The following is a 57671-nucleotide window of genomic DNA, read 5'->3' as shown; positions in this document are numbered from 1 at the left end:
AAGCATAGAGAAAAAAATTGCAGAAAGCAATATCAAGGCTAACATAAATGGCAAAATCATAAAGCTGGATGCCAAGGAAGGTCAATATCCCGCTGAAGGAAGCAACATAATAATCCATGATCAATCCAAATATATACTGGAACTGAAAGTAAGCCAATACGACAGCGTAAGCATGAAGCTGGGCATGAAGGCCAATATCAAACTAAGCGGATTGGATAAGATATACGAAGGCCATGTAACCAAAATAGCGGAAACAGCCATCGTAGAAACCTCCACCAACAGCAGCAGCAAGGAAACAAAGCTTCTAGTAGAAGTAACTATGGACAATGCAGATGAGCAAATCAGGGCAGGCTACGAAGCAGATGCAGAAATAATTCTTGTTGAGAAAGAAAACTCCCTAGCAGTTAGTTTCGATGCAGTTAAGACCGATGAACAGGGCAATAAATACATTTTCGTAGTGGAAGATAATATTGCAAAAAAGAGAATAGTTGAAACAGGTCTTCAAACAGACTTAGAAATAGAAATAATCTCTGGATTGAAAGAAGGAGAAAAATACATCTTAAATCCTCCCGCAGGACTCATGGATGGCGAAACAGTAATGACAACTGGAGGGATATAGCTTGATAATAGAAATAGAAAATCTAAAAAAGGTATATGACACTGGTTCCATACAGGTGGAAGCTTTAAAATCCATAAATCTCAAAGTTGATAGAAATGAATATGTGGCAATCATGGGAGCCTCCGGCTCAGGAAAATCAACCTTTATGAATATATTGGGCTGCTTGGATAGAATGACATCAGGCAAATATATATTGGATGGGGAAGATGTATCAAAACTCAACGATACAGAACTGGCAGAAATAAGGAATAAAAAGATTGGATTCGTATTCCAGGCCTTCAACCTCCTTCCCCGCCTTACGGCTTTGGCTAATGTGGAGCTGCCTATGATATATGCAGGTGTACCCGCCTCTCAAAGACGCAAAAAAGCTATCGAAGCCTTGGAAAAGGTAGGCTTAGCCGAGAGAATCCATCATAAGCCCAATGAACTCTCCGGCGGTCAGAAGCAAAGAGTGGCCATTGCCCGTGCACTGGTGAACAATCCTGCCATACTGCTGGCGGATGAACCTACAGGAAATCTGGATACCAAATCCAGCATAGAAATAATGGACATATTTGAGAGCCTCAATGATGAAGGTGTAACCATTGTGATGGTAACCCATGAGCCTGACATAGCGGCCCATACCAAGAGAAATGTCGTTTTCAAAGACGGAGAAATCATATCAGATAACCCGGTTAAAAACCGAGTCACAAGGGAGACAAGAATATGAATATAATGGAAAGTGTTAAATCTGCTATATACAGCGTCAGATCCAATAAAATGAGATCCTTGCTCACCATGCTTGGAATAATAATAGGCATATCATCAGTAATAACCATCGTATCCATAGGTGAGGGAGGAAAAAACGCAATACTTGGAGAATTCGAAGATATTGGTAGAACCAGCATTTATGTAATGGTCAACCCCAGATCGGATGATGTTAAAGAAAGCCACTACTTTTCCTTGAAAGATATTGATATGCTTAAATCCAAGCTTCCGGAAATCACCGCAGCAATACCTAACTTCTATTATTATGAGAAAATAAAGGTTGGCAAAAACAGCAAATATGTAATCATGGAAACCACCACTGAAGACTATTTTGAAATTAATAACTTAGATATTCTTCATGGTCGCCCCTTAAATGAAGGCGACATAGAAAGCGCCAGAAACGTAGTATTAATCGATGACAAGACAGCCATGGAGCTTTTCGGAAGAACAAATGTGGTTGGAGAAAAGATATCTAGCAAGTTTGGCGATACTACCCTAAATTTGACTATAATAGGCGTGACAAAAAAAGCCGATTCAGGAATGTCGGAAATGTTCGGCGGTACAAATTCCAGGGCAATAATGCCCATAACCGTACTGAGCAAAATGATAGATTTTACTTTAGACTACATGATTGTAAAAGTTGATAAATCAGCAGACTTGACGGAAACAGCCAAGAAAATAGTAAGACTTCTGGAGAACTATCACAAGGCCGAAGGTGTATATGTTGCAGAAGAAGGTTTCAAAGAGCTCGACATGGTAGACAGTGTATTGGGCACCTTCACAGCGGTAATAGGCGCCATAGCCGGCATATCCCTGCTGGTTGGCGGTATAGGGGTAATGAACATCATGCTGGTATCTGTAACGGAAAGAACCAGAGAAATAGGCATCAGAAAAGCCTTAGGTGCAAAAAGAAGGGATATACTCCTCCAATTTCTTACAGAGTCCTTGATACTTTGCCTCATTGGCGGTACAATAGGATTAGTGCTTGGTATGGCTATGGGAAACCTGGTAGGTCCTCTCATCAAAGTGAAAGCATCAGTTTCACCGTCAATAGTTATAATAGCTGTTGCTTTTTCATCGGCAGTGGGAATATTTTTCGGGCTGTACCCGGCTAATAAAGCAGCTAAGCTTGACCCCATAGAAGCTTTAAGATACGAATAAGGGAGGAAAGAAAATGAAGAGACTTATATGCACCTTGCTATGCACCATATTGATATTAGGAAACGGAGTAGCTTATGCAGAACCCAAATTTCGCTACAGCTTCGAAGAGGCTCTTGAGATAGCTATGAAGAATACTCCTGAGTACGGATTGCAGGATAAAGTCATAGAAAAATATAGCGATGCTTACGACAACCTGTATAAAGCTACTCCCAACAGAGTTATCTATTTGGGTAGCATGAAATCCTTTATCTCAAAACAAGTGGATCCTCAAATTCAACTGGAAAACACATACTCTCAATATAGCTCTGCTAGATTGCAAAAGGAAAACATCAAGAGGAATGTAGCACTAAATCTAAGGAGCACTGTCATAGGCATATCAAAGGCTGAAATGGCCTATAAGGAAGCAGAACTAGCTAAGAAAAACAAGCAAAAAGAGTTGGATCTTCTGGAGATAAGATATGAAAACGGCCTTATCAGCAAAAAAGACTACAATGAACAAAAGAAGAAGATAAATAACGAAATAAAGGATGCCTTGACCCAGGCACAAGATGCTGTTGACCTTGCATATAGACAACTCAACACCATGCTGGGCAGGGAAGATGAAAAGGACATCGAAGTAAAGCTTAATGATACAGTGATCCCTCTTGAAAAGCTTGATTTGGAGCAAATAAAGAAAGACATGATAAAGAAAAACGAGAACCTTAACAACCTGTATGAGCAAAGAAGAATTGCAGACTACAAGTTTGGTTTGATAAAACAGCGTTACGACAAATATGAAATTGATAAGTTTACAGATGACATGCTGCTAGATATGGAAGACATGTATGATGATGCAAAAGAAGAATACGAACTTGCCAACCAAGCTTATGAAAATGCCTTGGATCGTTTCAACAAGAGCTTCGATGATATGATTGAAAAAATAAAGGATATATATGACGACATAGAAGAGCTTAAAAAAGACATAGCCGAAGAAAAGGAAAAGATGGAATTAAACAAACTGCTTTACGAATCAGGCAGAATGACCAAACTAGAGTACGATGCCCTAGGAGACAAAATAACTTTAATGGAAAACGACCTGAAGGAGTTGGAGCTGGATTTAAATATGAAATATGCAGAACTCCTGATATACAGCGATTTGGATAAGGTAATAAAGGAATAGAGGCAAAAAGAACAGTCCCCGTTGAGACACCGGGGACTGTTCTTTTTGTCTAACTTTTCATTTTATCAAAGGCAATTCAACAAAAAAAGTGGTATATTCATTTGTTCCGCTTCTGGCATATATCCTTCCCCCATGCAGATCAACTATAGCTTTTGCTATGGACAAGCCTAAACCATAACCTCCGCTTTTCCTTGCTCTGGATTTATCTCCCCGATAAAACCTGTCGAATATTCTTTCCAAAGATTCAGGAGGTATGCCTTCTCCCGTATTGGATACAGACAAAACAGCATAGTTATTGCTTTTTCTTAAAGATAAGTCAACTTTTCCATTGGCGCCGGAATACTTCACCGCATTATCCAGAAGTATCATTACCACTTGTTCCATCTGCTCTTTATTGCCATATACCGTAATCCCGGACTCCACATCATAATGAAATCCAATATGGTTTTCAAATATAAGGGCTTCCATTGTCATAATCACATTCTCCACAGCATTGCTCAAGTCAACAGCTGAATAAATAACATCTCTACTATCATCCAATCTGGCAAGATACAAAAGATCGTTTATCAGCTTTGACATCCTATCAACTTCTGATTTTATATAATATAACCATTTCCATTGATTCTCCATGTCTTCATCCTTGTTGGAAAGCAAGACATCCACATTTGTGTTGATAACCGTAAGCGGTGTCTTCAGTTCATGAGAAGCATCGGCAATAAACTGCTTCTGCTTGTAGAATGCCTCCTCAACAGGCTGAATAGCTTTATTGGCAAAGGTTTTGCTTATGAGAAATATGAAAATAAGCATTACCGCAGCTACAAGCAAAAAGGTATATATGAGGTTTGTGAGAATCCGATGTTGAGGTGTAATGTCCAAAAATACTATCTTGCAACCATGGGGATTTTTTTTCATCATAAATGCCCAATGGCTGTTGTCATATTTGAATCTTCCTGTGGCAGCACTTTTTGAAATGGATGCGGATTTGGCAGCTTCATAAAACTCGTCATCCATATCCAAAGCAGATGAAACTTTCACTATTTTGTATTTGTCATCAGTGATTATGGTAAATGAGGCTGTTCTCTCCCGGGCAGGCCCCATATTCATTTCAAATTTTGGCTGTCTGGAAACCATTATGGGCCATCGTTCTATGGCAGATAACCTGTTCAACTCTTTGTTGATATCCCTGCTCACATTTTTATAGGTAATAATATATATGGAGGAAAAGGCCATGAGCATCATGATAGATATGGAAACCAGATTGAGAATCAGAAATTTATTCCTAAGCTTGGCAAACATTAATCCTTTACCTCCAATGCATATCCTACTCCTCGTATGGTATTTATGCATACTTTAGAATCCAAATATTGAAGCTTTTTTCTCAAAAAAGATATGTAAACTTCCACATGATTGTATTCTACTTCAGAATCATAACCCCAAAGCTTTTCTATTATAAGTTCCTTTGGAATCACCGTATTTTTTCTCATCATAAGAAGCTCCATCAATTCGCTTTCCTTCAAAGTCAGCTTTACATTCCTGAGAGCCTTGGCAAGCATCAATGATGAAGTATTAAGCTCAATATCTCCAAACTCAAGGGTATTGTTCTGTATAAATTCACCCTTTCGCCTTGACAGGGCTCTTATCCTGGCCAGCAGCTCCTCTGTAGCAAAGGGCTTTGCCAGATAATCATCAGCTCCGCTGTCCAAACCCATGACCTTGTCAGAAACATCGCTTTTTGCCGTGAGGAATATGACAGGTGTAGAGATCTTCTCCTCTCTCATCTTCTTTAATATGCTTATTCCATCTATTTTGGGAAGCATTATGTCCAAGATGACCAAATCATATATGCCGCTTAAGACATTATCCAATCCCGTTTCTCCATCATATACAGCATCAGCAGTATAATTATTTTTTCTAAGTATCTGAACCAATGCTTCCGCTAAATGGACCTCATCTTCAACTATCAGTATCCTCATGGAAACCCCTCCGTATTTTCTCTTTTACTATTATAGCACAACGTTCCTTAAAGAAACCTTGAAATGAAACATATGCCATTTTAAGGTTTCTTTAAGAATCATTCTATAAACTATAAATAAAATTTTTTATAGGAGGTAAGAAAGTGAATGCACCAAGTACTACAACTACTGTAAATCCAAAGAGAAAAAGGAAAATAAACCTCAAAGTCATAATACTGTTCCTTATCCTAGCTATAGGCTGCTATATAGGCTATCGCTACATAAATACTAAAAATAAGGCACAAAACCAAGTACAACAGAGAACCGGTGTTGTAAGAAGAGGAGATATCACAGTATCCATAAGCGGCTCAGGCACATTGTCATCTGCAAGCACCTTCACCGCTTTATCCAGTGTGGAAGGCACCATCAGCAAAATTTATTGCAAAGACGGTGACAAAATACAAGCAGGCAGCCTGGTCATGGAACTGGACAGCGGAGAAGCACTGTTGGATATAAAGAAACTGGAAAACAATATATCCAAGGCAAAAATATCCAGAGATCAATTGCTCAAATCCATGGAGAACAATCAAGTCATAGCTCCCATATCCGGCGAGATAACTGAAATCAGATATAAATCCAGTGATGATATAACCAAAGGCACCTCACTTCTTACAATAACTGATAAGAGTCAGCTGAAGCTATTGCTTCCATTCAGAAATTCATATAGAAATGAGTTGGAACAAGGCCAAAAGGCTACCATATATGTTTTTGATTCCGCAATGGATGAAGTCCACAACCTTGAGGGCACCATATCCTTTATAAGCTCTGCTCCTGAATCTGCGGGAGAAGCCCAATCATACAACATAGAATTCATAATCGACAACCCTGGATATTTGGATAATACCATGATTGCCAGTGCAGAAATAACCGTATCAGGCAAAACCATAAAGAGCATAGGAAACAGCAATCTATCCTATATAGAAAGCGCTACTGCAAAAGCTGAAATAGCAGGCACTATAGAAGGATTGGATGTGCTATTGGGTCAATATGTCAAAAAGGGGGATGTGCTGGCCACCATCATCAACGATGATCTATCCATCGAACTGGAAACCAGCAACTTAAACATTGAAGAAATGGAAAACCAACTGGAATACTTGTATGAGAAACTGTCCCACTACAAAATCTATTCGGATATCGATGGCACACTATCTTTGGAAGATCTGAAGGTAGGTGATGCGGTTAAAGCCGGCACAACTGTTTTCAAAGTATCCAACTACGATTTGATGGAATTCCAGATAGCCATTGATGAATTGGACATATCAAAAATACAAACAGGTCAAAATGTTTATGTCACAGTAGATGCTCTGGAAGAAACAGAAGAAAAACCATTGACAGGCGTTGTAACCGAAATAGCTCAGGAAGGCAATATTACCGGCAATGGTGTAACCACATACCCAGTAACTATACTGCTTACAGAAGCCAACAACCAATTAAAGGTAGGCATGAATGTCAATGGAGAAATCATAGTCAATGAAAAGAAAGATGTGCTTTATGTGCCCATTGAAGCTGTGCAAAAACAGGGAGGTAAAAATATAGTATATGTAAAAACCTCTGAAATTGTTGGCAAAACACAGGAAGGTAAAAAAGATACAACAAATCCGGATGAACAGAAAGCTCCTGAAAGACGAACATCCCCTGAAGGACAGAAGCCCAATGCTGATCAAAATACCAATATGAAGCAGCCGTCAGGCAATAACTCAAACAGAGAGCGAAGAAACAGGGCTCAAGTCAACAACTATTACGCGGGAACAGTGCCAAAGACTGTAGAAATAGGCATAAACAATGATCAATATATTGAAATCGTAAACGGCTTAAATGAAGGAGATATAATAATTCTTCCTCAACTATCTTCTACTTCCAATACAAGCAACAATCAAACCAGAGGTGGCTTTGGTGGCGGAATGACAGGCGGAATGCCTGGTGGAGGAACACCGGGAGGAATGCCTTTTAGAACACAAAGCGGTACAGGAAGGTAGGGGAGCAACATTGACAGAGACATTGATAGAAATACGGGAAATGTGGAAAATCTATCAAATAAACCAATTACAAGTCCAGGCCTTGAAAAACATAAACCTCAGCATCAAAAAGAATGAATTTGTTGCCATTGTAGGCCCATCCGGCTCAGGCAAATCCACTCTTATGAACATGCTGGGCTGCCTGGATACTCCTACATCTGGCACTTATATACTGGATAATGAAGAAGTAAGCAATCTTAGTGATGATAAGCTGGCAGAAATAAGAAGCAAAAAAATCGGCTTTATTTTTCAGAGCTTCAATCTTATTCAGAAACTCACAGCTCTGGAAAATGTGGAACTTCCATTGATTTATACAGGAGTAAAAGCTTCAGAAAGGATTAGAAGAGCAAAATTAGCCCTGGAGGATGTAGGATTGGGCCAAAGGCTATATCATAAGCCCAATGAGCTCTCCGGCGGTCAACAGCAAAGGGTTGCCATAGCCAGGGCTCTCATAAACAATCCACCTATTATATTTGCCGATGAACCTACAGGAAACTTGGACTCCAAATCAGGTGTAGAAATAATGAATCTCCTGAAGGAACTGCATAAAAAAGGAAACACCATTGTGCTTATCACCCATGACAATGATATAGCAAACCAAGCCGAAAGAGTCATCAGGATAAGTGACGGCACAATTGTGGAAGACAGGCAGGTGATATAGATGAGTTTTTTTCAAGCATATAAGATGGCGATAAAAAGCATTAAGGCCAACAAAGGAAGGTCCTTTCTCACCATGCTGGGAGTCATCATAGGAGTTGCATCTGTAATATCAGCAGTAGCATTTGCCCAAGGCAGCACCAAAAGCATCACTGACTCCATACAGAAGCTGGGCACCAATCTGATACAAATAACCATAACAGGCAGAAACAGCAACAGGGATATGTCTTATGATGATCTGAAAAAATTCGCGGAAGAAAATTCAGATGTAATTGCAGCCACAGCACCTCAATCCAGTACCAGTGCCAAAGTCAAATATGGCTCCACCAATATGGACACCACCATCATTGCTACATCACCTGAATACGAAAATATCAAAAATGTTCATGTAACTCAAGGAAGATTTTTACTGGACTTTGATTTGGAGTATAGACAAAATGTAGCCTTAGTGGGAACAGCCGTTGTCAATGAGCTGTTTGAAAATAGAAATCCCATAGGGGAGAAAATCAAGATAAACGGACAGATATTTAAAGTAGTAGGCATTCTTGAAGAAAGGGCTGATGGAGCAACGCGTTCCGACGATGATCAAATAATCATACCTGTCACCTCTTCCCGAATGGTAATGAAAACTTCATCCATAAGAAATTTTGCAGTAGAAGCCACCAGTGCTGACAAAGTTGACGCAGCTATGGAAAGCTTGAAAGCCTTCTTATTGGATATATACAAAAACGAAAATGCTTTCAGAGTGTTTGACCAATCTCAAATGCTGGAAACTCTCAATGATGTAACCAGCAGCATGATGATTGTACTGGGAGGCATAGCCGCCATTTCCCTCATAGTAGGTGGAATAGGCATAATGAACATTATGCTGGTATCCGTAACTGAGAGAACAAAGGAAATCGGCATCAGAAAAGCTATAGGTGCAAAGAGGAAAAACATTCTGACCCAATTCATAATAGAAGCAACTGTTGTAACAGGCATGGGAGGAATAATTGGAATTCTGTTAGGCTTCTCGATAATCAAATTTGTCATAGGAGGATTAGATCTGGTGCCGCCTGTTTACTCCATACCATGGGCTTTGATAGCCTTTGGAATATCACTGTTGGTAGGAATAATCTTCGGACTGTTCCCGGCTTATAAAGCCGCCAGCTTGAAACCGATTGAAGCCCTCAGAACAGAATAGCAATTCATAAAGACACTTGCAACCCTAATAGCCTAGAAAGGATGATATGATGAAACTTAAAATACTTAACTATATATTAATTTTATCTTTGCTCCTCAGCACCACAGTTTCAGCAGAACCAAAATTCCGGTACAGCTTTGAGGAAGCCTTGGAAATGGCTTTGGAAAACTCTTTGGAATATGAATCCAAAGCCAATACCATAAAAAAAGCCTATGATGCCTTTGATGCTGCACAAAGTTCAGCCCCCAAAGAAGTAAAATTCACAGGCAGCATGAAAAAGTTCATATCAAGCCAAGTTGATCCTGCCATCAAGGTGGAAGAAACTTATAACAACTACCAGCAGGCCCTATTGGATAGAAACAATACAAAAGTCACCATTGCATTAAACCTCAGATCTGCTGTAATAGCTGTAGAAAATGCAGAGATGGATCTGGAGGAAGCAAATCTCAACAAAAAAATATGGGAAGAGGAATTGAAACAATTAGAACTTAAATTTGATAAAAATCTTATAACTAAACCAGAATATGAAAACAAAAAAACTGACTTAGAAAACAAATTAAAGGACTTGGATAAATATCAGGACAACCTGGATGAAGCCTACTACAAACTTAATGCTCTATTAGGCAGACAAAACCAAAAGGATATCGCCATAACCCTTGATGATACTGTAGTTCCCTTGGAAAAACTGGATCTGGACCAAATAAAAAAAGACATGATAAACCGAGACCTCTCTATTGCCCAGAAAAAGAATGAACGATTCGTAAAGAAATACTATTTTGACCTGATAGACTTAAGATACTCCAAATATACCCAAGACAGTCTTACAGACTCTATGCTGGATGATATTTGGGAAATGTATGAAGAAGCCAAAAAAGACTTTGAAACTGCGGATATGAACTACGAAAAAGCTCTGGAAAACTTTGATAAAGAGTTTGACGATATGTTAGAAGATATTAAGGATACTATGGAGCAAATAAACGAAATAAAGCAAGATATTTCAGAAGAGGAGCGAAATGCAGAAATAAGCAAACTTAAATACGAAGCAAGAATGATCACCAGATCTCAATACAATTCCAGTTTAAATCGCATAACCTTGCTGAAAAATGACCTGAGAGCTGCAGAACTGCAACTAAATCTGAAATATGCAAAACTACTGGCCTACAGCGACTTAAGCAAGGTAGTAAAAGAATGAGACAATGAAAACCCTTCCGTAAAACTATACTTGAATAAGCATCTATCCCTATGATAACATTAATATAATATTATAATAATAAACATACTGGAAGGGTCGTGATGTTAGGGTTGAATGAAAAGATAAAACTTTATGGGTTTAACAATCTCACAAAAACACTTAGCTTTAACATTTATGATATCTGTTATGCTAAAACCGAAAGAGACAAGAAGGATTATATCACCTATATCGATGAACAGTATAATTCTGAGCGTCTAACCAATATTCTCCGTGGTGTTACAAAAATAATCGGCGCTAACATTTTGAACATCTCCAAGCAGGATTACGATCCCCAGGGAGCAAGTGTTGCCATACTCATAACAGAACAGGGCATGCCCTCCGACCAGGTAGACCCATCCTGCAACAAGGGAGAAATACCACTGATGAAGGATTGCGTTATGGCCCATTTAGATAAAAGTCATGTTACGGTTCACACATATCCAGAAAGCCACCCGGATAATGAAGTTTCTACTTTCAGGGTGGATATTGATGTGTCAACCTGTGGACAAATATCTCCATTGAATGCTCTTAATTATCTCATAGGAAGCTTTGACTCGGACATTATAACCATAGACTACAGGGTGAGAGGCTTTACTAGGGATGTAAACGGTCACAAGTACTTTATAGATCACGCCATGAGCTCTATACAAGATTATATAGATCAGAAAACACTGGATAAATATGATTGCATAGATGTAAATGTATATAACTCCAATATATTTCATACCAAAATGATGATAAAAGAAATCGATCTCAATAACTATCTTTTCAATGAAGATCCTTATGATCTTAAACCTGAAGTAAGACGTGAAATTAGAAATAAGCTTTCTAAAGAAATGATAGAAATATATCACGGCTTAAATGTTTATGACCGCATAGAAAAATAGTCAGGAGGTTGGATATGGAACTTTGGTATACAGAAGAACATACTAATAATGTTCGATTCACTATTAAAATAGATAAGCAAATACACAGTGAGCAAAGCCCCTTTCAAAGAATTGACTTCTTTGATACCCATGAATTCGGTCGTATTTTCACTTTGGATGGAATAATAATGCTTACGGAAAAAGATGAATTCATCTACCATGATATGATTGTCCACGTGCCTATGGCTGTCAATCCAAACATTAAAAAGGTCCTTGTCATAGGTGGCGGAGACGGAGGCACTGTAAGAGAACTTACAAGATATAACACCATTGAATCCATCGAGATGGTGGAAATTGACCAAAGGGTCGTTGAATGCTGCAGGGAATATATGCCTCAGACATCTTCAAAATTAGATGACGCCAGAGTAAAGCTTCTATTTGAAGATGGCATAAAATTTATCAGCAATAAGGAAAATGAGTATGATCTAATAATAGTCGACTCCACAGATCCCATAGGACCTGGAGAGGGATTATTCACCGAAGAGTTTTATAGAAACTGCTATAAGGCTCTTAAGGATGACGGCATATTGGTAAATCAGCATGAAAGCCCTTACTACAATAATACCGCCAGACTCATGAAAAGAACCCATAAGAGAATCAAGCAATTTTTCCCCATAGCCAAGGTATATCAAGCTCATATACCTACCTATGCTTCAGGCCATTGGCTTTTCGGATTTGCATCAAAAAAATATGATCCGGTAAAGGATTTAGATGATAAGTATTGGAACAGCCTGGGACTGGAAACTAAATACTACAACACCGAACTACACAAGGGTGCCTTTGCCCTGCCTAATTATGTTATAAAAATGTTGGAAGACTAGAAGAAGCAAACAGAGACGGTTGAGACATGGGGTACGGTTCTCTGTGTTTCATTGCCTGTACTTTAAGGTAATAAGAACATGAGAATCCTATCCATTTATCTCAACCGTCCCTTATTTATCATGTCTCAAAAAGTGAGACATGGAGAACCGTCCTCCATGTCTCATTTATATTATTCTACTGTTATAGGAAGCATTTCATCACTTAGTTTTGGTATGTTGATTTTAAATAACTTATACGTTACTACACTTCCCTTGCTGATTTCAACTTTCAGCGTAACTGTAGTGTCTTCAGTTCCCCTTACAATCTTCAGAATCAACCTGTTATCAGAATTTTTTGATTCTCCACCTAAACCGAAGGCAGCTTTTCTATCTTGAATAATTACAGATCCGGGTGTCATGTTGCCGCCGCCAAAGCTTCTTATTGATCTTCCACCAGCTTTGTTTTCCACTACAGAATAATCATAGACAGTTTGGTTATGATGGTTTGCAGCAGCATATATAATAGGGCTTTCCGATGATTGGGGATTATTTGGATCGAAGGTGAATTTATCAGCTGTCAACCAAGTCTTAGCTGTTTTAACATCCAGCACATCTTGAAGCTTTGGTATGTTTGCCTTCAAATCTTTTATCTTTTCCCCCGCATCGTCAGCTTTTGCCTTGGCGTCTCTTATTATTCCTGCCATACCGGTCTTGAAATCTCCGTCCTTGAGATTCTCATATGCTTCAACAGCTTTCGTTTCCGCTTCTTTGACTTTCTGCATAAAAGCTTCTGCTTCCTCTAATGCTTTATTGAATGCCGCATAAGCTTCCTCCAGTTTTGCGCTGTTGTCAGTTTCTTTGGCATCCGAGCTTTTCTGCCCGAACCATCTGCCGAATATCTCTATTGCTCCCTTTGAAGGAGTTGTTTCAGTATCATTGAGGTATCCTTCTATAGAAGCCTTTAATGTGTCAATTGCCTTTGATAAAGCTGAGATCTTGTTATTCCACTCTTCACGGCTTGATACAAGCTCAAAGGCTGCTACTGCCTTTTCCGCAGCTTCCCTGGCTACTTTATCGGCTTTCTCTTCCTCATCTCTCTTTGCTTCCAATTCAACTAGCTTTTTTTCCGCTGAAACCAGCTTATTGATATTGGTTATTAAAGCCTGCTGGTCTGAAGATAAATTGTTATAAGCACTTCTGGCTGCCTCAACTTCATCTTTATGGCTTAACTTAATTCTCTCTGCATCAGGCAGTTCATTGATCATATCCTCCACTCTGGCTGCCTTTTTCTTATCCTCGTCCGTCTGCGCCTTTTCTTTCTCTAGCTCATTTATCCTATTCTCGGCTTTTACCAGCTTATCAAGATTCGTTACTAACTGCTTTTGAGTTGAAGATAATTTCTCATAAGCCTTCCTTGCATCTTCTACTTCGTCTTTATCAATTAATCTTATATCCTGAACCTTCGGCAAATCATTTATAAGCTCTTCTACGCGGGCTGCCTTTCTCTTGTCCTCTTCCGTTTGTTCTCTTTCTTTCTCCAGTTCATTTATCCTGTTTTCAGCTTTCTTTAGCTTATCCAGATTCGTTACTAGTTTCTTTTGTGTTGAGGATAATTTTTCATAAGCTTCCCGTGCATTCTTCACGGATTCTTTATCAGTTAATTTAATATTCTCAACCTTTGGCAAATCATTTATAGCTTTTTCTACATTAGCTGCTTTCTTCTTATCCTCTTCTGTTTGCTCATGCTTCTCCTTCAACTCCTTAATTCTATCCTCTAACAAAAGCAGCTTTCGAATATTTGAGACCAAATCTCGCTGAGACTTGGTCAATGCATCATAGGCCTCTCTGACAGCTTTTATTTTATTAGCATCTTCCAGCTTAATATTTTCTACCTTGAGCAGATTTTCTATCAGTTTTTCTACCTCTGCAGCCTTTATCTTGTCTTTGGCTTCCTGCTCAAGTTTATCTATCGCATCAATAGCTTTTTTTAGCTTATCATAATTGTCCACATATTTTTTCCCATTGGCTGTAAGGTCGTTGTACGCTGCCAAAGCAGCGTACACCTTTTCTTTGTCACTTAGCCTTATATCTTTGGGAAGATCCGAAATCTTTGCCATAACTTTTTGTGCTGCGGTTTTGTTCTCTTGTTCTTCTATGGCAGGCAGCTTCACAGGAGCCAAATCAGTACCCATGAAGTAGAATTCGTCTCCCTTTGTATTTTCACTGGTATTGCCAACCAAGTCCTTTGCTGGGGTATCTACGATCAGCACATATTCATACCTTCCTTCCAGTGGTTGGCTTAGTGACAAAATTACCTTATTTTTATCAATCTTCTTCAGTGTGTTTCCTATGGTCTTGTATTTTGCTGTATCATCAGTATTCTTTATTGTATATTTGCCTTCATAACCTATGCTTTCGTTGTACTCAATCTCCACCGTCACCCTATCTACGGCAGTAACGGTAAGAATGTAAGGTTTATCCTCATCCTTATATTCACCATAGAGCAAGGTATAATTACCATAGGTATTTTCTGCCCCAATTCCATGTTTGTCTGTTACAATCTTTTCAATATCCACCTTATAATCCTTTGTGCCGTCTATTGCTTTGGAGGATGTTATGGTAAATGTAACAAATCTACGATCCTCGTCATCGGTCTTCACGCTAAAGGTAGCCGAAGGAGAGCCAACGGTGCTGGCTTCTTTCTTCTCCACCATTACTTCTTTTGAGAACTCAATCTCAAAGGTTTTGCCATCTCTCTGGGAGATATTGAGTATCTCTGGTTTTTCAGGATCTTCATCTATACCGTAAATTTCCAAATCATAATCATTCAGATCCTTTCTATCAAATGGGTTCTTGTTAACTGTCCTATCCTTTATACCTTTTAAAGATTCGTTTTTATCAACTGTATAGAGCACACCATCAGAAAGCTTTTTGCCTTCCTTGATATTTGAGAATTCTATGGTTCTATCATCATTTGTAAGGGCTTTGGCATATAACTTCATAGTCTTGCCACCGGATTTCAGCACCAAAACAGTAGAATTCTCTGTATAGCTTACAGGTTCGTCAAACACTGCAGCCACTACATATTTGTTTACTGCATAGATATACTCCAGCATTGGCCCATCATTATCTTCTTCTCCTCCTGCAGTTGCCTTATATTCAAAGTTGAGCTTCAACTTATTGCCCATCATATCCAATACGCCGTCTATGGTTACTTTATACTTCTTGCCTTCTATCATCTGGGCCATTTCCAATGTAACCTTTTCGTTCTCATAGGTAGCTTCTATAGGCTTGCCTATATCATTGCTTATCTCATAATTGGATATATCCTCGGCACTCTTTTCATCCAAAGGCTTAGTAAAGTATATCTCCAATTTGTTGCCGCTGACCACATTGTACTTATATACTGTAGCTGCGGCAAAATCATCTCTGGCAACGGTGACAGTAGCACTGTTGTTCTTCTCCAGCACATTGCCGAATTCGTCTTCTATATTATAGGCCTTAACAGTATAGGAACTTCCTATTGTCAAATCTTCTACCTTCAGCATTACCTTATACTTGCCGTCTTTGTAGGAAATCTTCTCCACACTCTCTACATTTAGTCTATCCTTGTTCCTGTCATTCTTTGTAATCTCATAATTATCCGGATTCAGCACCGTGTCTTCCATAATCCTGCTGTTATCGGTGAACACCACTTGGATGTGATTTCTGGAAAGAACCTTCAAATCACTCTTTGACATAACAGGTGCATTTTTATCTTCCTTCACTCCATAGAAGGTCTTCTTGGCAGGTCTTTTCATCATATTAGCAGCCTTGGTTTTATCCACAATGTTTTCCACCGTAAGCTCATATTTGACGCCGGTCTTCATAGGCTCTGTGGTAAGCTCCACCGTATCCTCATCATCACCGGTCAGCACAGCATCCAGAATCTCCAACTCGCCGCTGCCGCTCTTTATATAATAATTTCTCAAATCTTCCGCCGAGCTTCTGGTAACAGCCTCGGAGAAGGTAATTACTACCCTCCTGTTTGTCTCTGCCTTAACATTTTTCAATGTAGGCGGATTGGTATCTATCTTGGCGTAAAAATTCTTGCTTGCGGATCTCAATGCTACACCATCGATGGACTTGATATTGGAAACCTTCACTGTGTATGATTTCTTCGCCTGCAATCCATCAGTGGACAAGGTTACCTTTCTGCCTTCCAGTACTGCTTCTTTCACATAAACTCCGGATATGGAGTAGTTGGACGTAGATGTAGCAGAATCAAAATCCAGTTCCTTGTCAAATTCTATGACAACCGTCTCCACATCTTCGCTTTTCACATTCTTTATATTGGGAGCTCCTGATACTTTGGCCACACCTGTGAATTTAACCTTCTGATTAGCTACAGTCATGGAATACAATTTCCCTGATGTTTGAGCCGACGTTTCAACCCTTACTGCATCCTTCCTAACCAGATAGGCGTCTTTGACGCTCAATCCATCTATATCATAATTATCCAGTTCTTCCACATCGTAGCTATCCACATTTTCCTTAAATACTATTTCCACCACAGTGTTGCCCACTGCTTTAACACTCTTTACATCAACATCAATCATATCGCTTATGAGCCCTGCTGATAAGGCTCTGGACTTTTTGATGACTCCTTGCCCTATGAGGACATTGACATACCTTAAGCCATCTTTTGTCTTGGTCCTTAGGGCAGATACAGTAGCCTTTGCCAGCAAATCTATGGTAAATTTATTTTCTCTGGATGGCTTCAACCCTATGCTGGAAGCAAACTTCAACGTATCATCCCAGGTAAAGTCCCCCTTTGCCTGATACTATCTGCTTATATCCCAAAGTTTCCAGCAGTACTTTGAAATATGATTGCTCATTAATCTTTTCATATGGTCTGAAGCGTCCTCTCTCATCTCCTATGAAGCCAAGATGGGGATTGGCTTTAAGATAGGCCAGGATGTTCCTGCCTTCAGACCACTTCACTTCATCCTTGTCCGTAAAATTATCTGAGCCCCTATACCTCAAGGCTTCTTCATATAAGCCTCTCAGCTTTAATATGGATATGCCCGCTGTAAACCTATCCATTTCCTTTTGTGTGTACTTTTCTGTAACTCCATCTCCGTCTCCAACCAGCATTCCTATATCTACAAGTGCCTGCACTTCAGCACTTATTCTGGCTGCTGCATAACCATCCACAAATCCTATGGAAGAAAAGGTTATGACAAAGGCCAATGCGAATGCTATAAACTTTTTCACTTTAATACCTCCTCGTTTCCCACTCATAATTTTTGCCTAATCTATACTATGTCTTATATTAGGCAAAATTCTTGATTAAACAATTTTGTAATTATATTGTAAAGCATCCGTAATTATGACGAAGGACAATGCTAAATTGTTCCTCAATTATCAAAAAAGAACAAGGAAAAAAGTGAGATATGTGGGACGGTTCCTGATGTCTCACGACCTCCATGCATAAAAAAAAGTGAGACACGGAGAACCGCCCCCATATCTCACATCAGTTATTTGCTGCAACGTTTCACAAATTCCTCAAAGAGCTTCTTAAATAATTCATGCTTTGGCACCAAGGCTTCAGGATGCCATTGGACACCTAATACAAAATCTTTTTCTATTGACTCTACTGCTTCTATTATGCCGTCATAGGAATAGGCAGTAACTTTCAAATCTTTTCCCAGATCCTTTATGGATTGATGATGGAAGGAGTTGACGGCTATGGTTTCGTTTTCAAATATATCATAAAGCTTGCTGTTCTTCTCTATTCTTATCATGTGATGGACTTGGTTCATGGGACTTCCCTTTGGACTGTGACCCAACGAACCTGTTATCTGGGAATTTATATCCTGATAAAGACTGCCTCCCAAAGCAACATTTATCAGCTGTATTCCTCTACATATTCCCATAATGGGCAAATTTGCATCATAAGCTTCCTTAAATAGAAAAATCTCATAATCATCTCTTTCCTGCTCTATAGCTCCTATATCCTTTATGGGATTTTCACCATAATACAAAGGCAGCACATCTTCTCCACCAGTAAAAAGTATTCCATCGATTATGTTCATGTACTGCAAGAGAGTATCTTTGTTTTCTACCAAAGGAATCATTACAGGGGTACCGCCTGCTTCGACTATGGCATTTACATAATTGCAGTTTAAACAGTTATACCTGGATGTTCCCTTTGATTCTGTAAAAGTGGTCAATCCAATTATCGGTCTCAATTCTAAAAGCCCCCTATTCTAAATATTAGCTACAACCAAATTCTATCATATAAATAGAAAAAAGCAAGGAAACTTGCTTTTTTTCTTTATGTTAACAAATCTATCAAAATATCCACTACTACTTCATCAAACTGACTGCCTTTTCCCTTTTTCATTTCTTCTATAGCCTGCTCCTTGGTAAGAGGAGTCTTCCTATAGGGTCTGGAATTTGTCATGGCATCGTAGGCGTCTGCTACAGAAATGATCTTTGCCAGAAGGCTTATTTCTTCACCCTTTAAGCCTTTGGGATATCCTTTCCCGTCTACCCTTTCATGGTGCTGCAATAGCACATTCCTGCTCTCTGACAGAAAATCTACATGAGCCAATATTTCATAACCAATAATTGGGTGCTTCCTTATCATTTCGAATTCGTCAGATGTAAGCTTGCCTTCTTTGTTCAATATGTCGGAAGGGACTCCTATCTTTCCGATATCATGAAGTATGCTGGCAAACTCCAGCACATGAAGCTCATTATCTCCTAGCCCCATCTTCCTTGCTATATCCGTGGACAAGCAGGATACACGCTCACAATGGCCTCTTGTATATTTGTCATTAGCTTCTATGGCATTTGCAAGAGACAGTACCGTAGAAAGATAGCTGTTTCTCAATTCCTTATTCATTTTGGTCAATTCCTGCACATGAAGATTTCTCTCATCTATCAGCTGCTTAACAGTATCCATCATATTATTGAATTGATCTCCCAAAACCTTAAACTCATCCTTGGATCCTATCACAATATGCTTATCCAATTCTCCCTGTGAAATGCTGCCTATGACATCCATGATATTTTTCAAAGGTCGAGTGATAACTCTGGAAATTTGAAAACCAATATAAAATGTGACTACAATGCTTGTTAAAGCCACCTGTATGGCCCTGTTCCTGATGGGAGACAACTCCTTATCCAAATCTAAAGGTAACAGACCTATAAGCATCCATCCTGTCTCCGGTACAGTCATGTAGCTGATTATGCTCTCTCTGCCCTTATATCTAAATATATTGGTTCCGTTTTCAGAAATAAGCTGGGCCTTCAACTCCTGGTCATCATTGATATTGGCCATGAGCATCCCTTTATCCGGATGGGAGAATATGTAACCCTGGCTGTTTATCAGCATGAGATATCCTTCATCATCATATATGATATCATTTATAATATCGGAAAATCTGGAGAGCTTTATGTCCATCCCCACTACTCCTACAAGATTACCATCCCTTTTTACAGCTCTGGCCACTGTAACTACTATCTCCTCGCTTTCTCCCGCATCCTGATAGGGATCTGTCCATACTGTCCTTCCTCCGCTTTCTACGGCCTTTTTATACCAATCCCTAGTGCGGCAATCATAATCTTCAGGCATTGTAGGATCAATGGGAGTAATAAAAATAGAACCATCTTCCTCTGACGCAAAATAGATCCATGCTATGTAAGGACTTGACTTGGCATAACCCATCCATTGATTTGATATATTCCGGAAATGATCAGGTATAGATGTGACCATTTTAGGCTGTCCAGGCATATTCTTGTAGTTTACTATTTCCTCATCCTGAGCCCAATGGTCAACTACATACTCCATATCTGCCATGAACTTTCTTAGGAAATAGTCGTTTGCATTTTGTAGAGTTTTGAAATTGCTCTGCTTAATCTCATTCATTACGATGGTCTTAGCATTGTTATAAGATAAGACCCCGATGGTAGCAACAGATATTATTATAATTGCCAGCATCGCTAAAATGATCTTTCCTCTTATGCCAATTTTCATCATAAAGTCTCCTCTTAATCAGAAAAATTCATCATTTGCCAGAAGTCGAAATTTGATATAATATGTAGTACTATTCATAATATATCAAATCTTGTGAAAAAATACAACAAAAATACAAGGGAAGAACTTCCCTTGCAAATCTATTTTTTTCTTTTATTGAAAAAGTAAATTGCAGCAAATATAATCAATATTACGGCTATAAAAATTGTATACTTTTCCATAATCTGCTCAACCATCATCCAATTTGTGCCCAAATAGTATCCCAAGGATATAAGCACCGTATTCCATACAACTATCCCTATGGAAGAAAAAGATATAAACTTAAGCATGCTCATTCTGGCTATGCCTGCAGGTATGGAAATATATGTCCTTGCCAATGGCAGCACTCTGGCAATCATAACAGAAAGCTTATCATATTTATCAAAGGTGTTCTTGGCAGCAAATATGGACTTCCTGGAGCTGGGAACCTTGTCCCCTATCTTGTCCAATATGGGCTTGCCTCCGAAATATCCGATATAATAGCATATAAGAGAACCAAGTATGCCGGCAAGGGTGGAAGCAGCCAGAACCCCTAAATAGCTCATTTTACCGCTGGATGCGAGGAACCCCACAAAAGGAAGGATTATCTCGCTAGGCATGGGAAAGCACGCATATTCAAGACCCACTAAAACAATAACTCCAATATACCCCACTTCACCGGTTATTTCTATAAGATAATTGAATAATGCCTCAAATATATTAGTCATAGATCATTCTCCTAAAGTCATCATATATACTATTTTACTGGATAAATGGAAAATATCCAATACCACAAAAATATATTATTTTTCTTTCAACTCGCACAACTTGATATTTCTACTAAAATATGACATAATTAGACATATCTATTGCTAGACCTTTCTATCCCTCCCTTTAACTCCATTATCCATATTCTCAAAGGAGGTATCATTATGAAAAAGCTGTTAAAACTGATGTTATTCATTTTGCTTCTCAGCATAATCATGACCTTGAATTTTACATATTGTGATGTTTCCATCCCTCTAGGTACCAACGAAGAAAACACTATAGAAGACAATGCTCCCATTGAGTTTGATAACCCTCCATTGGAAAACTTCATAAGAGAAAAGATAAATAAATTAGGTGATATTTATAAAAAAGACTTGGAAGGAATAGATAAAATTTATGGGTTTTCCAATGAAGATAAATTAACAACTCTTCAGGGCATTGAATATTTAACCAACCTAAATTACCTTAACATTGGGAGCAACAAAATCCATGATCTCACTCCACTATTTGACTTGCCCAATCTTACCAATCTTTCAGTGGACGCAAAATATCTAAAAGATCTCAGGCAAATTGAAAAATTAAAAAACTTGGAAAATCTCTCCATTTCCAACCTGGCTTCCGAAGAAGATCTTAATATAATAAAGAATATCACCGGACTCAAAACTTTAACTATTTCCAACACCAGCATCAGTGATTTTTCAGCGCTAAGTTCACTTTCTAATTTGGAATCTCTGATTTTAGACGGCAATAATATAGATGATATTTCATTTGTTAAAAACCTTACAAAGATAAAAGAATTAAATCTTTCTGACAATCATATTGAAGACTTGACCCCTATATCCCATTTAACCAACTTAACAAAACTTGACATAACCTCTAACAAGGTGCAGGACCTAACTCCCATTGGCAATCTAAAAAATCTAGAAACTTTATTTGCAGAAAATAACTTCATCAGAAATATTGAAGGATTAAAAAGCTGCATAAATTTAAAAATTCTATCTCTGGATAACAATTTTATAACTGATATCAGCCCTCTAGCATATTTAGATAACATAACCAATTTAAAGCTATCTGATAACCTAATATCTGATATTAGTGCCATAAGAAACATGAAGAAATTAGAAACTATTTATATAGACAGCAATCCAATATTAGATGTAACTCCGGCTATAGAAAAAAGTTTAAGAAACGGAAGTTCCATTGATTTTTTGAAAACTCAGGAAGCAGGCAAAAAAGCCCATAACATCGTAAAGCAAATTATAAAGAAAAATATGAAGGATATTGAAAAAGAAAAAGCCATATACAATTATCTTATAAACAATGTTAAGATCCACAACATATGGGATCCGACATCCGATGGTACTTCAGGAGATATTTATGGTGCTTTGAATCGCGGAGTTGCCGGAAGTGAAGGATATGCTAAAGCAATGAAAGTTTTATGCCATTTGGCGGGATTGGATTGTATTTATGTTGAAGGCACTTTAAATAATTCTAATAAGCATTATACATACCATCATTGTTGGAACATGGTAAAAATAGATGGTCATTATTATCATGTAGATGTATCATGGGATGACGGAGGATACAGTGGCAAAATATTGGAAAACAGCGAATACTATGTGCCACCTATTAAATTCTTCAATATATCAGACAGCGACATGCTGAAATACGGGAAGAGAACATGGAATATCAATGCTTACCCGAGAACCACTGCATTTGACGATCCTTCCCATTATGACCCCCATCCTTCAGAATACAAAATAAGCTACTACCCAGATAAACCTATGGGCAAAGACTTACCCTTTTTAATAACCAATGAGAAAGACATAGTTCTTCCTCCTTACAGCGCTATATTGTATAATATAACGAACCAGGAAAAGGATGCAGTAAAAAACAGCGGTTTGGATATGGGCAATATTTTGGTTGCAAATCACGCAAAAAAGAAAGTCACCATTAAAAAGGGCGAAATATTAAAGGGCCATCATGGAATAACAAACGGACTGGATGTTTACTACAGAATTATCGTATTCAAAAATGACTTTAATGAAAAGGACATTATATCAAAGGGCATATCAGGCAGAAAAGATGTACTATATGCCGGAAACTGGATTTATGACGGACTGGTTCCCAATGTATATGATGACAAATCAGAAGAAAATGAAGCAATAATAGGAATTGCAAAGGTATCATTGCACAATGGCAATATAAATAACGGTCAAATAGTATTGGAAAAAGATGGCTATTGCTACGCCAATGAAAGGGATTCAAACGGCAACTATCGATTGGCAAAAACGTCCATCAGCACAGGCAAAAAAGTTATACTTCATGAAAATAAAAACATAAGCAATAACTATTATGCCAAAAATATTAAGATTCATGGCAAATATTTATATTTCTCATATGATGATGAAGGTTTATACAGGCTAAACCTAGAAACCGGCCATAAAGAATTGCTTGTAAAAGCAGAGAACTTTAGGGATTCACTTAGATCACTGATCTGCATAACCGATGAAGAAATATGCTATATAAGCGTAGACGGTTATAATATATATAGGATCGACAGAAACACCATGATAACAGAGCCTTTGTCTTTCCATAGTTTTGGTGATATGACCATAGTAGGAGACTCCATATATTATATAAAGTTATGTGCATCTCCATCGTCAGAGAATGAAATTTGCAAATATAACCTGAAAACAGGCAGAAATGGATTGTTGTCACAAATATTTGGCAATAGCCTTATCAGCGATGGACAGTATTTGTACTATGTGATGTATGATCCTTATACATATGAATACTCCATTTGCAAATCCGACTTAAATTGCAAAAACAAGGAGCTCATATTCAAAACTAATGAGGCTATATATAATTTAAATATGGACGGTGACAAAATTTATCTATCCACCCTAGGAAAAGTTTATAAAATAGGTCCTGAAAAGCAAGCTGAGGTAGTTTTTGAAGGTTATTGTGAACATATAATTGTGGGAGAAAAATATATCCATATTGTTGATAATGATGGAACCATAGACAAAATGATTCCTAGATAAGCCTGTGTCTGCCCTGAATCAAGAAATTCTTCGAAGCCTCACCATCGATGGCAAATGGTTTCATCGGATATACTAAGTATGTTAATATATTTAATGTAAAGTATTCGTGTTTAAGGAGGTAGGTGCCGGTGCTTGAAAAATTAGATACTACCATAGAAAAACTGTTTGAAGAGGGAAAGATAAAAACCAAATGGAACGAACTTGAAATCCATGGTATAAGGGAAATAATCAATCTCCTCTGGCAGGATGAAATAGAATATGGAACCATAGGTCAGGCATATGAAATAAAAAACAGAACCATATATCAAACCTTTTACTCCGGCCTGCCCTATAAAAATGGGGACCAATATGAAACCTTCATCAGAGCCTATATAGATACAGACAACAACATAATATTCATGAGCAGCAAGGGCCAGCTTTTCATGTATGAAACCGATGATGAAGATGGTACAGATATGAAGCATTTCAGCAAAAGCGAGTAACAAAAGGGGGACATATGAAATGTCCCCCTTTTGCTTATGTTCAGTTTTTATTGATCATATGATACTGCTGCCTCTTCACCTATATTGGACTTGGTCTCATTCTCCACAACCTTGATAAGGTAATTTAAAAAGCCCTCCCTCAGATCCTCACGCCTGAGGGCATATTCCACCGTAGCCTGCAAAAATCCCTGCTTATCTCCTACATCATATCTCTTTCCTTCAAAGTTGTAGGCATACATGGCCTCTCGCTGGGCCAGTACCTTAAGAGCATCGGTAAGCTGTATCTCTCCTCCTTTGCCCGGCTCCGTATGCTCCAATATCTCAAATATGGCAGGACTTATTATATATCTGCCCAATATGGCCACATTTGATGGAGCCTCTTCTACGGAAGGCTTTTCCACCAAACCCTTTACCTTATACACTCTGCCTTCGATATGCCTGCCATCTACTATGCCGTATTTGGACACATCTTCCCTTGGCACCTGCTGTACCCCCAGTATAGTCGTCTTATACTCGTCATATACTTCTATCATCTGCTTCAAACAAGGCTTCTGAGAGTACACTATATCATCACCAAGCAGCACCGCAAAGGGTTCATCCCCTATAAAGCTCTTTGCACAGTATATCGCGTGGCCAAGTCCTTTAGGCTCCTTCTGTCTTATATAATGTATATTAACCATATCGGATATCTTTCTTACCTCTTCCAGCAAATCAAATTTGCCGTGCCTCTCCAGCTCCAGCTCCAACTCTACAGATTTATCGAAATGATCTTCAATGGACTTCTTATTCCTGCCGGTTATAATCAATATCTCCTCTATGCCCGAAGATACAGCTTCCTCAATAATATATTGCAATGTGGGTTTATCCACTATTGGCAACATCTCCTTAGGCTGAGCCTTTGTGGCAGGCAAAAAGCGGGTTCCCAAGCCTGCTGCGGGTATTATGGCCTTATGAACTTTCACTTGCATTATCCCCCTTCATATTCAAACAAGTAAAACAAAACACTCCACATGATATTATTCGATACCATTGTGTTTTTTCCTCTACACACACCAAAATTTGAAACCAATGCTTCTCACCTTATCGTTCATCATGGTTAAAGTTTATGATCTCACTTCCCTATCTCAATTGCCTGACCTAAAAACCCGTAAGGTAAATGCAAGATATCTAAAGGATCTGAGCCAAATTAAGAAATTGAGAAGCATGGAACATCTATATTTTTATGAATTACATTCGGAGGAAGACCTTGATATAATAGAAGATATGGTTACATTTAAATCTTTAAGCAAATTACATCCTTAACTCTTTCAAAAAATCAATATGAGACAACGGGAACGGTGAGACATGAAAACCGTCCCCGTTGTCTCATACCTCATAAAGCATTTTTCTTCATTTTGATTTGGACCTGATTCAGTATCTTTATCAGCTCCACCCTTTCATTTTCATCCATTACAAATTCAACCCCATATTCAATGTAGTTGCTTCTGATCTCTCGTGTTCGCGTAATATATCCTTTTACTTTAATCTCTTTCTCTAGCAAGTTGAAAGTAAACTGGAGGATAATATAATTTTTGACAGGCAATTTTATATCAGATGCAAAGCATAACCCTCCCGGCCCTATGTCTTTGATAAGTACCTTGGTACTGCCTGCATTTACCTTATTGCCTTTCACTTCCCATATTTCCATGGTGGCCTCCAAAGAAAAAGGCAGCTTGATCCTGAAGAAATTGCATCGGTTTTCCTTCAATACTTCTTCTCTAAAATTCACTATCAGTGGCTTGCATTTCTTCCTTGCCAATACTCTTTCCATGTCCTCCAAATCCAGCACATTGCTATATATATAACCTTGTCCTGCATAACAGTTCATATATTTCAAATAATACAGCTGGTCCCATTTCTCTATGCCTTCAACAACCATCTTCACCTTAAGCTTCTTTGTCAAATGTATCACGGACTCAACAATTGCAGAATTTATGTTATTGCTTGGAACATCCTTTATAAAAGAACCATTGAGCTTAATAATATCCGGTTTAAAATAACTTATATATTGAAATGAAGAAAATCCTGCACCAAAATTGTTAAGGGCTATCTTAATTCCCAATGCCTTTAATGCTTCTATATTTGAACTCAGCTTGTCCGTGCTCTCCAAAAATATATTTTCTGTTACCTCTACAATCAAAAATTTCGGGTCAAGTTTATGTCCATTTATTATATCTTTTATGTTATTGGCAAAATCTTCCTCCAAGAATTGAATACCGGAAAAATTCACAGCCACCTTTATGGCCGGCAATCCCTTATCCAACCATCTCCTATAATTTTTGCACACCTCTTGCAATACCCATTTGTCTATATCACCCATCAACCTTGTTTCCTCTGCCAACTGTATGAATTCTTCAGGCAAAATCAAACCCCAATCAGGATGCTTCCACCTGACCAATGCTTCCACAGCCAGGATGTCGCCGGATTGCAAATTTACAATAGGCTGGTAAAACACTCTCATCTGATTTTTCTCAACAGCATAATGCAAATCGTTTCTCAATATGTTATCTCTAAAGCTTTGGCTGCTCAAACCAATTTGCATACTGGCCCTATGCTCCTCGCCATTTGAACCTATGTCATATTCGCTCTTTTCCATGGTCCCATCATTATTTCTAAAAAACCTGCTCGACGACTTTTTAGCATACAAAACCATTTTTTATCCCCCCGAAACAAAATTTCCCATACTTAATTTTAACTTCACAACTTTGCCCGTCTCACAGCCTAAACACCTCCTTAAGTGGCATAATTGATTCTTTCCCATCCCATTGTGCTATAAAGCATATTTCTTAACATAATAAGAATAAAAAACGGTCATTGAAAAAATGACCGTCAAGAATAAAAATAATTGGCAGCTTGACGATCATGACATATACACGCTTTAGACTCATAGCTTTGCGTCCTTACCTTTCGATAAGTTTGCTATTTTCAATTACACCATATATTAAGTTTCATCTATAAAGTGAAAATTAACATTTATTTCTAAAACTATTAAATAATATAGTATTACCTAGTATATCATATATTTACCATAAATTGAATACCCATGTTGAGACATGGAGTACGGTTCTCGGTGTCTCACAAGCAAATCAACAAACCACCGGCAGTATTAGCCTCTCCGGTGGCTCTTGACATATCTCCAAATATTATACTTCTAAGCTTCTGCCGCTTTACGAATCCTATGCCTTGCATAGAAGAAGCTGCCTACCTGTCCTAACCCCGCAATGGCCCAGGTAACCGGATAACAAGCAAATAACATGATTACCGTCGGATACCAACTGAAAATTGTGACCAACCACACTATTCTCAGGAAGCAGGCTCCCACTAATGTGCATATCATTGGAAGTATTGAATACCCCATGGCTCTGGTAAGGCCGGGGAAAACATTCATGGTCCCGCAAGTAAAATATGCAATCATCATGACATTTAAACGCATCATGCCTAAGTCAATAACCTTCGGATCAGAAGTGAACATGCCTAGCAGCTGCTTCCCAAATATCAATGTGGCACCTCCCAATATGATCCAGGTACCAAAGATCAACACCGTACATATCTTTGCAATGGCATCAATCCTGTCATACTTCTTGGCACCCATGCTTTGGCCCGTAAAGGTGATAGCGGCATTATAGTAGGCATTCATGGTAGTGCCCAAAAAGTTCTCTATATTGCTGGCGGCGGAACTTGCAGCTACCATGGTGGACCCGAAGGAGTTGATGGCTGATTGGATGAGCATATTGGAAATGGAAAACAACAAGTTCTGCAAACCTGCAGGAAGGCCTATCTTCACAATAATCTTAAGCTTGTTCCAATCAATGCTGGTCTGCCTAGGCATATAGCGTATAGCTCCTTCGCTCCTTGCCAAGCAAACCATTATGAGAATCATGGAAATATACTGGGAAATTGTCGTGGCCCATGCCACACCTTCCACACTCATATGCAATCCTATGACAAAGAAAAGATTTAACATGACATTTATGACGCCACCAATGACGAGATAGTACATTGGATGACGGCTATCTCCTACAGCTCTAAGAATAGCTGCACCAAAATTATATACCATAGTCCCGGGGATGCCAATGAAATATATCCTCATATACAGCACTGATAAATCAATAATATTCTGAGGAGTACCCATCATGGCCAGTAAAGGCTTGCAAAGCACAAAGCCTGCTACTGCAACTATGAAACCACAAATTATGCTTATGGCTATGGATGTATGAACGGATCGGCTCACATCATCCTGCATATCCGCACCATAATCCTGAGCTACAATAACGCTGGTGCCCACCGATAACCCCATAAACAAGTTGACAATCAGATTTATCAAAGCACCTGTAGCTCCTACGGCAGCCAATGCCTCGCTGCCCGAATAACGCCCTACAACTACCATATCAGCAGCATTGAACAACAATTGCAGTATGTTCATCGCCATAATAGGCAAAGCAAAAATCAAAATTTTATTAAATAGACGTCCGTCATTCATATCCAGACTCTTAGCACTCTTTGAATTCATGATGTAAATCGCTTCCTTTTCCTTTATTATTGGGACACTGGTGACGGTTCTCCACATCTCATTTGTCAGATTAAAAATTAGCCATGTAAAACCGTCCCCGGTAGCTAATAGCTTATTATAAATCCTCTGGCAGTCTAAAATTCTTAAAATCCAATATATCATTCAGATTCATAAATACATTGAATCTAAATCTATTAAATTCTCATAAAATAATAAAGTATATGCCCATCTGTCTCTATATTTTTCTCTATCACCCTTCAAAAAACCCCTATTGGAGAATAATGCTTCAACATCTTTCATTTCCTTGTTCGAAACAAGAGAACCGTAATATGGTATTTCATCATCCAAATATCTATAATCTACATTGTCCCGAGTATTCATATAGTTTCTGGCCTTTTCTATGTATCTTTCTTAATCATTCGTACATACTTTATATTTCCAACATAATCGTGACAATATATGAGAATAAAATATTTATCATATGTACCATTCTTTAGTCCGATACCATTGATTAATTCATCTATTTGGTAGCCTTGAAGCCTATGATTTGGTGTATATCCTGTGATGAAGCAATCATTTTTACCACTTCAGTAAAATCCCTTACTGTCAGCATATCGCCTGAATCCGCTTCTTGTGATAAACCTGGTGCTGGGTTTTGCTCTTCCCCATTGGTATCTGCATATATTCCTCCAGAAGCTGCAAACAAAAAAAGCCTGCAAAAAGCACTGCTACGAATAAAAACTCTGTGTATCTTTTCATAGTTGAGCATCTCCTTTATGCATATGTATAAATATATTATCGCCTATAATTTATGTAAATTCTACTACATAAGCTGAAAATCCTTCATTATAACATTATAAAGTCAGCTCTTTGGTTATGAGAAATGAGAATTTGCAGAGGCTTTAAGCAGTAGCAAAAAGGGCTATTTGAAATAGCCCATCATGAAACTTTTCTTATAACTTATCAACTATCCTCCAGCACTATTTCTGAATGCTCGATTGCTTTGGGGAACTTACATTGCTTCCTTTCTTTTTCGCTATTGATAAAAGCAACCCAAGAGCAATAGAAAGAAAAGCCGATACCAAAACTCTATATGCTGACGGAAGCATAAATACTACGGTATGAGCAGGTATCCAGAAGAAAATGCACGTCTTTGCCCAGCTGAATTCAACCAGCGAATGCCAGTCAACCTTATCCACCAGACTGCCTAAAGTGATTTTTCCGCTTTTCTCATACAAAGCATCAATATATAAATCCGTGAATTTGTGAAATGCCATCATCATTGGCCCAAAGGTCAGATTCATGATGGTACTTCCAAAAAAGGCCTGAGCCAAAGCCATGCCTTCAAATGGAAGCAATCCGGCTCTCTGTGCCGCACCAACGCCTTCCATAAATACAGTAAACACAAGGGAAATCATCATTCCGATTACGCCCCATATGACTGCCCTGTATATAAATCCTTTAGGAATTATATAATCACCTTTTTGCAACCTAGTCCCTAGCAAGTCCCCCATGGATGCCAATATTGAAAATTTAATGAATCCTCCTATATATGGATGCAATGAAGTAAAACTCATAAAAATTTCTCTGGAAACTGGCATAACCAATATTATAATCCACAATAGTAGTGCTGATAACCAAATGAAATCAGATTTTTTTAATTTTTGCATATATAACCTCCTTACAATATCATACTGTGTTCATTCCAACTTCCAGAGTCTTCAGTCCAATATCTATAAACTCTGGCTTTCATGCATTCTCAATTTCTATAAATTCTACTTAACAGTTAAGAAATCCTTCATGCTACCCTATTTGTTTTAACTTAAATAAGCCATGGGAAGTGTCCCCAATGGCTTATTTAAGTCCTGATTTCAATATGTTCTTTGCATTGTCAATATATATTTGATTTTTATCCCACTCATCAAGAAAAAGCATATCAACAATCTTTACAGGCTCTTCACATCTCATGTCAAAAGGATAATCTGTCCCAAGAAGCATCCTGTCTGCGCCAACATTATCCACAACAAATTGGAGAGCCTTTGCATCAAAGGCCAAAGAATCATAATAGAAATTTTTCAAATAAGTTGATGGGGCAGACGATAAATGAGATAACTCTCGCCGTACTTCATATGCCCTGTCCAGATGGCTTATGGCCAGCGGCAAATATCCCCCCGAATGCGACAGGCAAATCCTGAGCTTGGGAAACCTTTCAAATAAACCACCCAAAATGATCCTCATAGCTGCTATGGTTGTATCAAGAGGATTGCCTATAATATTCCTCAAGTAATAATCATCCAACCTATTTGCTCCCATGGCATAATGGGGATGGATAAGTATGAAGGCTCCCAGTTTCTCTGCCCTCTGCCAAAAAGGATAAAGGCATCTGTCATCCAGTTCAATGCCGTTGATATTGGTAGCTATGGCAGCTCCCAGGAAGTTGTATTCTCTCATGGTTCTCTCAAGCTCCAGGCATGCTTCGTTAATAGAGTTCATAGGCAATGTAGCCAAAGCATAAAACTTGTTGGAATAAGACCTGATATCCCTATACATCTGATCATTGACTGCCTTAGCCCATTTTATGGTCTCATTGGATTCACGTTCATAAAAGAATACAAAGGGAGCCACCGAAAGTACCCTATGATGAATCCCCGCCCCATCCATATCCTCCATATGCTTCTCAAGGCTTACAAGACCTTCATCCAGCTTTGCAAATACATTGTCATTTATCCGTATATATCTGGTATTGTCATAGTCCTCTTCTATATAAAACAAGCTTTTAAAATCATGACTCTCCAGCAGTGGGATATAGTGGCTGTGAACGTCAATTACCATGCATTTTCTCCTTCGTATCATCAAATTTATTGTATTGAAACAATAAATTTGGTAAAATGTTATCATAAAGTTTGGGGCCACAAACTTTATGATAACTGTAAAAAAGTACAATAGGGTTTATGTTGCTGTTTCAGACACTTGAAACAGCTATGTTGCTTTATGCTTTTGTAGTTTATAGCAACACCACCTTTGTGATAAAGCGAATATTTCGCTATTAGCGAATAATACTATATATATGATATATCGCTATTAGCGAACTGTCAAGGGGTATTTTATGTTTTCTAAAGAACTATTTGGCGAACGCATTAAAATGTTACGCTTGGAAAGAAATATTAAGCAATCTGAACTGGGAGACGCAATTGGTCTTACATATACTGCAGTCAGTGATATTGAACGTGGAAGAAGAACTACTACTTTAGAGAAATTAGTTGCATTAGCTGATTTTTTTGATGTATCTGTTGATTATCTGATAGGCAGAACTGATAATCCAAAGATTAATAGATGAATTGAAATCCGGAGCAGTTATAAACTACTCCGGATTTTAACACTTCTATAGATAATTATACCCAATACTGCACCAAAGGAATCCAGCATCACATCACTCCATCCCGGACCTCTGCCAGGCACAAAATACTGATGAAACTCATCAGAAGCGGCATCTTATATCTTTTCCAAGAAGGATTTCAACTCTTTCATTTTATCGTTAAAATCTATACTTTTTTCAGTGCAATAATTACTTATCCATTGTAAGTCTCTTACAGTTCCATATTTTTTAGTGAACCTTTTTACAGCAGACAACATTCTACTTCTAAACTCCATAGGTCGACTCATGCTAGCCAAATTGATTTCTTGAAATTTATCATACATCTCATCTATAGTTATTTCGGAAGATATATATTTTAGAAATAAAAGCTCGTAAAAAGCAAAAGGAATCACATCTTCAATTAGTTCTTTTACTAAAGTTTCATGTGGTCCAAATTCCTTGGTATCATCAGAAATAAATGCTGCAATTCCCATCGCTTTCGCTAAAGCAACTGCATGTAATTCACCTTGATCAAATAGATAAGAAAAATCACGCACATAATTGTCAAACAAACCCTTAATCCCCATGCTAACTAAATCTTTATTCTTAACAATTTCAACTTTTCCTTTTTCCACATCTGAAAGAAAGTCTTCATACACGACATATGCTTTCTTTTTAATTTCGTCTTCCAATAAAAACTCGTGCATATAAAGTTTATGGAATGAAGAAAACAATAGATCGCTATTATTGCTCTTATATAAATGTATTACAACATCAGCATCTAATGATGCATCCATCATTTGAACTCCTCAAATACATCATCTATATCTAGCTGCTCTCCATTCTTTTCTTCATTCTGTTCTTCTTTCTTGAATATTTCTGCATCGATACCTATAAGAGCAAGAGTCTTCTGCAAACTGGAAAAAGGAATATAGCCATTTTCATAATTGCTAATTACAAATTCATAATATTTTGACGGTACTTTTATTACATCTGTTGATTTCAATAATTTCTCATCGGCTTCAATCATTTTAAACAGGGAATTAGAAGTTATACGACTTCTTTCATTAAAAAGTTCACTTTTATGGCTGGTAGATATAAAACCTATTTCGTGTAATCTTTTTACTGCTGCTGCATAACTAACTTGAAATTCTAATTGTATTCTGACAATATCTAACGCACGTAGCTCTCTGGATGTTTTATTTAAAACATATTTTATGAACATCATAAGCTGTTGTTCCGGCATTAAAAGGCAATTGGCAAAATAATAAGCCCTGCTTTCTGAAATATCTTCACTTTCTTCATCTATATCAACATCTATTTTTACATCATGATTTTTATCTTCAAAATCGTATATGATATGACCTAGCTCGTGTGCTATAGTATAAATTTCTCTTGCTATTATTTCAGATGAGTTTGACACAATTATCTTTTTTCCTTCAAATACAGTGGAAAATCCTAATAACTCATTTTTCCCGAATGGATACCTTATCAGATCAATACCTCTCTGTTCTATCATGCTAAATATATCTTTGATGCCATAAGTTTGGATATTGTGCTCTTGCCTTACTTTTAATGCCCTATCTTCTATTTCTGTCTTATCAATCCACAAATCCATCACGCATCCTCATTTGATAATACAACTTTTCATGGGCTTTAAAAGCCCTTAATATTTCTTCTATTTTAGCAACGCAATTCAATACATTTTCGCTGCTGGATTTTTCCCTAAAAAAAGTAACAAGCTCCTTTTTTTCTTCCTCTGCACTGGTTATTTGAGACATCGGTATCCCAAGATAATTAGCTATTTTTTTTATCATCACAAAAGAAATATCAACCTGACCATTTTCTATACGAGAATATCTTTGCCTTGTTGTTCCTAAAACTTCTGCCATCTGCTCTTGACTAATCTTATGATTTGTACGCAGTTCTTTAATTCTGCTGCCTAAAGCATAACTCATACAAATACCTCCTTGTTATAATTATATTACATTATATGAGTATTATCAATTTTTATGTTACGTATTTATGTCAATAATAATTTACACTAAAAATTGGTTCTCTTTTTCTTTTTGCCATAAAAAAACAACCTTCTATAATTTTTGTTTTATCATAGAAAGCTGTCTAATTATTTTTTTGGCAGACTTTTTCACAGGTTTATATAAAATCATTCTACATTTTTATTTTTCTTTTTGTACTGTTATCCATATATCTAAGCAAATTAAATGTCTAATTTTGCCTATAATCGCCGTGAATCCCCTACACCTTCTCCAACCTTGTAACGCCAACTTCTTTATAAACATTGTAATCCATGCTTTTTAAAATTTCTTCTACGGACTTTTCCTTTTTCAGACCTTGTGAACTGCTCTTCATAAACATAATCTTTATGGTCTGCAATATAATCCTCAAATCCAATATAAATGAATAGTTTCTTATGTACAGTAAATCATATCTAAGCTTGTCTTCTGGGGTAGTTGAATACTTGCCCAGTACTTGAGCCAATCCTGTTATACCGGCTTTAACAGTCAATCTGTACTCAAAATCTGGTATGTACTGCTTAAACTGATCTATAAAAAACTGTCTCTCTGGTCTCGGTCCTACAATACTCATATCACCCTTAAGCACATTGAATAATTGAGGTAATTCATCCAATCGAGTTGATCTCAACACAGCACCTATAGGAGTTATTCTATCATCCTTATCACTAGCAAGCACCGGTCCTGTAAGCCTCTCAGCATTCACAACCATGGTTCTAAACTTATACAGCTTAAACTTCTTGTTGTTCCTGGTAACCCTTTCTTGAGAGTATATGGCGGGTCCATGATCATAAATGCGAATCAAAATATAACATGCAAGCATTATAGGTGATGATATCACAATACCAATCAAAGATACAATAATATCAAAAGTTCTCTTTAGTATCCTCTGCTCCTGTGACAAATAAATATTCTCTATATAAAAAGCTGGTATATCGTCTATCTGAGTCAATTTAGCATTGGATAATGTGATCTCAAATAATTCGGGAACAATATATATTATTTTGTTGAGGCCTATGCACTTAGATATAATTTTTTCCTTTATTTTGCTGTCAATCTTTGGCCCGATAATTACAACATCGATATCTTCAATAAGTTTATATATATTATCATTTACTGTTTCACATATGTACTTTATTTCAAATTGGTATTTCCCTTCCAAAATTATCTTCTTTGCAATTTCACTGGAATCAGATTCATCTGCCAATATTAAAACTCTTTTCTTCTTGTAAATCATATAATATACTTTGTGAATAATAAATTTCCAAATAGAAAGATATATCAACTGAATAACAAATGATATAAAAAATATGCTTCTGGGGAAGCTAAAACCTCTATTGAAGAAAGTCATAGCCATTGTTGTTATTTCAATAAAAACAAGAGACAAAAACACTGAATATATGGTGTCAATTAAAGGCTTATAAGCCCATCTAAATACACCATATGTATGAAAAAATATAAAGGCGGCCAGTGAAATATAAGGTATAAGATTTAAATAAGGATCTATATTCTCACTTGTCATCTGACCTCCAAACCTATATAGATAAGCAGTATAAAACCCAAGATTCACAAGAAGGATGTCAACAATAATTTGTATTCCATAAAATAATTTGCTATCTTTCTTATAATTCTTTCCCATTGATATACCCTTTCTCCAATAAAAATATGACCATGCTAATTATATCATGTTTAAACATACTTTTCCTTATAATATTTTATAGTTTTTTCTAATCCTTTCTCAATGGAATATTTCCATTCCCATTTTAAAGACCCAACTGCTTTATCATTACATAAACAGCTATCTTTTATATCTCCCGGTCTAAATGGACCATAAATTGCGTCACCTTTGAAACCTATCAATTTCTTCATAATATCAAATAGTCTATTAAGATCTGTAGCCTTGCCTGTCCCAATATTGAATATTTCATTATCCCCATGATATAAAGCTTTCAAATTGGCTTCAGCAATATCTTCTACATATGTATAATCACGAGTATTTGATCCGTCTCCAAATATGGTAGGCTGTTCTCCCCTTAGCATCTTATCCAGAAATATTGATATTACACCGCCTTCACCTTTAGGCTCTTGCCTGATGCCATATACATTTGCATATCTTAGTATTGTATACTTTATGCCATACAACTAGTTGTATACCTTTATGTACAGCTCAGGTGTATACTTTGATACACCGTAATATGATATCGGCTCAATACTATGTTTTTCATCCACCGGCAAATATACAGGCGTACCATATATTGCTGCAGAAGAAGCATATATAAATTTATCAACACCAAACTTTCTACAGTTCTCCAGCATATTTACAGTACCAATTATGTTTATATCTCCATCAAAAGCAGGCTCCTTTATAGATCTTTGAACATCTATCTGAGCAGCATGATGAATCACTATATCAGGTTTCTCAATCTTAAATATATCCCCTATATCCTTATCCCTTATATCTGCAATATAAAACCTCGCATGAACATTAATATTTTGCACCTTGCCCGTAGATAAGTTATCTAATATTACTACTTCATGTCCCTCTTCTATTACTCTGTCGACCACATGAGAGCCAATAAAACCAGCGCCTCCTGTCACCAATACTTTTTTCATACTACACCTGCTTTCTGTTTCTCTGCTTGTCCATTTGATATAGGGACAAGTTCTTTTATTAATGATATTACCTTTTCATTGTCTACATCTGCAACCTGTTCCATCTTCTTAATATATTTCATTAACTCGTTTATATCATACTCCATAGACTTTTCTACATAAATCTTTTCATTACAAGTTTTTCTCATTTTACTTTTATTAATCAGAAGCTCTTCAAATAGCTTTTCACCCGGTCTGAGGCCAATATACTTGATTTCAATATCCTTATCAGGTTCGAATCCTGAAAGTTTTATCAAATCTCTAGCCAATTTATCTATAGATACAGGCTCTCCCATATCCAATACAAATATCTCACCGCCTTTTGCCATGGCAGCGGATTCAAGCACCAATTGCACCGCTTCTGATACTGTCATAAAATACCTTATTACCTCAGGATGGGTGACAGTAACGGGACCTCCCCTCTCTATCTGCTTTTTGAAAAGGGGTATCACACTGCCGTTGCTCCCCAATACATTTCCAAATCTCACAGCTACATACTCTGTACTTGATATGCTGTTGTATGCCTGTACCATCATCTCGCAAATCCTTTTGCTAGCGCCCATAATATTGGCAGGGTTTACTGCCTTATCAGTAGATATGAGAACAAATTTCTTTACATCACACTCATCGCATAACTTTACAATATTCAAAGTACCTAGTACATTATTCTTTACAGCCTCTCCCGGTGCATCTTCCATAAAGGTTACATGCTTATGAGCTGCTGCATGAAACACAATTTCAGGCTTATACTCAACAAATATACTACCCATACGCTCTCGATCTCTGACAGAACCAATTATATAACTTACATCTAAATTAGGATAATCATAGCAAATCTCATTTTGAATATCGAAAAGACCGTTTTCACTGATATCCACCAATATTAAAGATGATGGATTAAATCTAGCTATATGCCTTGCCAGTTCTGAACCTATAGAACCTCCTCCACCTGTTATAAGAACTCTTTTGCCATTTAAATACTTAGATACAATGTTCTGATCCAGTTTTACCTTGTCGCGGCCCAGAAGATCATTCACGTCAATATTCCTTATTTTTTTTATCAAAAGTTCCTTTATGTCCCCTTGAAATTCTCTTATATCTCTTATATCAGGCACAATCTTTATAGTGCAGCGAGTCTTGTTACATTCCTCAATAATCCTCTTTATATCTTGGTTATTAGCGGAAGGTATAGCTATTACAATTTCATCTATATCGTTACTTATAGCATATCCTGCTATATCTTTGCTGCTCCCTACAACAGGTATACCTCTTATTCTGTTTCCTATTTTCTTCGGATCATCATCTATGAAACATACAGGCTTCATATTTAGATCTTTATTATTTTTATACTCCTGTAAGAGTATACTACCTGCTTCACCAGCACCTACTATCATAACCCTTTTTCTTTTATCCTTCTTGAAGAAATATACAATGTCATAAATATTAACTCTTTTAAATATTTTCGTACCAAAACGGCTTAAACCTAAAAGAAATAAATCTATAAAAAAAGCTATGGCATAAATGCTCCTGGGAACCATAAGCCGTCCCATGTATATGGCTATAATTACAAGACCATTACTTACTGCAGCTGCCATGAAAAGATCTACAATCTCATCTACCCCGGCATACTTCCATATGTTTTTATACATGCCAAAATAGTATAATACCATTATTTTGCCTATTGTGACAAAAGGGCTCATATATAAGTATACAAGAAAATAGCTAAAGGTAAGATTTCTTCCAAAGCGTAGATAATATGCCACCATAATGGAAATATTTATAAGTATGGCATCCAATATGAATGCTAAAACATTCTTTAGCTTTTTGTCCATAGCATTCCTCTTTTCACAATCATTCTATTATATTATATAATTAAATAAAAAGGCATGTCTACACATGCCGAAAAGATAATTAACTTTATCTTCTGTAATTATTGTTAAATAATATTTTATAAATTTTTTCATATTTTCCTTTATATCACAAATGGAATAGTAAAATTATTATAAAACCCATTTAATATTTTCATGTACTACTTTGGCAGGATTTCCAACTGCTACACAGTTACTAGGTATATCTCTTGTTACTACTGAACCTGCACCTATGACAGCACCATCTCCAATTCTTACTCCTTTTAATATAGTTACATTACATCCAATCCATACATTATCTTCTATATATATAGGAGATGTCATTTCATGCTCTCTATCACAATAACTCAGTATATGAAAATCACTATCTATTATATTAAGCCCCCAAGATAATGCACAGTTATTCCCTATATGTATACTCTTTGAAGAGTATATTTTACTGTCTGCAGCAATATATGTTTTATCACCTATATATAACTTTGCATTATCATTTACTATAATATTTACCCCTGGCCCAATATCTACTCTACCATCTATAATTAAATATGAATTTCCTCTAATTATTACCCTAGTCTTTTTGTTGCTTAACTCAGTAATATGGCTACCAATATATAATCTATCTTTTATAATAATTTGTGAAGATTTATTATATTTAAATAGACTTTTACCAAAAATTCTAACTGGCAACTTATAAAAAACATCAGGAAACAATTTAATAGAGTTATACACGCTTTTATAAGTTCCTATAGAAAACAAAGCTATAATATATCTTAATATTCTCTTCATATTTTTTCCTCTCAATGCTTAAAAACAAAAATCATTTTTTTTATTAGAGCAAATAATTCATCTCCGTATAAAACTGCTTGGGTTAATACTATAATTACTAAATGTATTACTAATGAAATTAGAGGATTCAAATTACTCATCTTTAATACAAAATATACAACTATATAAATTATATAATATGTACATTCTTTTAAATCAATTTCTAATCCCGCAAAATCCTTTGATGAATATATATACCATATTATAAAAGAAATTAATGATGCTATGGCTATACCTATCATATCTCCTAACAGTAAATATGCTATAGTATTAAGTAAGGAAGCAACAAAAAACATTTTTACTACAGTTTTTAAATAAGTCTTTACATTTTTTAAAGCCTTGTAAAGATTTGAGTATACCACATTTATGATTCCCATAAAAGGAATTGATAGTAATAACATTCCTATAATTTCAATGCTTCTGTTATAACTAGATATATATGTGTTAATAATAAGATGTAATATATAATAAGCTATCGGAGCATATGATAAAATCATTATAAGCCATAATTTTATTTTTCTTCTTATTAATATATTATCAATATTTCTTGAAAAATAAGGATAAAACAGTATGACCAATGAACTTAGCAAACTCATAAATATGTTCATCATAGAAACAGCAAAAGAATAATAGGCAAATTCTTCTTTAGTATAAAGTAATTTTATAAACCATCTATCAAGTGAAAAAAATAAAGTACCTATAAGGTTTGCTATCATCACTGATAATCCTAACTTTATAATATACCTTATCTCTTCTTTTTTTATTTTTTCAGCGCTTACATAACTACGACAAAATTTACTACTTAAAAATGCTGCTATAACTATATATGCTATCGTCTGCATAATAATATATGGAATAGGAGCTTTTATGTAGAAAATTATTATAACAGTACTAATAAAATTTAAACAAATTAATATTCCTTGAATTAAAGAATAATAATCAAATTTCCCTATAGCCCTATAATATAGTTTAAAAAAGTGAACTATCTGAAAAGGCAAAATATATATTAAAAATAAAAAGAATTCTCTCTCTCTAATAATAGTAAAATAAAGTAGTAGTAAAATTATAATTACTACTAATTCAATTTTGATAAGGATATTAAAATAACCCCTGATCTTTTTCTTATCAACTTCGTCTTCTTTTTTCCCACCAAGCATAATATATATTCCATCAGAAAAACCAAAATGAAAAGCTCCTGCATATGCAATATAAAGACCATAAGATTTGTAAAACGCATATTGATCAATACTAAATATCTTAGGAAGAAAAAATCCATTCAATATTCCAATTATTAAAGATAGCCCATCAATAATTATTACTTTAAATGCTTGTTTAAGATTCATTGTTTTACCCTCAAAATTCAAAATCTAAACTTCAAAATATTTTTTCCTAATTTCCTGTTTAAAATCTCCATTTCAAAAGCTTTATAGTAATCTGTGATATCGTTTATTATCAATTCATCTAAAAAAAGTTTTGAAATACACTTATAAAAATTATCATTTTCTAGCTGTGATATCGCATTATAAAAATCATTAACATTACTTCTTGTTACTCCATATATTGAAATCCCCTTCTCCAATACTTTTCTAACATCAATATTAGGATTTTTATCAGGAACTCCTGCCAATACTATTTTTCCTCCAGGATTAATAGTATCAATAATTTGGTTAATTGCATTTTCTGAATTGCTTCCGCCGACACATTCAAAAACAATATCTACATTAGATGTCAGTTTATACTCATCATCCAACAAAATATATTTATCTGCTGTGAATTCTTTTAATTTTTCTTCATGTTTACCAATTACTGTAAAATTCACGTCGTATATATTATGTAAAACTGAACACAGAATATAACCTAATATCCCATCGCCCCAAACAGCTACTCTATCATTTTTATCTATATCTATTCTTCTAATTGCCGCATTTGCTACCGATATAAGTTCAGCAAATACAGCTATACAAAGGTCAATATTATTGTTAATTCTCACAATATTACTAGAAGGATACGCTATTATACTTCTAGAAAAACCATTATAGTTACTTGAAGCGAATAATGCACGAGGACAATAATTTTGTCCTAGTTTATTATCCAAGCACACTTTATTAGTACATTTATCTTCCATGCAATTGCTAACTATATTTGGAACCAAAGCTACTTTCTCACCGACAGTAAATTTTCCAGAATAATCTTTTATTACAATACCAACAGCTTCATGCAGTAAACTCATAGGATATTTTTTATCTAAAACTCTCATGTCTCTTTTACCTAAATAATATCTTATGTCTGCTTTACAAATTGCAGCATACTCGATTTTTATTATAGCGTCATCTTCTTTTGGCTCAATATTGTCTATATATATTTCAAATCTTTTTGGTTGAACAATTTTATAACTTTTTGTAAGCATTTATATCTCTCCGATTTTTCCTAGCTTAATTATAGCTTTTAACAATAGTAAATCATCCATAGTTGTAATCTTAAAGTTCAATTTTTCACCTTCAACAATGTATACATCTTTGTTACAATTCAAAACTAATTGACAGTCATCAGTTGCATCTAATATGCCATCTTTTACAGCTTTATCATGTGCTTCCAAAATAATTGAGTATTTAAAACTTTGAGGAGTTTGTCCTAAATATAATTCTCTTCTTACTGGTACATCAAATATCTTATTCCCATCCTTGCTTCTAATTATAGTATCTGTAGTTGGTATAACAGTATCCACAGCTCCATATTTTTTTGCTAACTCAATATTTTCCTTAATTATTCTGTTTGATACTAATGGTCTAGCTGCATCGTGAATAATAACTATATCATCACCATTGCAACTTGTTTTTATTACTTCGATAGCATTCCTTACAGATTCCTGTCTTGTTTTTCCTCCTCTAACTATCCATTTAACTTTATTTAATTCATACTTTCTAAGCCATATACTCAAATCTTCGTGCCAGTCATCTAAACATACAACAGCTATAGCGTCGATATCTAAATTTGCATCAAAAATCTCTAATGTATGAATTAATATTGGCTTTCCATATACATCAATAAATTGCTTTGGTTTGTCAATAATTCCCATCCTAGTTCCATGACCACCAGCTAAAATAACAGCAACATTCATCTTTTTCACTCCATAATACAATTTTATCCATCAAGTTTTATATTAACTAAATTATAAAAAATACTAGCTTATTTAGGTTTATATTCATGATTAAAACTTATATATACTGGTTTATGAGATTCCCTTTTTTCTAACGGTGGAATTTGCATATAATCTCCATATAATCTAGTCAGATATTTATCCCAATTATTTGGAATAGGTAACATATATCCTTCGAACTCATGTTCTATTGGTATACCAAAATACTCTTTTGGCATTAATTCTTTGTCATAACCTGCTCTGCCTAAGATGTTACCAATTAATTGCGCTTCTGAAACTGGAACTCTTGAAATTACCCAATCAATTGTTATATGTATAAACTTAAAAGGAAATATAAAAGAAACAATCTTTTTAATAAAACCTTTCAATTTATTTGTTGAATATGTATTAATTTTACATCCACTTATACGACACAATATATTATATAACAGTTTGTGCATATATCGCATTATTTTATTTTTATATGTTCCATCTATTGGATAAACATCGACAAAAATTCCATGATGCATATCACGCTCTTCTACTCCTTCTTCAACAAAAGCTGTATTATTCAACCTTACTTTTGCGTATTCGTTTATATAATTTTTATCTGTTTTCCATGTCTGTAAAAAGTAGTTGCTGTCCAATTCAGTTTTACATATATTTAAAAATGCTTCATAATCTTTTCTAGGAAGACCAATATCAATATCATCATCCCATGGTATAAATCCATTATGCCTTATTGCACCTAAAGCTGATCCACCTATCAGATAGTATGTTAAATTATTCTTTTTACATATCTTATCAATTTCTAAAAGAATTTCGAGCTCTTTTATTTGTAATTGTCGTAATATTGAGTCTTCCATAATTATTTTACCTCCACACTACTTTATCACTTATTTAGCTAAATATTGAGCATAAACATCAGCATTACAAATCTCGTTTCCGATTTGCTCTAACTTAACCTCTTGTGCTATATAATTCGATTTAACTGAAAGGAATATTATACCAATTAGTAAGGGTATAGAATCCCTGCTAAATAATACTTATGTGGATTAATTATCCAAATACTAACTCTTTGATTCTTGATTGTAACTCACGACCCATAAGTTTGTTGATGTAATAACACAAGTTATAAGCCAATAGCTTGGCTTTAATCCTTGCTTGCAACCCCCATAAAAACTTCGTGCTAGTACTCTCTCAATATTGAGTTTGCAAGTAAACTGGGACGCTGTTGTCTCAATCCTCTGCCTTAATCTAAAGATAGTTTATCGCAATTCTTTAGGAAATTTAATTTTGCTGTTACTCTTCATCAGTTATGAAACCATCTATGGTTGTAAGCATGTGTAGTTTATATCCCAGATATGTTTCCTTTTTGGATGCACATTTACCATAAGTAGTACCAAATCCTTTGGATGTCTTATGAAAATATGCTCTACCAAATTGCATACTGGAATTGGAATGCTGTCAATAATCCTGTATGGTTGGTTTACATATCCTGTAAGAACAAAAATCTTCTTCCGGATTTCTTCTATCACTGCATGAAGGTTTCTTCTGATTCTATTAAATCTAGACCTGCTGCATAGCCTTGGAAACAAGTCTCTCATATTTTCTTACAGAAGCCAAACTAAGCATTTTCTGAATCAATGGTTAATAATTCAGCAACAATGCTTAAGGTAATTATTTCACTATCACTCGTTTTTGAAGTATTGATATTACAATGATTTTTAATATGTGCTGGAGTAACTTCCTAGTAAATATCGTCAATTATGACATAAACGACAGTTATAAATTCTTTTAAATCTCCAATTTCTTTGATAGAATAGTTTCTATCAGACTCCAGCATATATGTGACCCCCTATCATTTTTGTGGTTACTAATGATAGATTACATAATATGTTGGAGTTTTTCATTCGTAGATTTTTGGTAATTCAAAGCTAGCACAACAAGTTAAATTTATTATTAAAATGCAATTTCATATAATTTACATATATTTTCTTAAGAATATGGTAATAACTATTATGTGCATTATAAAGTTCACCTGCAAACTCTAATCACAAATTCTAAATAACTTCTTGTAAAATTTATAAATCTGTATTACATAATTTCTTAATATAATACTTAATCTGTATTTACTCATTCCTATATAAAAACATTATATTTTTTAAGTCAAATAGGCTTAAACAACTATGTATTAGTAATCAAATCATTTTAAAAATTCTTCATATATATGTAATAATCTATTTAAATTTTCTTGTCTATCGTGTGTCTTCAGTGCATGTATTCTAGCATTCTTAGAAAATTCTAAAGCTAAATCTTCATTATTAAATATCTCACATATATAATGAGCTAACATATAAGGTGCATCTGATTGATACACAAAACCTTCTTCCATATGCCTGATCATATCGGATATACCACCAACATCCGATACAACACATGGTACACCTAATATCATTGCTTCTCCTAAAGAATTAGGGCTATTTTCAATAGATGATGCACAGACAAAAACATGAGATTTTAAATATGCTTCACACATGCTTTTTTCATCTAACACACCGGTAAATACAATGCTATTTTCTAAACCTAATTTCATAATCATTTTTTTTATGTATCTTCCATAATACGTCATAAGCATCTTATCTTTTATAGTATCAGATTTTATAATATTTTTGCCACTAACATACAGTTTTGCATCTGGATACTGTCTTAAAATAATAGCCAATGCCTCAAGAACATAATGTAACCCTTTTATTGGATATTGACACTGGCTAAGAAAGATAGAATGCTTTTCACATTTATCTAACTCCCAGCTATGTTTATAAAACTCATTCCGCAATGTCTCATTGCAGAAATAATATTTTGCATTAGGATTTATCTGTGATATACATGCTTTGTCCCATGTTGTTCTTCCTATAATATGATTAGTTCTCTTTATAGCCTCTATTTCTAATTTTCCACGTTTAGCAAATAAATTTTTTAATCCTGATACATTATCCTTCAGTAAAATATTTCTAACAGTTGCTCCATAAATTGCTCTAAAAGGAAGACCTGCATACATATGTCTTGAGATTACTGATACCAATCCTTGGATTGAAATTACCACTTTAATATCAAGTTCCCTACATATATTTATAAAAGCTAATGTATGTAGAAGTTCTGTTCCATACACATGAACTAAATCAGGTTTTACTTCTTTAAAAATACACTCAAGTATTTTTTTACATCTAATAGATTTATAGTTTCTTTCATTTATATGTTTAAATGCATAATAGATTATATTTTCTCCATATAGTATTCTATATTTATTTACTCGCTTATGTGGAAATGCTATATATAAGTCCACATCTTCTCTTTTTGATATAAATTTAGATACCTCTAGTAACCATCCTCCATATGGCAATGGTTTTTCTCCCATCAATAAGCTTGCCTCTGGTAATGGTATGTTAACTAACCATAATATTTTCATAATTCTCCACCTTAATATTATTTCTTTTGTTCTTTTTTTCTTTTTCAATAAAATTGAAATAAAATGTTGTAACTAGTGGAAAAAACCAAATGTTTTGACTACTATAAGTAATCACAAGAATTATAAAAAGTATCTTGTGTCTTTTTATATGTTGAAGTAAGCAAACAATTATACATATAAATAAAGGATAACCATATCTAATAAATATCTGACCAATTGAATCCCATGGAGGAGTAGTAATATTTCTATATAAAATATCAAAACCACTATTTCCTAAACCAAAGAAATGTTTTTTACCAACATTAAAAGCATTCAATAAAGGCTCTAATCTAATCTGAAACGCATAACTTCCAAATAATTTATATTTATATTGATATGTCAGTTCTTCTATAATTAAACCTCCAAAAACCAGAACAGATGATAATATTATAACTCTAGCTTTTTTATCTTCTAAAAATAATTTAGATGTTATCGCGATAAATATTAAAATACCAGCTGTTGATCTTGTGGTAATAATTGCAACTGAATAAATTGCAATTCTAAACAAGCTTGTTTTTTTATTGGTATTTAAATATGAGTATAACCCCAAATTTAGTATAAACTGAAACGCACCTGGTTCCCAGGCTATGCCCGCATTCCTTTTTAAAATACCATTTGGTCCATTAGTTAAAATATTAAAAAAATAAGCTGTTTTATGAGTTGTATGATAATAATGATATACTGGTAAATAATTTATTACATTTGGAATAAATGTATAAATAAATACGCCTATTAGAGAAAATATCGCTAATATAAATATAACTTTATCTAAAAGATAAAAAAATCTGCTTAATGTATACTTTTCACTTATAACATAACCTAAAAGTATACACAAAGGAAAATACAGATTCAGTATATTAAATTGCGATAATGAAGATATGTTCCTTAAATCAAGAACTGAACTAAAAATAAATATTGTCATAAATATTCCAAGTATAATAGCTTTACCCTTTGAAAACTTTAGTAAATATTTATTATTTAAAATTAAAATAAACAGTATCAATGCTGCTTTTAATGGTTGCGATAGCAGCGGAGAGAAACTCACTAATATTAAAATTGTAATCTCTATAACCTCACTTCTTCTACTCATCGTTAATCTCTCCATTTTCAAAATTATGAATTTTACATTCCCCATACAACTCTATTTATATAATCAGTATAGGAAAGGATAATCCTTAATACCTTATCTGAAACATTTGGCATACAATAATCGCTAACTAACCTTAAGGTGCCATTTTCTTGAGTTTCCAATACTTCTAACCCTTGTAGTATTCTTTCTTTTTTAAGCCCTACCATCATAACCGCTGCCTCTTCCATTGCCTCTGGTCTTTCATGAGCTTGTCTCAAATTAAGAGCTTTAAATCCTAAAATTGATGATTCTTCACTTATAGTACCACTATCACTTAATACTGCTTTTGCACTTATTTGTAGTTTTACATAATCATTAAATCCTAAAGGTTTCATTGTTTTAATTAATGGATTAAATTTAATACCTTTAGCCTCTATCATCTTTTTAGTTCTAGGATGTGTGCTTACAATCAAAGGGATTTCATACTTTTCTGCTACAGCATTTAAACTATCTACTAAGTCTAAGAAATTAACTTCTGAGTTTATATTCTCTTCCCTATGAGCAGATACTACGAAATATTTACCTTCTTCAAGTCCTAATCTTTTTAGAACATCGGACTTTGCAATATCATTTCTTCTAGAGTTAATAACTTCAAACATAGGACTTCCTGTTTTAATAATTCTATCTGCTGGGAATCCTTCACTTATCAAGTATTCTCTAGCAATATCACTATAAGTTAAGTTAATATCTGCTATATGGTCTACTATTTTTCTATTTATCTCTTCTGGTACTCTTTGATCAAAGCATCTATTACCTGCTTCCATATGGAAGATAGGAATATGTCTTCTTTTTGCTGCAATAGCACATAAACAACTATTTGTATCTCCTAATACCAGAAATGCATCTGGCTTTACTTTTTCTAAAACAGGGTCTATTCTAATAAGAACATTTCCTATAGTTTCTATCGCGTTTCCAGTAGCTACATTAAGAAAATAGTCAGGTTTTTTAAGTTTAAAATCTTTAAAGAAAACTTCATTTAACTCGTAATCGTAATTTTGCCCTGTATGTACTAGAGTATGTTCTATTGCTTCTGAACTTTCCAATTTATTAATAACAGCTGATAGTCTTATAATCTCTGGTCTCGTGCCAACAACTGTCATAACCTTTAATTTCTTCATTTGTTATACCTCCAAGTAATATGTATCTGGCTTTTCAGGATCAAATGGCTCACTGGCCCACATTATAGTAACCATATCTGTATCATCAAGATTTTCAATATTATGAGTATAACCAGGAGGTATATCTACTACTTCCAATTTGTCTCCACTAACAAAATACTCTATAACTTCATCACAATCGATTTTCCTGAAACGGATAACTCCTTTTCCATTTACTACAAGAAATTTCTCATTTTTTGTATGATGCCAGTGATTTCCTTTAGTAATACTAGGTTTTAAGATATTAATCGATACTTGTCCCCTATCTAGAGTTTTTATGAACTCAGTAAATGAACCTCGGTTATCTATGTTCATTTTAAGTTCATAACTAAACTTATCTTTTGGCAAATAACTTAAATAGGTACTATATAATTTCTTTGTAAAAGCGTCAGACATATCTGGAATAGATCGTTCTTCACGACTTTTCTTAAAGGAATAAATCAAATCAACAATCGCTCCAAGAGTAATTGTATGAACTATTGGAACCTCACAAAAGTCCCCATTTCTATTTTCTTTTCCTTCAAGGGCATTTACCAATTCATTTACTACATCATCTATATACACAAGATTCATTACAACACTTGGATCATTCACAGTTATAGGTAAATCATGAGCAATATTATAACAAAATGTTGCTACTGCACTATTATAATTTGGTTTGCACCACTTGCCAAATACATTAGGGAAACGATAAATAAGTACTTTCACGCCAGTTTCTCTACTATAATCAAATAGCAGATCTTCTCCAGCCTTTTTACTTTTTCCATATGGATTATCTAGTTTAGCCTGAGTTGATGATGACATCATCACTGGACATTTGTTTTTATATTTCTTAAGTGTATTAAGCAAAGTTGAAGTAAATCCAAAGTTACCTTCCATAAATTCAGATTGTTCTTTTGGACGATTTACTCCAGCAAGATGAAATACAAAATCTGCTTCTTTGCAATAATTTCCAAGTAAAGAAGGATCTGTTTCTTTATCATACTCCAATATGTCGTCATATTTTCTGTTTTTAAGTTCAGCCACGAGATTTTTACCTATAAAGCCTTTGGCTCCTGTTACAAGTATCTTCATAATTTCTTCCAGCCTTTCAGATTTATTTAGGTAACTCTTTTGTAAATGCTACTTCTCTTTTAGCAGTAAACCTCTCTAATTCTTGTCTAACATATTCAATAGATAAGAGTTTTTCTTTAATTTGATCTATATTTAAACGTTCTGTATTGTCAGAATTATACTCTTTATCAGTTGAAAGTTTCTCGCATCCTTCTACAAAATACTTATCATAATTCAAATCTCTTTTATCAGCAGGTACCCTAAAGAAATTACCCATATCCTGTGCCACTAAATATTCCTCTTTCGTAAGAAGTGTTTCATATCTTTTCTCACCATGTCGCGTACCAATTATTTTAATTTCATTATCTACGTTAAATAGTTCTTTAACTGCTTGAGCTAAGTCTCCAATAGTACATGCTGGTGCTTTCCGTACCATTATATCTCCCGCTTCAGCGTTCTGAAATGCAAGAACAACTAATTCTACTGCTTCTTCCAAAGTCATGAGAAATCTTGTCATATTTGGGTTTGTAACTGTTAATGGTTGTCCGCTTTTAATCTGTTCTATAAATAAAGGTATAACAGAACCCCTTGAGGCCATAACATTACCATAACGAGTTCCACATATAAGAGTTCTATTAGGATCCACTGTTTTTGATTTAGCTATAAGCACTTTCTCCATCATTGCTTTAGATATTCCCATTGCATTAATTGGATAAGCCGCTTTATCTGTTGATAAACATATAACCTTCTTAACACCATATTCAATAGCAGCTGTTAGAACATTATCTGTACCTAGTACATTAGTTTTAACAGCTTCTAATGGGAAGAATTCACATGATGGTACTTGCTTAAGTGCTGCAGCATGAAATATATAATCAACTCCATACATAGCATTTTTTACAGATTGAATATCTCTAACATCACCAATATAGAACTTAAGCTTATCATTTTTGTAGAGTTTTCTCATGTCATCTTGCTTTTTCTCATCACGAGAAAAAATTCGAATCTCTTTTATATCCGTATTCAAAAATCTTTTCATTACTGCATTACCAAAAGATCCTGTCCCACCAGTAATTAATAAAGTTTTTCCTTTAAACATAATTTATCTACTCCTACTCTGTTGAATCATATCAATTATTTTTTTGCACGCTTTATAGTTATTTTTTTCTCTTAATACAAAATCTCTCGCTTTATTACCAAATTTGAGCCTTTCTTCCTCAGGTAAAGCAAGTACTTTTTCTATAGTCTTTGTGAGTGATTCAATAGAATCATCAGCTACATAGTAAAAGTAATTATCATATTCATTTGGTATTCCATCCAATTTATACGCAATTACAGGTCTTCCTGTCAATAAATATTCCATATTTTTTGAAGGAAAAGAGTACTTAGTAAACTCCTCATTATTTTGCCTTGGATTAACTAACACAGTAGCTTTTCTTTGTAATTTAACAGCTTCCTCATTAGACAATTGACCAAGAAACTTAATCCTATCATCCTTAGAGGCATACTCTTTAATGATATCTTCTGAATCACCTCTGCCACAAATCTTTAAACAAACATTTTCATATTTTACCTTATGAAAAGCTTTTACTAAATTTACAACACCAAACTTTTTACTCAATGTTCCTGTATACACTACTGACATTACATCATATGTATCAATCATCTCATTATATATACTATTTTGAATGTTAACAACACCTTCAATTACTATAAACGGTCGTTTACCAACATTTAACATATCTTTCATTTGCTCTGTAAGTAAAACAAATGAATCTATCCATTTTGAATTATTATTAAAAATATTAATGTCAATTCTTTTAAAGATATCGTAAATAAAAGAATGTTTTTCATTTAGATTCATATACTGAGGTAAGTCCGGAACAATCAAACATATGTGAATTGATGGATCAATTTTTTTCGCATAAACTGCCGCCTGTAAAAATGGAGTATGAGGAGAATAAACTATAATCACTTTATTATTAACTCTCCGATTAGCAAATTCCTTTATTCCTCTTACCAGACTTTTTTTTCTAGAAAGATTTCTATATCCCCATATATTATTAAAACTAACATACTCACATTCAATTTCATTTCTATAAATCAACTTATGACCTTTGTATTTAATATCTATATAGTCCTTAGGAAAAGCACCAATAAAAGGCGCTGATAATATTTCAAGCTTCAATTTATCTATCTCAATAAATCCATCCATCAGATTCCATTGAAGCTTGTTAGCAGCATAGTGAACTGTACCTTTTGATTTTTCAAGTATTTCTTCTTCCATCTCTTTAGAAAAAACTCCACCTAAAAATAAAACATTCAATATTACTCCTCACCCTCTCAAACTCAAACAAAACTATTTTATAAAAAGAATTTATTTACTTATTTCATCTATTTATCAACTTGATAACCACTAAAAATTAATTTAATCAAGCAAGCATAGGTTCTTTCCCTATCAAATTTCTCTTCTACTAATTTTCTACTATTTTGTCCCTTTTTTTCTCTCAATTAACTATCCGATATCCAAATCATTAATTTATCAGCTAAATCTCTTGCATCACTATTATTACAATTTAATCCCATTTGATATTCATCTACTAAGTTTCTGTATTTTAAACATTCCTGTGTATTTATAATCGGCAAGCCCGCAGCAGCATAATCAGCATGTTTATTAATTATACTCTATGCTGCACCACTAGTAATTGGATTTACTGCTACATCACATGCTTTAAGCATACCAACCATTTTTCCATATGTTAGTTGGCCAGTAAAAATCACATTTATATTCTTTTTCATGGAATAGCTTTCAAATTTATCTTTTAATGGCTCATCTCCCATAACAATGAACTTAATATTATCTATTCTATGATCTTTTAATATTTCAAGAGCATCAATTACTAAAGTTAAATTATAGCTATGTCCAAGAGTTCCTATGTTAGCCAACCATATTTCATTTTCTGGTTTATTTTAAATCCTATTGGTTTCTGCTAACATATCAAATGTGGATAAATCTGTGCCTAAATAAATACTATACGCTTTCTTGGTCTTGTTATTAACTTTAAGCGCTCTATTTTTATAAGTATCAGAAACAGCAATAATCTCATCAGCAGTTGGATATATAAAATTGGCTTGCTTTTGCATTGGTAAAAATAAATTATCACTAATTAAAAGAAAATTAAACACCATCTTAAAGGCCTCTGTCCATAGATCTTGAATATCAATTACAAATCTAACATTATTTTTTAATGCGTATTCTGCAGCAACCTTAGCAACTTAGAGATGATACAGCACAATAAATAGCATCTGGCTTTTTCCTAGCATTAAGATATTTTCTCAAGTTTCTAACCATTATATAATGACTATAAGTTCTCTTTAATGATATATTTTTGTTATATCCATGTTCTGCTATAAACGTAATTTTATAGTAATAACTTTTATTTAACTTACTTCTCTTCATCTTTTTAATGTGTTAAAAATCAGAATAAACAAAATCTATACCAAAATATGTATTATCCACCTAAATTTTGTACAAACAAGCTACGAATAAATGTTTAATTAAGAAAACTCAATTGGGCATTATTGGTCTCCGATAGTGCCTCAAGCAGCAATTTAGCTAACTTTGATAGTGGGTCTATAATGACACTAATGCCATCTGATGTCTTTTTTACCAATCCTTTGATTTTAGAGCATTTTTCTACCAAGTTTTTTATACCTACATTATATAATTCTGATCTTTTAAGTTTATTTACCTTAAACCAGGATATTAGATTATGAGCCATATATAATAACCATATAAAGCTATATATCCCATAGTAGCTGCCAGTTCTAAGATTCTTGATTCCGTATGTGTTTTTAGCAATCTTAAAGAAAGCTTCTATTGTTTGATGGCCATTGTAAAAATGAAAAGCTTCTACTGCAGATAGTTCAGATTCTTCGATGTTTGTATGAAGTGATGTATATGAAAGCTCACTTCTAGTACCAAGTATCTGTACAAGAATAGTCCTTAAATCACTATCAAGCTTTGATAATTCATATACACCATCATCAGCTTTCTCATATAAGTCAAAGAATACAACTTTAGTAATATTTGCAGCTTTCTTTAAAGAATAGCCTTTAATAATGAACTTCAGGCCTTTTATGAACATAAGCTTTTCAATGTTTTCCATGTATTTATTGGATGATTTACCAAGGTAATTTAATCCAAATTGTTTCATTTTGTTTGTACAAAATCTAGGTAATTAAAATGTTTTTTTAAACTTCTAACTATATATAAACTAAAACACTTAATCGACTTGATGAAACTAAGTTTTTGTCTATTTCTAAAAATATTCCAAGTCCATAAAGCAGCTTTTAACTTATTTGAACTAAGAGAATTTTTTGATTTTCTATATAAAGCTAAATTCTCATCCAAGCCATGGGCTATAATCCCACTTTTAGTTATATCTAACCAAGTTGCATAATCCTCATGCTTAATATTGGGCATTTCAATTTTTTTTAATACACTCCTATCAAGCATTACAGTTAAACATCCAATTGAATTCCCTTTTAACATTTCTTCATAATTTAATTCTTCTGGTATTCTGATTACTTTATTAAGTCTTACTCCTTCATTATTAATTAATTCATATCCTGTATGAGTAAAATAATAATTATTTTTTTTCATAAAATATACTTGCTTTGATAGTTTATTTGAATACCATAAATCATCACTATCTAAAAAAGCAATAAACCTTCCATTGGCAGCATTTATACCTGTATTCCTTGCAACAGCTACACCACTATTTCTATCTAGCGATATCAATTTAATTCTCTTATCAATTTTCATATATTCTTCTACTATTAGTTTGCTATTATCACTACTACAGTCATCAATGATTATTAGTTCCCAATTATAATAATCCTGATTTAGTACAGATTCAATTGTATCTTTTATATATTTTTCAGCATTATAACATGGTGTTATAATTGATACTAAATCACTCATTAAATACCTCCAATAATATTTCTTATTACAAAGTCATATGAATAATGTCCAACCTAAATATATCATTGGATATAATTTTTCTCCCCTCTTTGCATTCCAAAATCCAAATTTCATATCATACTGCCCCTCATTTACCTCTATTTCAAATGTATCGTCATATATCTGGCCTATTTGCCATTCTGTAGTTTTTATTTTAAACTCATGATCCCAGTTTTCAAATCCATATTGTTTTCTACTTTCTGATACTATACCTTGATCTATAACACCAGCATGTAACCATAGAGAGTATTCTTTATTAATTTTATCAATGCACTTAAACTTCAAAGTTATCTTAATCTTGTTACCATCCACTTTTTCTTTTATAGCTCCAAGAAAAAGAATTCTATCTGAAATATTAATAGCTTTATCACCCTTAAAATATAGAATAGTTTGTTTTGTAGTAGTCTCTATTTCTGCATCATCAGTAACAAAAGTATTAGCAAATAATTTATAAGAATCTATATCTTGCTCAACTTTCTTTTTATAAAAAACTATATCAGCCAGATAGCCTTCTATACAGTTTGGTAAATATTTTGAATCAGCAAAAAGTCTATCTGCTTTTCCGGTATTTTTATTAACAAGCAGTACATCCTTTATTATTACTTTTTGCTCATCAGATGTCCCAACCGCTTCTATAGCTATTCTCCTAGTATGATTAGGAACAATAAAAGGTATATAAGCATATCCTTTTGGGTTATAGTGCGATATTTCATGAATCAGACCCTTTTGTCCATCCTTATCTATCGCATAGACTTTAATGAAGCTTGATGGTTTATCTTCCTCTTCTGCTTGTCCCTCTATATAGTATCTTAATATGTACTCTTCATCTGATGCCACATCATCAACATAATCAACTACAGGATTAACTCCAAGTGTTATTGGTTTTGAATATTTTGGAGCAGTATCTAATAACATAATAACTGCAATAAAAATCATTACAATACAAGTAACTGCATATCTACTGAATATCCTTTTGTCAATATTCTCATTTAACTTGTTATACGTAGCAACCTCAACACCATTTACCAATACAGCGAATGGCAACACAAACCAAATACCTCTGAAATTCTCCAGATTCACTGCAAAGGCTTGTACCATATATGTAATGAGCATTGCTATAAATAAAATATTTTTTGAACCAATTATTTTTTTACCAACCATGAAAAATATCACTGAAAACAGTGCTAAACCAATAATGCCAAGCTCTGCGAAAAAGGTTGCATATGTATTATGGGGTATTTTAATTCCATAATTCCATTCATAGCTGCTTGAAGTTGTATCTATACCTATTTTTTCATAATAGATTTTGGAATTATTAACATAATTTCCTCTTCCAACACCAAAAATGAAATTTTCCTTGCCCATCATAAAAGCAGCCTTCGAAAGATTCGATCTAATCTCCCACTCACCGGTACCTTCTGCAACCTGTTCAAATCTTCTTACTGTGCTGTTATAAAAACTATTATCAAAGTAACTTGCATCAATATTTAGTATACCAAAATATAGTATGAATAGGAAGGGAATGATAATAGGTAAATATTTATAGATTTTGTGAAACTTAAATGCAATAAATACTAATAAACCAATGATAAATGATATAATTCCACTTCTTGATTGTGTCAAAAGCATACTTATAAAAATCAAAACACAAGCTACTATAGCAAAATACTTATAAACTTTGCTTTCAGAAACATTATAAAACATTGCAGAAATCCAAAATGACAAATTCAAATAGGCAGCTGCAAGATTAGGATCAGTCAATGTACCTACTAACCTCTTCGCTCCTGTATCGCTATGGATGAAAAGTCCGTCTTGTATCATATTGCCTAGATATAAGTTTATGGTCACAAATATGCCTATTACTGATACTACTGCAGCAGTATAGATCCACACTCTCAATACTTTCTTATAATCTTCTCTATCTTTGAAACTGTTGTATCCAACATAAAAGTATAGTCCTGATATAGCAAACTTTATCAGTTCATTTATGGTATGCAATATACTGCCGCTTACTATATTCTGGTTGTAATATGCGATAGTATTTGAGATGATAGACCATAAAATAAGCCCTGCAAAGTACCACCAATGAGGAAAGTTTCTTCTGAGTGAAAAATTCTTAAAGTCCAATAGTGTTACTATTGCTAACAATCCAATAAAAATATCCGCAACAGATACATTGACTTTGATTTTCCCAAACAGGTTGATATATGTCATTACAGGCAGCATTGCTATTATAATATATATAAGTATTTTTTTTGATTTTTGCAATAAATTATCCATATGCCACAATCCTTTATATATTTTCCTAATACTCCATTTTACATAAAATATACTTTAAATTATCTACCACATATTTTACTTCTTCTTCTGTCATAGTAGTATAAAATGGGATAGCTATAGTTCTTTCAGATACATCGTCATTGACACTAAGATCAGTATCAGATGATAAATACTCCTTATAAAATGGTTGATGATTTATAGGTGTGAAATATGGCTTACACCCTATCCCCCTACTTTGTAATTCTTCCA

Annotated in this window: 48 protein-coding genes, 4 pseudogenes and 1 riboswitch (2 of these 53 running past the window's edge); of the genes and pseudogenes, 13 read left to right on the top strand and 39 right to left on the bottom strand. The window is 34.7% G+C overall.

Annotation, left to right across the window (positions count from 1 at the left end; all coding sequences use genetic code 11):
• The 4 genes in view from BUB48_RS03080 to BUB48_RS03065 are tightly spaced (at most 13 nt apart) and all read left to right on the top strand, a layout consistent with a single transcriptional unit that may run on beyond the window.
• Positions 1-619, top strand: the end of a protein-coding gene (locus BUB48_RS03080; RefSeq protein ID WP_073024440.1) for an efflux RND transporter periplasmic adaptor subunit. The gene continues 662 nt to the left of window position 1, outside the view; only the last 619 of its 1281 coding nucleotides appear in the window; its start codon lies beyond the left edge, outside the window; it ends in the stop codon at positions 617-619.
• A 1-nt stretch (position 620) separates the two neighbouring features.
• Positions 621-1328 (top strand): ABC transporter ATP-binding protein, encoded by a 708-nt coding sequence (locus tag BUB48_RS03075; RefSeq protein WP_073024438.1) that lies wholly within the window; start codon positions 621-623, stop codon positions 1326-1328.
• Positions 1325-2527: an ABC transporter permease gene (locus BUB48_RS03070; RefSeq protein ID WP_073024436.1), complete on the top strand. Its 1203-nt coding sequence runs from the start codon at positions 1325-1327 to the stop codon at positions 2525-2527. The genes BUB48_RS03075 and BUB48_RS03070 overlap by 4 nt, the downstream gene beginning before the upstream one ends.
• A 13-nt stretch (positions 2528-2540) precedes the next feature.
• Entirely contained in the window at positions 2541-3686 is a 1146-nt protein-coding gene (locus BUB48_RS03065) for a TolC family protein (protein WP_073024434.1), read from the top strand.
• A gap of 57 nt (positions 3687-3743) precedes the next feature.
• On the opposite strand, the gene BUB48_RS03060 is transcribed toward BUB48_RS03065, so the two are convergent.
• Positions 3744-4982: a sensor histidine kinase gene (locus BUB48_RS03060; RefSeq protein ID WP_073024420.1), complete on the bottom strand. Its 1239-nt coding sequence runs from the start codon at positions 4980-4982 to the stop codon at positions 3744-3746.
• Positions 4982-5659 (bottom strand): response regulator transcription factor, encoded by a 678-nt coding sequence (locus BUB48_RS03055; protein ID WP_073024418.1) that lies wholly within the window; start codon positions 5657-5659, stop codon positions 4982-4984. The genes BUB48_RS03060 and BUB48_RS03055 overlap by 1 nt, the downstream gene beginning before the upstream one ends.
• 143 nt (positions 5660-5802) lie before the next feature.
• Between BUB48_RS03055 and BUB48_RS03050 the strand changes: the two genes are divergently transcribed.
• From BUB48_RS03050 to speE, 6 genes are all read left to right on the top strand, one after another.
• Positions 5803-7674 (top strand): HlyD family efflux transporter periplasmic adaptor subunit, encoded by a 1872-nt coding sequence (locus BUB48_RS03050; protein ID WP_073024416.1) that lies wholly within the window; start codon positions 5803-5805, stop codon positions 7672-7674.
• A gap of 22 nt (positions 7675-7696) precedes the next feature.
• Entirely contained in the window at positions 7697-8374 is a 678-nt protein-coding gene (locus tag BUB48_RS03045; RefSeq protein WP_073024515.1) for an ABC transporter ATP-binding protein, read from the top strand.
• Positions 8375-9553: an ABC transporter permease gene (locus BUB48_RS03040; protein WP_073024414.1), complete on the top strand. Its 1179-nt coding sequence runs from the start codon at positions 8375-8377 to the stop codon at positions 9551-9553.
• A gap of 46 nt (positions 9554-9599) precedes the next feature.
• Complete coding sequence (locus BUB48_RS03035; RefSeq protein ID WP_139249895.1) at positions 9600-10745, top strand: TolC family protein; 1146 nt, start codon at positions 9600-9602, stop codon at positions 10743-10745.
• A gap of 98 nt (positions 10746-10843) precedes the next feature.
• Positions 10844-11671: an adenosylmethionine decarboxylase gene (gene speD / locus BUB48_RS03030; protein WP_175548337.1), complete on the top strand. Its 828-nt coding sequence runs from the start codon at positions 10844-10846 to the stop codon at positions 11669-11671.
• Positions 11672-11685: 14 nt separating this feature from the next.
• Positions 11686-12531, top strand: coding sequence for a polyamine aminopropyltransferase (gene speE / locus BUB48_RS03025; protein ID WP_073024395.1), 846 nt, complete (start codon positions 11686-11688; stop codon positions 12529-12531).
• A 170-nt stretch (positions 12532-12701) separates the two neighbouring features.
• On the opposite strand, the gene BUB48_RS03020 is transcribed toward speE, so the two are convergent.
• From BUB48_RS03020 to BUB48_RS03000, 5 genes are all read right to left on the bottom strand, one after another.
• Complete coding sequence (locus tag BUB48_RS03020) at positions 12702-17297, bottom strand: Ig-like domain-containing protein (RefSeq protein ID WP_073024393.1); 4596 nt, start codon at positions 17295-17297, stop codon at positions 12702-12704.
• A gap of 4 nt (positions 17298-17301) precedes the next feature.
• Positions 17302-17766, bottom strand: coding sequence for a hypothetical protein (locus BUB48_RS03015; protein ID WP_073024391.1), 465 nt, complete (start codon positions 17764-17766; stop codon positions 17302-17304).
• Positions 17767-18029: 263 nt separating this feature from the next.
• Positions 18030-18743, bottom strand: a complete 714-nt coding sequence (locus BUB48_RS03010) for a gamma-glutamyl-gamma-aminobutyrate hydrolase family protein (RefSeq protein WP_073024389.1) — start codon at positions 18741-18743, stop codon at positions 18030-18032.
• 86 nt (positions 18744-18829) lie between these two features.
• Positions 18830-20539: an HD domain-containing phosphohydrolase gene (locus BUB48_RS03005; RefSeq protein WP_084524327.1), complete on the bottom strand. Its 1710-nt coding sequence runs from the start codon at positions 20537-20539 to the stop codon at positions 18830-18832.
• Positions 20540-20676: 137 nt separating this feature from the next.
• Positions 20677-21282, bottom strand: coding sequence for a DedA family protein (locus BUB48_RS03000; RefSeq protein ID WP_073024385.1), 606 nt, complete (start codon positions 21280-21282; stop codon positions 20677-20679).
• A gap of 204 nt (positions 21283-21486) precedes the next feature.
• On the opposite strand from BUB48_RS03000, the gene BUB48_RS02995 reads away from it, so the two are divergent.
• Together BUB48_RS02995 and BUB48_RS02990 are read left to right on the top strand one after the other, a co-directional pair.
• On the top strand, positions 21487-24369 hold the full coding sequence (locus tag BUB48_RS02995; RefSeq protein ID WP_073024383.1) for a leucine-rich repeat domain-containing protein: 2883 nt from the start codon (positions 21487-21489) through the stop codon (positions 24367-24369).
• 128 nt (positions 24370-24497) lie between these two features.
• Positions 24498-24851, top strand: coding sequence for a hypothetical protein (locus tag BUB48_RS02990; protein ID WP_073024381.1), 354 nt, complete (start codon positions 24498-24500; stop codon positions 24849-24851).
• A 47-nt stretch (positions 24852-24898) separates the two neighbouring features.
• Here BUB48_RS02990 and galU read toward each other — a convergent pair whose 3' ends face one another.
• The 7 genes from galU to BUB48_RS02955 form a co-directional block, all read right to left on the bottom strand.
• A complete protein-coding gene (gene galU, locus BUB48_RS02985) occupies positions 24899-25819 on the bottom strand; it encodes a UTP--glucose-1-phosphate uridylyltransferase GalU (protein WP_175548336.1) in 921 nt (306 codons plus the stop codon).
• A gap of 404 nt (positions 25820-26223) precedes the next feature.
• On the bottom strand, positions 26224-27543 hold the full coding sequence (locus tag BUB48_RS02980) for an EAL domain-containing protein (protein ID WP_073024377.1): 1320 nt from the start codon (positions 27541-27543) through the stop codon (positions 26224-26226).
• A gap of 191 nt (positions 27544-27734) precedes the next feature.
• Positions 27735-27821: riboswitch (cyclic di-GMP riboswitch) on the bottom strand.
• 220 nt (positions 27822-28041) lie between these two features.
• The gene (locus BUB48_RS02975) at positions 28042-29400 is read right to left on the bottom strand and encodes an MATE family efflux transporter (protein WP_073024375.1); all 1359 of its coding nucleotides are present in this window, start codon (positions 29398-29400) and stop codon (positions 28042-28044) included.
• 168 nt (positions 29401-29568) lie between these two features.
• Positions 29569-29748 (bottom strand): hypothetical protein, encoded by a 180-nt coding sequence (locus BUB48_RS02970; protein ID WP_139249894.1) that lies wholly within the window; start codon positions 29746-29748, stop codon positions 29569-29571.
• 172 nt (positions 29749-29920) lie between these two features.
• Entirely contained in the window at positions 29921-30106 is a 186-nt protein-coding gene (locus BUB48_RS02965) for a hypothetical protein (protein WP_073024371.1), read from the bottom strand.
• A gap of 274 nt (positions 30107-30380) precedes the next feature.
• Positions 30381-31070, bottom strand: coding sequence for a hypothetical protein (locus BUB48_RS02960; protein ID WP_073024369.1), 690 nt, complete (start codon positions 31068-31070; stop codon positions 30381-30383).
• 184 nt (positions 31071-31254) lie between these two features.
• Positions 31255-32232, bottom strand: coding sequence for an amidohydrolase family protein (locus tag BUB48_RS02955; RefSeq protein ID WP_073024367.1), 978 nt, complete (start codon positions 32230-32232; stop codon positions 31255-31257).
• Between the two features lie 274 nt (positions 32233-32506).
• On the opposite strand from BUB48_RS02955, the gene BUB48_RS02950 reads away from it, so the two are divergent.
• Positions 32507-32737 carry a helix-turn-helix domain-containing protein gene (locus tag BUB48_RS02950; protein WP_073024365.1) on the top strand — a complete coding sequence of 77 codons (231 nt, stop codon included), beginning with the start codon at positions 32507-32509 and terminating at the stop codon, positions 32735-32737.
• Between the two features lie 17 nt (positions 32738-32754).
• On the opposite strand, the pseudogene BUB48_RS19025 reads toward BUB48_RS02950, so the two are convergent.
• From BUB48_RS19025 to BUB48_RS02825, 25 genes and pseudogenes are all read right to left on the bottom strand, one after another.
• Positions 32755-32877, bottom strand: a pseudogene (locus BUB48_RS19025) (VanZ family protein); the annotation flags it as partial.
• 15 nt (positions 32878-32892) lie between these two features.
• Positions 32893-33555 carry a PIN domain-containing protein gene (locus tag BUB48_RS02940; RefSeq protein ID WP_139249893.1) on the bottom strand — a complete coding sequence of 221 codons (663 nt, stop codon included), beginning with the start codon at positions 33553-33555 and terminating at the stop codon, positions 32893-32895.
• The gene (locus BUB48_RS02935; protein ID WP_073024361.1) at positions 33552-34373 is read right to left on the bottom strand and encodes an ImmA/IrrE family metallo-endopeptidase; all 822 of its coding nucleotides are present in this window, start codon (positions 34371-34373) and stop codon (positions 33552-33554) included. Before BUB48_RS02935 ends, BUB48_RS02940 begins: the two co-directional genes overlap by 4 nt.
• Positions 34357-34713, bottom strand: coding sequence for a helix-turn-helix domain-containing protein (locus tag BUB48_RS02930; protein ID WP_073024359.1), 357 nt, complete (start codon positions 34711-34713; stop codon positions 34357-34359). Before BUB48_RS02930 ends, BUB48_RS02935 begins: the two co-directional genes overlap by 17 nt.
• Positions 34714-35011: 298 nt before the next feature.
• Positions 35012-36427 carry a sugar transferase gene (locus BUB48_RS02925; protein ID WP_073024357.1) on the bottom strand — a complete coding sequence of 472 codons (1416 nt, stop codon included), beginning with the start codon at positions 36425-36427 and terminating at the stop codon, positions 35012-35014.
• Positions 36428-36477: 50 nt separating this feature from the next.
• A pseudogene (locus BUB48_RS02920) lies at positions 36478-37401 on the bottom strand (SDR family oxidoreductase).
• Positions 37398-39272: a polysaccharide biosynthesis protein gene (locus BUB48_RS02915; protein WP_073024355.1), complete on the bottom strand. Its 1875-nt coding sequence runs from the start codon at positions 39270-39272 to the stop codon at positions 37398-37400. Before BUB48_RS02915 ends, BUB48_RS02920 begins: the two are co-directional and overlap by 4 nt.
• 168 nt (positions 39273-39440) lie before the next feature.
• On the bottom strand, positions 39441-40094 hold the full coding sequence (locus BUB48_RS18425) for an acyltransferase (protein WP_084524324.1): 654 nt from the start codon (positions 40092-40094) through the stop codon (positions 39441-39443).
• 11 nt (positions 40095-40105) lie between these two features.
• Positions 40106-41476: an oligosaccharide flippase family protein gene (locus BUB48_RS02905; RefSeq protein ID WP_073024353.1), complete on the bottom strand. Its 1371-nt coding sequence runs from the start codon at positions 41474-41476 to the stop codon at positions 40106-40108.
• 17 nt (positions 41477-41493) lie between these two features.
• On the bottom strand, positions 41494-42540 hold the full coding sequence (locus BUB48_RS02900) for a zinc-binding dehydrogenase (protein WP_073024351.1): 1047 nt from the start codon (positions 42538-42540) through the stop codon (positions 41494-41496).
• The gene (gene ispD / locus BUB48_RS02895; protein WP_073024349.1) at positions 42541-43251 is read right to left on the bottom strand and encodes a 2-C-methyl-D-erythritol 4-phosphate cytidylyltransferase; all 711 of its coding nucleotides are present in this window, start codon (positions 43249-43251) and stop codon (positions 42541-42543) included.
• 68 nt (positions 43252-43319) lie between these two features.
• On the bottom strand, positions 43320-44135 hold the full coding sequence (locus tag BUB48_RS02890; RefSeq protein WP_073024347.1) for a LicD family protein: 816 nt from the start codon (positions 44133-44135) through the stop codon (positions 43320-43322).
• A gap of 193 nt (positions 44136-44328) precedes the next feature.
• Positions 44329-45115 (bottom strand): annotated as a pseudogene (locus BUB48_RS02885) (IS982 family transposase).
• A 360-nt stretch (positions 45116-45475) separates the two neighbouring features.
• A complete protein-coding gene (locus BUB48_RS02880; protein WP_073024345.1) occupies positions 45476-46738 on the bottom strand; it encodes a glycosyltransferase family 4 protein in 1263 nt (420 codons plus the stop codon).
• Positions 46716-47867: a hypothetical protein gene (locus BUB48_RS02875; protein WP_073024343.1), complete on the bottom strand. Its 1152-nt coding sequence runs from the start codon at positions 47865-47867 to the stop codon at positions 46716-46718. Before BUB48_RS02875 ends, BUB48_RS02880 begins: the two co-directional genes overlap by 23 nt.
• A gap of 32 nt (positions 47868-47899) precedes the next feature.
• Positions 47900-49024 carry a non-hydrolyzing UDP-N-acetylglucosamine 2-epimerase gene (gene wecB, locus BUB48_RS02870; protein ID WP_073024341.1) on the bottom strand — a complete coding sequence of 375 codons (1125 nt, stop codon included), beginning with the start codon at positions 49022-49024 and terminating at the stop codon, positions 47900-47902.
• Positions 49025-49027: 3 nt separating this feature from the next.
• The gene (locus BUB48_RS02865) at positions 49028-50137 is read right to left on the bottom strand and encodes a capsular polysaccharide biosynthesis protein CapF (protein WP_073024339.1); all 1110 of its coding nucleotides are present in this window, start codon (positions 50135-50137) and stop codon (positions 49028-49030) included.
• Between the two features lie 22 nt (positions 50138-50159).
• Entirely contained in the window at positions 50160-51215 is a 1056-nt protein-coding gene (locus BUB48_RS02860; RefSeq protein WP_073024337.1) for a polysaccharide biosynthesis protein, read from the bottom strand.
• Positions 51216-51218: 3 nt separating this feature from the next.
• Positions 51219-52442 (bottom strand): glycosyltransferase, encoded by a 1224-nt coding sequence (locus BUB48_RS02855; RefSeq protein ID WP_073024335.1) that lies wholly within the window; start codon positions 52440-52442, stop codon positions 51219-51221.
• A gap of 359 nt (positions 52443-52801) precedes the next feature.
• A pseudogene (locus tag BUB48_RS02850) lies at positions 52802-53071 on the bottom strand (glycosyltransferase); the annotation flags it as partial.
• A gap of 15 nt (positions 53072-53086) precedes the next feature.
• Positions 53087-53305 (bottom strand): hypothetical protein, encoded by a 219-nt coding sequence (locus tag BUB48_RS02845; protein ID WP_073024331.1) that lies wholly within the window; start codon positions 53303-53305, stop codon positions 53087-53089.
• Between the two features lie 365 nt (positions 53306-53670).
• On the bottom strand, positions 53671-54333 hold the full coding sequence (locus tag BUB48_RS02840; RefSeq protein ID WP_139249892.1) for a transposase: 663 nt from the start codon (positions 54331-54333) through the stop codon (positions 53671-53673).
• Positions 54330-55103 (bottom strand): glycosyltransferase family 2 protein, encoded by a 774-nt coding sequence (locus BUB48_RS02835; RefSeq protein ID WP_073024327.1) that lies wholly within the window; start codon positions 55101-55103, stop codon positions 54330-54332. Before BUB48_RS02835 ends, BUB48_RS02840 begins: the two co-directional genes overlap by 4 nt.
• 33 nt (positions 55104-55136) lie before the next feature.
• Positions 55137-57422 carry an O-antigen ligase family protein gene (locus BUB48_RS02830; RefSeq protein ID WP_073024325.1) on the bottom strand — a complete coding sequence of 762 codons (2286 nt, stop codon included), beginning with the start codon at positions 57420-57422 and terminating at the stop codon, positions 55137-55139.
• Positions 57423-57447: 25 nt separating this feature from the next.
• A protein-coding gene (locus BUB48_RS02825; RefSeq protein ID WP_073024323.1) for a DegT/DnrJ/EryC1/StrS family aminotransferase crosses the window boundary here: on the bottom strand, positions 57448-57671 show its final stretch. It continues 895 nt past the right edge of the window; 224 of the gene's 1119 nt are visible here — the last part of the coding sequence; the start codon falls outside the window, past its right edge; the stop codon is at positions 57448-57450.

It is taken from the genome of Lutispora thermophila DSM 19022, assembly GCF_900142105.1.
GTDB lineage: Bacteria > Bacillota > Clostridia > Lutisporales > Lutisporaceae > Lutispora > Lutispora thermophila.
The sequence above is the reverse complement of the archived record's forward strand: the minus strand, read 5'-3'. Positions and strand labels throughout refer to the sequence as shown.

Coding starts and splice junctions, on each gene's coding strand:
- BUB48_RS03000 (WP_073024385.1), bottom strand. CDS start 21,282: ATGACTAATATATTTGAGGCATTATTCAATTATCTTATAGAAATAACC.
- BUB48_RS02835 (WP_073024327.1), bottom strand. CDS start 55,103: ATGAGTGATTTAGTATCAATTATAACACCATGTTATAATGCTGAAAAA.
- speE (WP_073024395.1), top strand. CDS start 11,686: ATGGAACTTTGGTATACAGAAGAACATACTAATAATGTTCGATTCACT.
- BUB48_RS02845 (WP_073024331.1), bottom strand. CDS start 53,305: ATGGTGTTTAATTTTCTTTTAATTAGTGATAATTTATTTTTACCAATG.
- BUB48_RS03065 (WP_073024434.1), top strand. CDS start 2,541: ATGAAGAGACTTATATGCACCTTGCTATGCACCATATTGATATTAGGA.
- BUB48_RS02930 (WP_073024359.1), bottom strand. CDS start 34,713: ATGAGTTATGCTTTAGGCAGCAGAATTAAAGAACTGCGTACAAATCAT.
- wecB (WP_073024341.1), bottom strand. CDS start 49,024: ATGAAGAAATTAAAGGTTATGACAGTTGTTGGCACGAGACCAGAGATT.
- BUB48_RS03035 (WP_139249895.1), top strand. CDS start 9,600: ATGATGAAACTTAAAATACTTAACTATATATTAATTTTATCTTTGCTC.
- BUB48_RS02940 (WP_139249893.1), bottom strand. CDS start 33,555: ATGATGGATGCATCATTAGATGCTGATGTTGTAATACATTTATATAAG.
- BUB48_RS02980 (WP_073024377.1), bottom strand. CDS start 27,543: ATGGTTTTGTATGCTAAAAAGTCGTCGAGCAGGTTTTTTAGAAATAAT.
- BUB48_RS02905 (WP_073024353.1), bottom strand. CDS start 41,476: ATGAATCTTAAACAAGCATTTAAAGTAATAATTATTGATGGGCTATCT.
- BUB48_RS02975 (WP_073024375.1), bottom strand. CDS start 29,400: ATGAATTCAAAGAGTGCTAAGAGTCTGGATATGAATGACGGACGTCTA.
- BUB48_RS02865 (WP_073024339.1), bottom strand. CDS start 50,137: ATGAAGATACTTGTAACAGGAGCCAAAGGCTTTATAGGTAAAAATCTC.
- BUB48_RS02935 (WP_073024361.1), bottom strand. CDS start 34,373: ATGGATTTGTGGATTGATAAGACAGAAATAGAAGATAGGGCATTAAAA.
- BUB48_RS03055 (WP_073024418.1), bottom strand. CDS start 5,659: ATGAGGATACTGATAGTTGAAGATGAGGTCCATTTAGCGGAAGCATTG.
- BUB48_RS02955 (WP_073024367.1), bottom strand. CDS start 32,232: ATGGTAATTGACGTTCACAGCCACTATATCCCACTGCTGGAGAGTCAT.
- BUB48_RS03060 (WP_073024420.1), bottom strand. CDS start 4,982: ATGTTTGCCAAGCTTAGGAATAAATTTCTGATTCTCAATCTGGTTTCC.
- BUB48_RS02900 (WP_073024351.1), bottom strand. CDS start 42,540: ATGCTTACAAAAAGTTATAAAATTGTTCAACCAAAAAGATTTGAAATA.
- BUB48_RS18425 (WP_084524324.1), bottom strand. CDS start 40,094: ATGAAGAGAATATTAAGATATATTATAGCTTTGTTTTCTATAGGAACT.
- BUB48_RS03070 (WP_073024436.1), top strand. CDS start 1,325: ATGAATATAATGGAAAGTGTTAAATCTGCTATATACAGCGTCAGATCC.
- BUB48_RS02890 (WP_073024347.1), bottom strand. CDS start 44,135: ATGGAAGACTCAATATTACGACAATTACAAATAAAAGAGCTCGAAATT.
- BUB48_RS02960 (WP_073024369.1), bottom strand. CDS start 31,070: ATGCAAAAATTAAAAAAATCTGATTTCATTTGGTTATCAGCACTACTA.
- BUB48_RS02950 (WP_073024365.1), top strand. CDS start 32,507: ATGTTTTCTAAAGAACTATTTGGCGAACGCATTAAAATGTTACGCTTG.
- BUB48_RS02840 (WP_139249892.1), bottom strand. CDS start 54,333: ATGAAACAATTTGGATTAAATTACCTTGGTAAATCATCCAATAAATAC.
- BUB48_RS02875 (WP_073024343.1), bottom strand. CDS start 47,867: ATGAGTAGAAGAAGTGAGGTTATAGAGATTACAATTTTAATATTAGTG.
- BUB48_RS02830 (WP_073024325.1), bottom strand. CDS start 57,422: ATGGATAATTTATTGCAAAAATCAAAAAAAATACTTATATATATTATA.
- ispD (WP_073024349.1), bottom strand. CDS start 43,251: ATGAATGTTGCTGTTATTTTAGCTGGTGGTCATGGAACTAGGATGGGA.
- galU (WP_175548336.1), bottom strand. CDS start 25,819: ATGCAAGTGAAAGTTCATAAGGCCATAATACCCGCAGCAGGCTTGGGA.
- BUB48_RS02915 (WP_073024355.1), bottom strand. CDS start 39,272: ATGGACAAAAAGCTAAAGAATGTTTTAGCATTCATATTGGATGCCATA.
- BUB48_RS03005 (WP_084524327.1), bottom strand. CDS start 20,539: ATGATGAAAATTGGCATAAGAGGAAAGATCATTTTAGCGATGCTGGCA.
- BUB48_RS02880 (WP_073024345.1), bottom strand. CDS start 46,738: ATGAAAATATTATGGTTAGTTAACATACCATTACCAGAGGCAAGCTTA.
- BUB48_RS02995 (WP_073024383.1), top strand. CDS start 21,487: ATGAAAAAGCTGTTAAAACTGATGTTATTCATTTTGCTTCTCAGCATA.
- BUB48_RS02860 (WP_073024337.1), bottom strand. CDS start 51,215: ATGTTTAAAGGAAAAACTTTATTAATTACTGGTGGGACAGGATCTTTT.
- BUB48_RS02925 (WP_073024357.1), bottom strand. CDS start 36,427: ATGGGAAAGAATTATAAGAAAGATAGCAAATTATTTTATGGAATACAA.
- BUB48_RS03040 (WP_073024414.1), top strand. CDS start 8,375: ATGAGTTTTTTTCAAGCATATAAGATGGCGATAAAAAGCATTAAGGCC.